The organism is Paenibacillus tianjinensis (assembly GCF_017086365.1).
Classification (GTDB): domain Bacteria; phylum Bacillota; class Bacilli; order Paenibacillales; family Paenibacillaceae; genus Paenibacillus_AQ; species Paenibacillus_AQ tianjinensis.
The window spans coordinates 922,744-980,414 of the sequence record NZ_CP070969.1 but is presented as its reverse complement, the minus strand read 5'-3'; the positions used below and the strand labels follow the sequence as shown (position 1 = coordinate 980,414).

The following is a 57,671-nucleotide window of genomic DNA, read 5'->3' as shown; positions in this document are numbered from 1 at the left end:
CGGCTTCCTTCTGGCTATAGTCTACCAATGCGCCTAAATCGGTCTGCATGGCATTGAAGGCGGCTATTCCTTTTTGGGAAACCTCAAGGGCAAGCTCCTCATCCCCTGAGCTGCTGAGCTTAATCGCCTGATTATTGATGGTCATATATTCTTCCCATTTATCGCCCAGCGCTGTCAGCTGCTGCAGCCGTGTTTTGTCGCTAACCGACTGCCTGTAGCTCTTCATCGCATCCGCTACTTTTCGGATAAACTGCCCCCTCTGTTCTTCCAGCTTTGATTTTTCTGCGCTGTCTGCGTTCAAAATATGCTGCATGCTCAGAGCCATAATATGCTCCATGTAATAGTTAATCCTATGTACCTGGTCCAGTGCAGGAATCACATTCTCCACTATGTTGCCCGTGTTCTTCTGCATGTTGTTCATTTGATAGAGGGAAGCGCCCCCAATAATTAAAACCAATATCGCTAAGGCCACGTAGCCTGAAGCTATCTTTACACCAATGCTCCTGTTGCTGTTAGCAATAACATTCTTTATTCCACTCCCATGCTTTAATACGAATTCCTTCAGTTTCTTTAGTTTCCGATTTTGTCCCATATATGTGCCCCCTTTATTTTCCGAAAACCTTACATGTAATTCATATCGATTGCTTTCATTTTTCATAAAAGGGCAAAACGATGGATTACACTCTCTATTTCGGCAGATTCCGGGGAGATATTTAGGCGATGTCAGGTATTTAATCGGGATTCATTCATTTGCAGCAAAAAAAACAGGACTCTCAACCTAGAGAGCCCCGAATCTTAAATTAACCAGAATACCTTTACTGTAAAACTTTCACATCATCAATATAAACCGTTGCATTTCCGCCTTCAGAGGGGGTAATCAGCTGAATGCCTAAAGCATTTACCTGCTGCAGATCATCCAGTGTAAACTCCGCTCCGCTGCCTACGTACACATTGTAGATATCATTGAAGTCAATGGTGAACTCCGTAAACCCTGTTCCGGCTGCCACCTTCGCCCCGGAGTCCAGCCAAACGGCATATCCGCGCAGCTTCAAATACAATTTGGCCTGTACATCAGGATTATCAGATACCACTCTCACTTTGGCGGTAATTCCACTGAAGGAGCTTAGATCCAGATTGGCGGTCTTTGACACTTCAAGTGACGAACCCGCACCAGTCCAAGTGAAATCCAGTCCCAACGACTGGCTGCCCTCCGCATAAACAGCCTTGGATACCACGGCATTGCCAGTAGTCGCGGCCCAGCCGTCTGTTCCGCCTTCGAACCCGTAATAGATGTCAGGAACTGCAGCAGCCAGCGCAATCTCCTGCAGGAACAGGTTCGCAGTTCCCCCGCTGTTAGCAATATCTTCAATCTTGATACCGATGGTCTTTACGGCAGTCAGATCTACACCCGCTGCTTCGGCTGCGGCAGGCAGTGAAATCGTCAGTGTCTTATACCCGCTGGAGTCTACCGCTACTGGTGTCCCGCTGTCTGACCATGTCCAGCCGGCTCCCGTCTTAATGAACAGCCGGGCTTTGGCCGTGCCGGCTGATAGCTTAACCTTGGCGTTTATCGTATCCAGCCCGCTCAGATTCAGCTTAACCGGATCAACCGCAAGCTCAAAGGACTGCTTATAGCTGCCGTCTGCATTCTGACCTGTATTGACCAGATCGAACTCCACACCTGCAGCCTGCTCTTCTTCCGAAAACACAGGAGCCTTCGCTTTGGCGCTGTCCCCGTTTGCTGTTACCCAGCCGGCAATATCTTCAGCGCTGCTGAATTTGTACAGCACACCTGGCGTGTGTCCTCCCGACTCTCCTCCGTCCTCACCGGACAGATCAGGCATTGAAGGATCATACACCGCCTGGATATCGTCAAAATAGAGTGTGCCTTCATGCGCCTGGCCGTCCATGGAATTCACATAAAGATTAAAGCTCTGCACTTGCTTCAGTCTTTCCTCGGTCAGTGCACCGCCCTTGCCCCAGCTCATCTCTGTAAGATTCTTAAGGCTCAGGACGACCTTACCATTCTGATCCGGGGTGATGACCGGATAAGCTTCGAAGTACCCGCCGTCAATCACAAGCTGGATAACCAGCTTCAGCGGTTTCCCCGTTTCCGCATAGGAGCCGCTGCCATCAGATGCCACCCACAGGCTGATTGCGTTATAAGCAGACCAGTCGAGCGAGCCCAGGCTTTTTCCGACCCCGGCATATTTCTGGCTGTTCAGGCTGTACTGCAGCTTCATGCCGTAGCTTCCGGAATTTTTGCGTTCGGTGCTTAGCGTAGCGCTGATATCATCACCACCCGCTTTTGGATACTTAGCCGCAAGCGCCTCGCTGCTGGAGCCATAGGATTCAAAATCATCCACCAGCGCATTGTCAGCCACCGGCGCAGTGTAGCTGTTGTATAGGCCGATATCGTCTACGTAAACCGGAAGTACGCTTTCCGAGACAAGCCCGCTTCCAACGATGGAGATTGCTAGACCCGTAGCGGCTGCCGATTTCTCAGCATTATCCAACTCTACAACCGCGTCATATTTGTAATACCGGGCACCGTCAACTGTCACTTTCTCCAGAATGGACAACGCTTTGAAGCTGGAATCCATGCCATACTTGGTATTCCAGTCCTCCGGCAGCTGAACAACGGTCCGGACCGCAGCGTTTCCGGATTCGTTTTGTGCCGCTTCGGGAATTAACACTCCCAGCTTCACCCGGCTGACTTTGGCTAAATTAACTCCTTCGAGAGCCGCCGGCGTAAGCTGCAGCTTCAGCTCCTGCCAGGAGTCTTCGGGAGACAGTCCGCCAGAGATGTTGACTGCAAGCTTGCCGTCCCCTGCCAGTACCGCATGCTGAAGCTCCGTCTTAATGGTCTCCCCGTTGCCTGCCAGGCCGGACCAGGTTCCATTGTTCTGAACCAGACTGGCATCGGCTGCTGTATTAAAGGCGATTTCTTTTATCGCAACCTCGTTAATCTTCACAAATACAGAAATGCTCTGTGTAAGCAGCACATTTCCTGTTCCGTATGCCTTTACCGTGATATCTGCCGTTGTACCGTTCAGGCTTGCTTCCGGCTGCCAGACAGCGGAATAATAACCATCCGTACCGAGCGTCATTTCGGTCTCGGCAACAGCCCCCCCTGCTGTGTAGGTAACTTTGGCAGGAACAAAATTCGCCGCTTTGGCGCGGATGACCGTCTTGGCCTCGGTAACCGTACCGACATTATTCGGAGAAACAATATGCAGGAAGGGCTGCTTCGCTGCAGCATTTACCACACGGCTGTATTTATTGTCATTTTTGATATCGCCGGCAAACGCCGAATAAGAATCCTTATAGAAATTGACGAAATCGCCCACCAGCTCGTGATCTGCCTTGTTAGGCACATTTTTGTACGGAACATATAAATTATTGCCTTCACCGAAGTTGGCCCAGGTCAGCATATACGAGATTTTTGCCGCATCCGGGTCCGCCTTGATCGCATTCAGCACCTTGGTGAACCATGCCTGCTCATTGTTACCGGTGGTGTTCATCCCGGCGGCGCTGTAGCCGTATTCAGAGAGGGTAACGATCTTCCCTTTCGACTGGGCGAGCCCGGAGATCATCTTCAAATCTTTGACAAGCCCGTTCAGAAAAGCCTCAGAACCGGCATTGTCCTTGTTGTCATACTGATCCATCCCCAGAATATCCACATACTGATCTCCCGGATAAGTAGTTAAATATTCATTTTCATTCCCGTTGAATGAGCCGTTTGGCGAGAATACATACAGGAAATTGTGTACGCCTTTGACATCCCGCAGGTATTCCACCGTGTATCTGTACAGCTCAGCATATTCACTTTTGGTTGTCGTTGCCGCTCCCCACCAGAACCATCCGCCGTTCTGCTCATGGAACGGACGGAACAGCACCGGAATCAGGCTGCCGTTATCATCCTTCAGATTGTTGGCAAAATTCGCGATCCGGTTGAGATACGTATTGAAATCAGCATTCTTGTCACCGCCTGGCAGAATCCGCGCTACTACGGATGCTGTGGCCCCCTTAGTGTTCCCTGTGTCGTTGAAGCTTCCTCCGGTGGCAAAATTATAAGGATGCGTACTCAGCGTCAAGATCCCGCCAAGCTCATGGGCGTGCTTCATTGCAGCAGTAAGCCCTAAGCGGCTGGCTTCATAATTCCCGCTCACTCCGGGAGGTGCTTCATAGCCGTCCAGGGAAAGGGTATCCCAGCCGAATACCGCCGGATAATCGCCGGTTGAGCTGTATACATCGGAGATTACGCTGCCATTCATATCTTTGCCGGCTATAGAGACGGTGGTGTCATGCTGATGCCCGAACATCGTCTGCTTGCCGCTCATCTCTTCCAGATAAGCAAATAAGGATTTCGTAGCCGGAGTTGCTGCGGTATCCACGATTTGGACTTCCGGCGTTGCGGTTCCGCCTCCACCGCTGCCGCCGGTTCCGCCGGTTCCTTCGCTGCTGCCCGGATTGCTCCCTGCAGTGCTGCCGGCCGTGGTGCCTTCTGCCGCAGCAGTTCCATCTTTCACAGTGTAGCGGCCTTGTGGCAGCGTCTTGCCGTTTAAGCTGACGGAGGAAGCAAGCACCTCAAGTCTGCCGATCGCTCCTTTGCCGCTGACCGCCGTACCTTGGGCATTATTGCCGATTACCGCTGTTGTAATTGTTGCGCCGGATTCGAGCTCTATAATAGAAGCGCTTTCAATCAGCAAACGTCCGATACTTGTATTTCCTTCTGCAACGATACGTACTTTTCCGTCCGGCCGGTTTACTTGGGCAACCGCCAGCTTCGAATTTTTGAAATGAATTGAATTTTCACCGCCGCCGGAGACATATACCGACCCCTGTACGGTTACATTATCCAGCGCAGCTTCACCGCTGCCGATTCCGGGAGCCAAATACAGGTTGCCGGTAATCCTCGTATCCTTCAATACCACTCCGCTGCGGTTCACCAGTACATTGCCGGTAATATCGCCGCCGGTGAACGTTCCAGCCATGGTATAGTAGCCGCTGACCAGCCTGTCAATGATACTGACAGCTTCTGCCCGGGTGATTGAACGATCCGGACGGAAAGAGCCGTCGGGATAGCCGTTTATCATGCCCTTCAGCGCCTGCACAGCTTCTGCAGCGTAGGCACTGATAGCAGCACCATCTGTATATGCCGCTGTAATTCCTCCGCTAGCGGGGGTAAGCGAGAATACAGATGCCAGGAGCACTGCTGCATCCTGACGGGTTACCTGTGTATCCGCTTTCGCTTGATTATCCGGAAAGCCTTTATAATAACCCGCCTGCTTCGCTATGGCTAAATCCCTGGCATACCAGGCTCCGGCAGGCACATCCGAGAACGGGGTTCCCGAAGGTGTGCTGAACCCGAACAGCTTATTGATGATGCTTGCCAGCTCGGCACGGGTAACCTGATTATCCGGCTTAAAGGATCCGTCAGGATAGCCCTGAATGACGCCGTTCCCGCGCCACTTTCCAATGCTCTCTTTCGCCCAATGCGTGTCCGGCTTCTCCTGTGCGTTACTGCCGGCAAGTGCCGGTGCAGCCATTGAAAACAGCATGATGGCCGTCAGGAGTAGCAGGAAACTCTTTTTAAATTTCTTCACTACTTCATCCTCCTTTTGTGTAAGTGCTTTCAAATCATAAAATCACACCAATAACTTCTTGGTTATAGTAGCATTTAAATAATAATTAAACAATAACTTTTTATAATAAAATAATTCATACAGCTGAAAATATACAAATATAGATCAAGATGCGTTTCGAGAAAAACCGCTATATATAAAGGTTTGTTAGGATTTATAAAGCCCATTTTGAACATATCGTGTAATTCTCAATGTCTCATTTTACCGATAACAAAATAATAACAAAAACACAATACAAGACCAGAAAACTAAAACCAGCACCAGAAAAGAAAAGCCAAGACCAGAAAAACAGAAAAAAAACCGGAACCCTTAACAGGTCCGGTCCGGTTTTCTAATCCAAATCGTAAATCGATCCTACCTTCAAACCATACAGTTCATTGTATATTTTCTCGGCGAATGCATCCGTCATCCCGGCGATATAATCTATCACCATATGCTCCCAGGTCCAGATCGGCTTGACCTGCCGCTGATCCTTCTCGAAGCGCTGCAGCCAGTCGCTCGGAATGATCGCCTTCGAGGTTTCCGGATCATTGAACGCCGCCCACAGCCGCCGCAAAATCCACTCGCTGCGTTTTTGCAGGCGCTGGACGCGCAGATCACGGATCATCGTGACCCAGGCGAAGCTTTTGAGCACACTGACCGTCCTCAGCATGTCCTCATCCTCTTGGCCATCCTTGATAAAGGTGACCTTCTTCCAGTCTCCGTCATGAATAACGCCCAGACTGGCGACAAAGGTGCTGACCCAGTAAGCTTTAACCTCACGGCGGGTGCGGGAATAATCATTTTCGCAGGTCGGCATCTTTTCCATCCAGACCCGAAGGAAATCGCTTAATACTTCTTCGACTTTCGTATGGATGGCTTCGGGCCTCCAGCCCTTCCAGAAGGAATCCTCCAGCGTCGTGATTTTCTCAACGATCAGCCGCTGAATGTAGGCATCATGCATGAAATGTTCATGCACCTCGATTTTCCCCGCCTTAATCCCGTCCTCCAAATCATGCGCAGAGTAGGCGATATCATCGCACAGATCCATGAGCTGGGCTTCCAGCGTCTTCTTTCCTGCAGGGACCCCCCACGCCTCGCGGATCTCCGAGATATAATTCCATTCGGACAGATACATTCCTTTCTTAAGCACCGTACCTGGAAAAGGATATTTGTTGATCCCCAGCAGCACGGCATCAGAAAGATTCAGGCCGTCAATATTCTCGCGCTTCTCAAGAAACATAATCAGACGGAAGTTATGCGCATTGCCTTCAAAATGCTCATACTGCCTTTTCATATTCCCGTGGATGATCTGCTCCTGTACCGGACCGGCGCCTGACTTCAGCGCTTCTTCAGCCGCCTTCTTGGCAATAAGCTGCTCCAAAATATTATCGAGCACCTCTTCCCCCTTGTGCCCGAACGGCGGGTGCCCAAAATCATGGGCGATGGCAGCACATTCCACCACCTCCGGATCAATGACCAGGCCCGGATTATCCGCTTGTCCTGTCTCCACTTCCGGGTAGGATCGCAGAAGGCTTTTGGCCGCTTCCCGGGCGATTTGCGCTACCTCCAGCGAATGGGTAAGCCGCGTCCGGTAATAATCGCCGGTTCCGGCGCCGAACACCTGAGATTTACCTTGCAGCCGGCGAAAGGTCGGCGAATGGATCAGGCGTGAATAATCACGCTCATAGGCGGCTCGTGACGTTTCCAGACGGGTAATTTCCGGATATTGCCGATGCTCTCTTTTCTCAATAAGTGTCATATCCGCTGCCCCTATCCTGTTTCTGTATTTAGTACTACATTATAAGTCATTTCCCGTAAAACTTTCACTCAAAAATAGAAATATACATTCCTTCCGGTACAAAGTGAATATTTCTCGGCAGACATGGTGCATTCTAAAGTAAAAACAGCCCGTTTCTCCTTAGGCGGGTCCGGTATGGAGTGAACTGAGATACCCATGAAAACAAGCTGCCGTATTTCCGTCGTAATACTCACTGCTCTGATACTTCTTCTCAGCTGCTCAAGCCCGCTGCTGGCCCGTTCAGATGTCAAAAACCGTTATTATTACGAGCAGAAGGGGGATATGATCTGGGAAGTGCCAACCAGTCAAAAGGTGATCGCCTTAACCTTCGACGACGGTCCAGATCCGACGGAAACCACTCAAATTCTCAATGTGCTGCATGATTACAACGCCAAATGCACCTTCTTTGCCATCGGCAGAAAAATCGCGGCTTATCCTGAAATAGCCAGACGCGTAATCTACGAAGGTCACGAGCTGGCTAATCATACGTACAATCACGTTTATTTCAAAAAACCAATCTCCGCAGAGCAGGTTATGAAGGAATTGGAGCTGACAGAGAATGAGGTTATAAAAATTTCGGGCCGGCACAGCAGTCTGTTCAGACCACCGGGCGGGATGTATGACGAAACTCTGGTGAATGTCTCCAACCGCATGGGACTGAAGCCGGTACTATGGTCCTGGCATCAGGATACGCTCGACTGGAACCGCCCAGGCGTATGGAGTATCTCTAACAAAGTCATCAAGAACGCCCATAGCGGCGATATTGTACTCTTCCACGACTATGTTCACGGGCAATCACAGACAGGGGAGGCCCTCAAGATTATTTTGCCTGCACTGGAGAAACAGGGTTTCCGTTTCGTTACCGTCTCCGAGCTGATCGGACTGTCGAATACCGAGAAAGCGGAAAACAAAAGACATCTGGCTTATTAGCCAAATTCACCGGACTCCTCAAGGTTCTTTAATTGCGCGGGTCATCAAAATAAGGTAGTCTTGAGCTATCATCAAGACATATTGAGCGCTGCAGCAGTGCATCCTTTAGGAGGCTTTCCCCTATGTCCGAGAACACTTCCTATACTACCGAGGAAATTGCCCGGTTGTTGAAGATATCCAAGTTAAAGGTCTATGATCTGATCAAAAAAGGAGAGCTGCCCTCTTACCGCGTAGGTAAGCAAATGCGGGTGGACCATACCGATCTTGAGGCCTACAAGCAGAACTCGCGAAGCAGCTCTGCCGCCGGCCTGCAGGGAAGTCCAGCAGCATCCTCCACTCTGCCGCTGGCCACCCCATTCGTGCTGCCTCCAGCCACATTCTCGGTGCCGCTCCATCTCGCCCAGCCTGCGGGGTATTCCAGTAAAGCTGCGGGAACGAATGTTGTCATAACCGGACAGGACATGTCACTGGATATTCTGGCCAGCCATCTGGAACGCACCCTCCCGTCCACCCGCCCGCTCCGTTCTTATGCAGGCAGTCTGGACAGTCTGATCGCCATGTATCAAGGCGAGTCCGACATCGTCAGCACTCATTTGCTGGATGGAGATACAGGCGAATATAACCTTCCTTATATCCGCAGGCTTCTGGTCGGTTCCTCTTATATCGTCGTCCATTTGCTGGCACGCAGTGCAGGGTTCTATGTACAGAAGGGCAACCCGAAGAACATCCGGAGCTGGTCGGATTTGCAGCAGAAGGAGCTGAAGCTGATTAACCGGGAGCGCGGCTCCGGCGCACGGGTCCTGCTGGACGAGCAGCTGCGCCTGCACAGCATCCGCGCTGCAGAGCTAACCGGATATGACACCGAGGAGAACAGCCATTTAGCTGTTGCCGGAAGGGTGTCCCGCGGCGAAGCCGATGTCGGCATCGGCACCGAGAAGGCGGCCAAAATTGTTGATGGACTTGAATTCATTCCACTGATTAAGGAACGTTACGATCTGGTCATGCTCAAGAAGCCTGGGAATGAACAGTGGATCAGTGCAGTGCTAGATATTCTGCGTTCTTCTGCCTTTAAGAGCGAGCTCAGCTCCATCCACAGCTATGATCTTTCTGATACAGGCAGGATCATTTATGAGAGTTAAAGGAGAGTTAAGCTGCTCACAAAAACTCCGGCTTACCTGGTTACACAGGCATAGCCGGAGTTTTTGGCATTCTAAGCTTCAGGAACGGCGGTTGACGAACATGAGCATAAGAGCAGAAATGGCAATAATCGAGCAGACCCACATCCAGGCAAGCGTCATATTTCCGCCGTCAACAGCTACATAAATCGCGGTAGGTACGGTCTGGGTGCGGCCGGGAATGTTCCCCGCCACCATGATCGTGGCGCCAAATTCTCCAAGCCCCCGGGCGAAGCCCAGCACATAACCCGCAGCCAGCGAGCGGCTGGCCAGCGGCAGCGTCACGTAGCGCAGAACCTGAAACTCACTGGCCCCCTGGGCGCGGGCGGCATCTTCAAGATCCTTCTCTACGCCTTCGAAACCGGCTTTAACGGTTCTGTATACGAGCGGAAAAGCTACAACTACAGAAGCGATTACAGCTGCCCCCCAGGTGAACAGGACGGTATGCTCCGTAAACTGCTCATACAGCCTGCCAATCCAGCTCCGCCGCCCCAGAATCACCAAAAGCACGAAGCCCACCACAGTAGGCGGCAGGACAAGCGGCAGCAGCAGCACAGTCTCAATCAGACTGTGTCCCGGAAACTTCCGGCCCGCCATGAGCTTGCCCGCATAAGTCGCCAGAATGAATACGATAATACTGGTAATTACAGAAATTTTGACCGAAAGCCAGACGGGGGCGAAAAAATCAGTCCAGTTCATCTCCATCCGCTCACACCCCGCTTATCCTCATTCTGAATTATTTAGCTAATATAAATCCGTAGCCGGTGAAGATGCTGCCGGCTTCTTGGGTCTGCACGTAATTGTAAAATGCTTTAGCCTCTGTCTGATGATCGGAGTCTTTCACGATTCCTACCGGATAATTTATCGCCTTATGAACATTGGCTCCTACGGTTAGAGCAATTTTTACTTTCCCGGAAGTCAGGGCATCCGTCTTATAGACAAAACCGGCATCCGCATTTCTTGTCTCTACATAGGAGAGCACTTGGCGTACATCCTTGGCAAAAACCAGTTTGCTTTGCACTGTATCCCATACCTTCTTGGCAGTCAATGACTGCTGCGCATATTGGCCGGCAGGCACTGATTCCGGCTGGCCGACAGCCACCTTCTTAAAGGATTTATCTGTAAGCTGTGTAATTGTGGTGATGCTGGTTTTGGAATCGGAAGGCACGACCAGTACCAGCTCATTCTTCAGCAATTCCTTATTCACAGAGATTAGTCCGCCGTCCACTAGCGCCTTCATTTGCTTATCCCCGGCAGAGAAGAACAGATCAGCTGGGGCGCCTTGTTCAATTTGCTTCTGCAAGTTGCCCGAAGCGCCGTAGTTGAAAACAAGATCAACATCGGGATGCTGCCTCTCATAGAGCACAGCGATCTTATCCAGACTGTCCTGCAGACTCGCTGCAGCCGATACAATAATTTCCGTCTTCTTCGTAGCGGCCTCCAGCTGGCCTCCGAACACTGCCACTAGGCCTGAAACCAGCAAGACAGACACAACCCCTACTGCTAATTTCTTGAACATCCCTATCCCTCCCGTACACTCATCTTATATATTTAGGTGATATTCTAGCATATCCCATTTTGTTTTACTATACGTTTGATTATGTTTACTTATATTTAGTTATATGTAGTATAGATTGATTATTTATAAACATTATACTTAGAAAAATAAATAAAGCCCTTTAAGCGTCATGCCGCTTAAAGGGCTGTTCTCAGCTGCTAATTTTTCATCCGCGGGTCGAGCACATCACGCAGGCCGTCCCCCATCAGGTTGAAGCCCAGCACAGTCAGCATAATGGACAGTCCGGGAAAAATTACCGTCCACGGCGCTTTCTGAATGAACTGGCGGGAATCTGAAAGCATCTTCCCCCATTCAGGGTCCGGCGGCTGGGCGCCAAGCCCCAGGAAGCCGAGTGCAGCCGCCTCAATAATTGCAGTAGCGATTCCGAGCGTGCCCTGCACTATAATAGGCGTCAGACTGTTAGGCAGAATATGGGTCAGCAGAATCCGCGAGTTCTTCATGCCAATCGCCCGGGCTGCCGTAATGTATTCCTCCGATTTCAGGGAAAGGACCTTCGCCCGCACCAGCCGTCCATACGTAGGAATATTAACGATTGCAATTGCATAAAGCGCATTTTGCAGTGAAGGCCCGAGAATGGCCACAATCGCAATCGCCAGCAGAATGCTCGGAAACGCCAGCAGTATATCAAACATCCGGGATATGAGCATATCAATCCATTTGCCGTAAAAACCGGCCAGCACCCCCAGAAAAGTCCCTACGGCGATAGATCCGATGACCGAGAAGAATCCCACCCACAGCGAAATGCGGGCGCCGTATAGAATCCGGGTGAACAAGTCTCTCCCCAGATCATCAGTACCGAACCAATGATCAGCAGAAGGCGCCTTCAGCCGGTTGACCAGCTCCTGCTCCTTATAGCCATAAGGTGCAATAAATGGCGCTAGCAGCGCTATCAACACAAAAAACACAATAATACAAAGCCCGAGCATCGCCGTCTTATTCTTGCGGAAAGCCTTCCACGCATCGCGCCAAGGTCCGGAAACCTTTTCGGCCTGTACATTCGGGGGTGTTGCATTGATTGTTACCTGTCCCATCGGTTCACCCCTCACTTGTAGTTAATGCGCGGATCAACAGCCGCATAAAGCAGATCCACTAGCAGGTTAATAACGACAAAAATAAAAGCAATAATCAGGATTCCGGTCTGAATGACCGGGTAATCACGGGCACTTATCGCTTCAAATATATACCTTCCCACGCCAGGCCAAGCAAAAATCGTCTCGGTCAAAACGGCACCGCCGAGCAGAGCGCCTGTCTGCAGTCCCACCACCGTTAACACTGGGATCAGGGCATTTTTCAGCGCATGCTTGTACACGACCAGGAATTGCGACATTCCTTTAGCTTTAGCCGTACGGATATAGTCGGAGTTCATAACCTCCAGCATACTGGAACGGGTCATCCGGGCGATGATCGCCATCGGAATGGTGCCGAGCGCTATGCTTGGCAGGATTAAATGCTTAATAACCGTCCATAGCTGACCCCACTGTCCAGCAATAATCGTATCAATAATATAGAGATTAGTGATGCTCTCCACCGGATTGCGCTGGTCCATCCTTCCTATAGAAGGCAGCCAATGCAGTTTCAGTGCGAATAACAGCTGCTCCATCAGCCCCAGCCAAAAGATCGGCATAGATACACCAATGAGTGCAATGATCATCGCGGTATAGTCAAACCATGAATTCTGCCGCCAAGCGCTTAGAATCCCCGCATTAACACCTACAATTGTGGCGAACAGCATACTTGCCGCCGTAAGCTCCAGTGTAGCTGCCAGATAAGGCATAATTTCTTCGGCAATCGGCGTTTTAGTACGGATGGAAGTCCCGAGATCACCTTGCAGCAAGTCTCCCATATAATTAAAATACTGCTGCAGCCACGGCTTATCGAGGCCGAGCTGTTCACGGAGCGCCTGTTTGGACTGCTCAGTTGCCTTTTGCCCGAGAATCGTCTCTGCCGGATCACCCGGAATGGCATGGATAATTGAGAATACAATAATCGTCATCCCGATCAGAACCGGGATTAATACCATAACACGTTTTAATAGGTAGGAGTTCAAGTCGGCTCACCTTCCAGCGATCCACAACATAACTTGCCGCCGCAACAAGCGCGGCGGCAAGAAAATGCTGATGGATCCTACTATTCGAAGTAAATTTCGCTGTAATATTCCGTACCTGTCGGACCTGGAACATAGCCTTTCAAATTGGCTTTGGCAGCCAGCAGCGGAGTTGTATGCACGAGAGGAATCCAAGGCGCATCCGCTTTGATAATTTCCTGAGCCTGTTTGTACAGATCGGAGCGTTTAGCCTGATCTGTTTCCTTCTGGGCATTGATCAGAATAGTGTGCAGTTCTTCATTTACATAAAAGCTGCGGTTGTTACCAGGAATAGCATCCTTGTCGAGAAGCGTGTACAGGAAGTTATCCGGGTCGCCATTATCACCCGTCCAGCCGAGCATGTAGATATCATCTTTTTCACCAGCTTTGGTGTCATCGAGGTATGTCGCCCATTCCGGAGATTCAATGACGGTTTTCACACCGATCTTCTCCCAGTCAGCTTGAATGGCTTCCGCAACCTTTTTGCCGTCAGGCATATAAGGGCGGGATACCGGCATAGCGTACAGGGTTACAGTATCCGGAAGACCATCAGGATAACCGGCTTCAGCCAGCAGTGCCTTTGCTTTGTCCAGATCGTATTCATAATCTTTCACAGCATCGTTATAGCCCCACAGTGACGGAGGCATAGGGTTCACAGCGGCAGTAGCCTGGCCGGAGAAGAAAGCATCGATAATAGCCTGTTTATTTACAGCATAGTTCAGCGCTTGTCTTACTTTTACATTATCAAAAGGTTTCTTGTTAAAGTTGAAGCCCAGGTAAGCGACATTGAACGGCGGACGCTCAATCTTCTGCAGCTCCGTGTTGCCCTCAAGGGTCGACAGGTCATCCGGACTAAGATCTTCCATCAGGTCGATTTCACCATTCTGCAGCGCATTGAAGCGTGCAGAGTTGTCAGGAATCGAACGGACGATCACCTTGTTCAGCTTAGGAAGCCCTTCTTTCCAGTAGTTCGGGTTCTTGTCGAGCGTAATGGAATCATTATGCTTCCATTCTGTGAAGACAAACGGCCCGGTACCTACAGGCTCATTCTTGAAGTTCTCTTTCTTCTCTTTAATAGCGGTAGGGCTGGCAATCCCGAACGAGGTCATTGCGATATTCTGCAGGAACGGAGCCTGCGGCTGGTTGAGTGTAAATTGTACGGTTGTGGCATCCACAGCCTTCACTTCTTTGATTACACGGCTGCCGTCCGGACCGAACATGGAATCGTAGTAATCAAAGGAATCGCCTTCGAATTTGAACTCACTTGCAGGATCACTCCAGCGGGTAAAGTTGAACACAACCGCCTCAGCATCAAAATCTGTTCCGTCATGGAACTTTACACCCGGATGCAGCTTGAAGGTATAGGTCAGACCGTCTGCTGAAACTTCCCAGCTGTCAGCAAGCGAGGGCTGCACTTCGGAAGTTCCCGGCTTGTATTCCAGCAGGGAATCAAATACCTGATGGGCAATCTTAAGCGATTCGCCGTCAGTTACGATGGCCGGGTCCAGCGAGGCAGAGTCGCCGCCGCGTCCCAGAATCAATGTGTCTTGTGTGGATGCTGCTGCATCCGGAGAGCTTTCCGGTGCGGTGGTTGCCGCTGCATTGGTACCTGCAGTTGCTTCTGTGCCGGCATTTTTGTTATTACCTCCGCAGCCGCTTAGTGTCAAAACAGCCCCAAGAGTTACTGCCAGTGCAAGACTACTCCATTTCTTCATCTCTAGAAAAGCTCCCTTCTATCATTGAATGTATTAAAGCGTTTATATGGAGCTGCAGCAAAGTGCAGCCATATACCAAATCCACTTCCTTTACTCACGGTCATTACCGTTCACGATGAATACAAAGGATCATTCTTGGTGGAGTTTTCTGTATAAACTGAACTCTAGCCTCACCCTTCCGGCATCATACGCAGGCTGCGGGGAATGTTTGGACTTCCGGCCGCTGTTAGGTTTGGATTTCCCGATTTTAACCGCATTTCGCGGTAGAAATCCAAACCTAAAGGCGGACGCATTCGCTCCTACAGTTCCAAACTTCCCCTCCGCTGCTTTTGCCTCCAATCATACCTACCGTTCATCTTATATTGATGTGGTTGTTAGTCCTCTAAGCCAGCCGGACATTGGATTCTCCGTCATAGAGATGGCAGGCTGTCAAATGACCTGCTCCGGTCTCAAGCAGCGGCGGTCTTACATTCCGGCATACATCCATCACCCGCGGACACCGGGTATTAAAAGCACAACCGACCGGTGCATTGGCCGGGCTCGGCACTTCACCCTGGAGAATTACCCGCTCCTTGCGGATATCCGGATCCGGTTCAGGAACCGCCGAGAGCAGTGCCTGTGTATAAGGATGCTGTGGTTCGTCATACAGCTTATGCTTATCCGTAACCTCCACGATCCGTCCCAGGTACATTACAGCAACCCGGTCGCAGATGTGCTTCACTACGCTAAGATCATGGGCAATAAATATGTAGGTCAATCCGAATTCCTGCTGTAAATCCTGCATCAGATTGATCACCTGTGACTGGATGGAAACATCCAGTGCAGACACCGGTTCGTCGGCGATAATCAGTTTTGGCTGCAGAGCCAGTGCCCTGGCAATGCCGATCCGCTGGCGTTGTCCGCCTGAGAATTGATGCGGATACCGCTGCAGATGCGCTTTGGCAAGACCAACAACGTCAGCCAGCCGCTCCACGGCAGCCCTCCGCTGCTTAGCATCGCCTACACCGTGAACGATCATCGGCTCTTCCAGAATCCGCTGCACCGTATTTCGCGGATCAAGTGAGGAGAACGGATCCTGAAACACAATCTGCATTTCCCGGCGGCGCCTGCGCATTTCTTCCATCGACAACTTCGTGATGTCTTGCCCTTCAAACCAGATTTCGCCTGCTGTCGGCTCTATCAGCCGCAGCAGCGAACGCCCGGTTGTCGATTTACCGCAGCCGCTCTCTCCTACCAGACCAAAGGTTTCGCCTTTGTTTACCGAGAACGAGATATCATCTACAGCTTTGATGAAGCCCTGCGTTTTATTGAAGAATCCTTTATTGATCGGATAATACTTTTTGAGGTTCTTAACCTCAAGCAGGCTTTCGCTCATACCACTGCCTCCTCCTGACTGACTTCATGCAGCCAGCATCTGCAGCTATGCTGCTCCTCCTGCAGGGTAAGCTGCGGAAGCGATTCACGGCAAACATCCATAACATTCGCACAACGGGGAGCGAACCGGCAGCCCTGCATCTCTGTGCTGAGGATCGGTACATTGCCGGGGATGGAATACAGCCGTTCCCGGGTCTCATTCATCCGCGGCACGGACTCTATCAGGCCGCGGGTATACGGATGCAGCGGATTCTTGAAGATATCACGAACGCTGCCCTCTTCGACCACCTTGCCTGCATACATTACAGCAACCCGGTGGCACATTTCTGCAACAACGCCAAGATCGTGGGTAATCAGCATCACAGCTGTTCCCTGTTCTTCGTTCAGGCGACGGATCAGATCCAGAATCTGCGCTTGAATGGTTACATCCAGCGCCGTTGTCGGCTCATCGGCAATCAACAGCTCCGGACTACAGGATATCGACATCGCAATCATAACTCTCTGGCGCATGCCCCCTGACAATTGATGCGGATACTCATCAATAATAGCCTCAGGACGCGGAATACCGACTTTGCTCAGCATCTCGACTGCGTGCTCCCGCGCTTCTTTTTTGGACAAGCCGCGGTGCTGCCTTACCGTTTCGATGATCTGCTGCCCTACTGTAAACAGAGGGTTAAGCGAGGTCATCGGCTCCTGAAAAATCATCGATACGGAATCCCCGCGGATTTTACGCATCTCTTTTTCCTTAAGCGGAACGATATCCCGACCTTTTAATAGGATACGGCCGTCCACAATCTTCCCTGGCGGGTTCGGAACCAGCTTCAGGATAGACAATGAGGTCACACTTTTACCGCAACCGGATTCACCAACCACACCAAGGACCTCTCCTGGATTGATGTACAGGTCAACACCGTCAACGGCTGGCACTTCACCGCGGTCGGTAAAAAAATGGGTATGCAAATCCTCAATTTTCAGAATTGGCTGGATCATGATGAACCCTCTTTCTACTAAAAATTGAACAAAGGTCAAATGGGAGGATGAAAAACCCTTAAAAAGTAAGATATTATAACCCAAACCTGACATCTAATGATATTAATTTCGGGCATAATCAACATAGTTGTTATTTAATGTATAACATTACTATAGAAATCTACCGTAGACAAGAAAAATTTGTACGCATAACTAACCCGATGAATTTAGGAGGTTTAATCATGGTGAAACAGGAATAATTCCTGTAACATCCTGTATTATTTATATAACATCAGCCAACTTTCCATATGATATTTCAATGCGTCCCGGTAATAAAACGGCTCCAAAATCTCCGCTTCCTCCTCGAACCTCATGATCCAGCGGACAAAACAGATATCTTGTTCGATGGCTACTTTGAAGTGCATGCAGCAGTTCTGGCGGTCAACTTTACTGGGTTTTACCATCAGCTCCTCGTGTTTGATTCTGTCCATCATCCGTTCGGAAAATCTAATTCTGAACTCTATCTGCAGGCTGTCCGGATCAAGGCTCCATTTCTGCGACATAAAGGACTGTATATCAAACCGCTCTTTTGAAAACCAGTTATTCAGCAGGGTGACATTGGAAAAACCGTTAACATGAAAAGCCCGGATCCTCCCAAACCTGTGGCATAAGCCGATCACATAGATCCGGTTCTCCAGCGGAACAAGGCAGTACGGATCAATCTGTAACCCTCTTTCCTCATTTGCATTTTCGCAGTAGTCCGCCTGGAAGCTTTTTTGTTTCATCACAGCGGACAATATTTCCGTTAAAAAAGCCGATTGCTCGATCGCCAATGGACTCCGTTCCGTCCAAAGATTCCCGGCTTCTTTTGTGACGCTTTCCATTTTTTCTTCCCTTTCTGCTTTCTGCTTATATTGTACAGCCATTATTTTCTCATAGGCATTTTCAAATTCAGTCGGCAGCAAAGGCTTGATGTCTTTCATCACATGGCGCAGCTGGGAAAATGCAGCCGCCTCACTATCCGTCAGATCTAAAGGGTACAATGCAAAGTTACCGATAAACGCATATCCCTTCCCATGTCCCATATGGGTAATCGGGATATGCATTGCGCTTAGCGCGTCCATATCCCGATATATCGTTCTTTCACTGTTGCCGCAGCGTTCCGCCAGCTCACGTGCCAGGATCCCAGGTTTAGCTTGCACTAGTGTGATAATGCGCATCAGCCGGATTAATCGGTCTGTCATTGTTCAGTTCCCCTTGATATATGGTAAAATAGACCCATTATTTTAAATGAATTAGTTATATATATCTACAACTAATAATGTAATAACCGAATTAAGATAATATAATAGAACTATTTTACTACATTACCACACATATATTACATGAGCTGTTAAATGATCGAGAAAGAGAGTTCGGGTTGTGCTATTATGTATGTTTCAATTCATTCCAACTAATATTCTGCTTCGTTCCACCCCTTCATCATGTGCAGCTGAGTTAAGCCTCGAGCTGTCTATACACCATCTCCGCCTCCTTCACCAGCTGCGTATCACCAGAGCGCGCCGCCAGCAGCAGCAGTTTATCTGCCTGTCTCCGCAATTTCTCGGAGAGTGACGGGTCCGCGTTACGCGTACGCAGCATTGCTGCTTCCTCCAGTACCTTCACCGTTCTCAGCAGCTCCATATGCTTCTCAACATGAAAGCTGCTGCCATTACCCAGCACATCGGTATGATGCGTATATTCCAGTCCCAGCTTTTGCAGCGGCAGCTCTCTTATCCGCTCCACAGGAGGTTGTCTGTATTGCCATTGCAGCCAGAGTGCTTCATGAATTCCGGCAGGCATGGCTTCGGTTTTAAATTCAAGACAGATGAATTTGCGGGACCCGGAATGGATCTTACCCAGCTTCAGCAGCAGCGATCTTCCTTCTCCTGCTTCAGTGATGCAGCCATAAGCTCCTGTAAAAGTCATGTGGGCTTCAAGCCATATGCGCAGCTCAATTTCCCGGGCAAGCAGTTTCCGGCTTTTCTTGCGCAGCTCCTCACGCGGAGTAAGGCCTTTCCATTCCACAAGCAACACTAAACTCTGGGAAACTCCTGCAAAAACACGGTTGCGGCTCCATGTAAATATGGGCTGGATACTTGCTTGCATATTTCCACCTCTTTCTTTTTTTGGTTCTTCTATTAATGTACCAATAATGGCGGACAACTCCTTGTCATGGAATGTATGTTCGCATCTATATTATCGACAAAAAAAGGGGCTGTCCCAAAAGCCATGAAATGGCTGCTTGGGATAGCCCCTGTTTTTTTAAGTAGGATCAACGTGAGCACTTGGGTGGACGCTCCGCGAACGGACCGTTGTTCCAATCGCTGTGCTCTCCAGATTTTTTTCATTCCCCTTAGCGGTGAAAATCCGGAGACCAAGGCGACCGCTGCCGCTTTTCCACAATCGTTCCGTCCTCTCCGCTGTTTAAGCGGGAAATGGATCTACAATCTTTAAAAATCGCACAAAAAAGAAACCATCCTTTGGTAAAATGGAGTTACCACACAACCATTTCAAAGGAGAGGTTTCTTTTGTACATTCAATATACCATGGACCAACTTTGCTTGCCAATGGATCTGGAAGAAGATATTCCCGAAAACCACCTCGTTCGTGTCGTTAACGCAGCCGTCAATCGGCTAGACGACACCATCTTTGACGCTGCCTATCCCGGTGGCGGCCGTGACAGCTACCACCCTAAAATGCTCACCAAAGTCATTATCTATGCGTATACGCAGCGCATTTATTCCTCCCGGCAAATCGCCAAAGCGGTCCGAGAAAACATTCCCTTCATGTGGCTAGCGGGACGACAACGCCCGGATTTCCGCACGCTCAACCGCTTTCGTTCTCAGCGGATGAAGGACGTCCTAGAAATGGTATTTACCGCCGTGCTTCAGTTTCTGGCGGACGAGAAATACATCTCCTTCGAGCATTATTTTGTAGATGGCACAAAAATAGAGGCAAATGCGAATCGCTATACCTTCGTGTGGGGTAAAGCCGTTAGTAAGCATAAAGCCAAGCTGCAAGAAAAGGTACATGCATTGTTTGCCGACATTGAGGCTGCAGAGAAACAAGAAGAACAGGAACACCGCGGCCAGGACCTGAGCGAACTTGGCGAGTCCGCCGAGATCGACAGTGAGAAACTTGAACAAATGACCCAGTCGTTAGAGTCGCAACTGCTGAAGAAGCCCAAGAACAAGCCATTGAAAAAAGCGGTTCGGAGGCTCCGTAAGGATCTGTTTCCGAGACTGCTGAAATATGAGCAATACCAAAACCTGCTCGGGGACCGAAACAGCTTTAGTAAGACGGACCCGGATGCCACCTTCATGCGGATGAAGGAAGATCACATGCGAAACGGTCAACTCAAACCCGGCTACAATGTACAGATCGGCACCGAAAACCAGTTTATTTTGGCGTACAGTCTACACCAAAGACCGACGGATACGCGTTGTTTACAGCCGCACTTAGAAAAGGTGCGGCAGATCCTAGGGAGACTTCCGAGGGCGGTGATCGCGGATGCCGGCTACGGCAGTGAAGAAAATTATGCCTATTTGGAAAACGAACACGTGAAGGCCGTGGTCAAATACGGCAGCTACCACAAAGAAAAGAGCAAAGCGTGGAAAGAGAATATCGGAAAGATTGAGAACTGGACGTACGACGAAGCCGTGGATACATGGACATGCCCCGCCGGACAAACGCTGCATTTTCGCAAAGAAAGCAAGGAAACGTTAGAGAGTGGATATGAAATCCGAAAACGTCATTACCGTAGCCAGAGCTGCGTGGGCTGTCCACTGAAGGAAAGATGTACGAAAGCCGAAGGAAATCGGGAAGTGGTTGTCAGTCTGGAACGACTGCGGTACCAGAAACAAGCTCGGGCAATTTTGCAAAGCGAGGAAGGCTTCACTTTGGCCGTACGTCGAATGACAGAACCAGAAAGTGTATTTGGACAACTAAAGAACAACCGGGGTTTCCGGCGGTTTCTGCTTCGCGGCATGGAAAAAGTGACGCTTGAAGTCGGATGGCTTTCCCTTGCCCACAATCTACTGAAGCAAGCTGCAAACGACCAAAAACGCAGAGCAGCGATCCTCCAATAACAGGAGAATCGCTACATTGTTGACGTTTTTCGGTTTTGAATAATGAAAAGGGTCTGTCTCTACTCGAAAAAATCTACTTATGGGACAGCCTCTTTGCTAAAGATGAGTTTTTGTCTAAACGTGACGAAATGAATGATTCTACCTGCCGACTTTTTGTTTCTGCAAACGTTCCTGCCTGAAAAAATATCCCAGAGACCACTTCGCGCAAAGGAATGAAAAAAGAAAAAAGACCAACGCCCATAATATAGCAGGCAAAGGTGTTAATCCGGCTAAATTGGCAGCATCACCTGCACGGGACGGGGTCATCAGTGAAGCTGACAGGAGATACAGCGTGCCCATAACAGATTCCTCCAGGGTCAGAAAGGCCAGAAACAAATAGTAATATTTGCTTGCCTTGGGCCACAGGAAAACCATTGCCAGATTGAGTGCGATCAAACCGCTGAGCCACAGTATACCGAAGGCGCCCCTGACATACAGCACCAGCATAATCAGCGCCACAGCAGCAGACAGCAGCAGCCCCAACCGCTGACGTCCCCTGCTGTACAAATAAAACAGCAGCAGGGCGAATAAAGAGGCCACTGGATATCCTGACAACGACACCAGCACCGGTCTTAGTCCGGCTTCAACCGCAGAATACGTCACACCGCTGTGATCCGCATACAGCTCTATTCTCAGCACATCACCTGAGAGAAGCAGGGTCATCAGCGCATGCCCGAATTCATGGAACATCGTATCCAGATTGCGGAATAGCGATGAAAATGGAATTAAGCGTGTCAATAGCGCCGACCCTGCCAGAAACAGCAGCGTTTTCAGCCATTTATTCATATCCTCAGCCCCTTCCCGTTCAAAGTATACGTTATATTCCTGCTGCAAGGTAGCCAAAATGAAACCAGCCAGTCCGCAGTACTGTATTACTCTATGGTTACTGCTGTCAGCCTCAGGGTAAAAATGCTTAAGTCCCGGCGGCCGCAAGTAATGAGCTGATCTTCCACTAGGCGCCAAATGATGTCAAACCTTGTTGATTAATGCCTATAAATACTGCTCTATGTTAAAATAAGAGCAGGTTGAACCTATACAGGCGGTGAATAAGATGAACAGAAAAATGCACTTATCAAACTTATGGATGAAGCTGCTTGGTTCGGCTCTGCTATTGCTTGGAGTATCCGCTTACGTCCCGGCACCGACAGCAGAAGCCAATTATTTCAGCGATTTATATAAAGGCTTGCAGAACTTCTCAGAACTGCCCGGTGAAGTGAATCAATTGCAGGAAAACTACCAGGAGACGGTTGAAGAGCTTCAGCAGACCAAAGATGAGCTCAGTGAGACAGTAGACGCACTAGGACAGACCCAGGAGCAAATGGAAGCGTACCGTTCCCAGAACGAGGCCCTGCAGGAGCAGAACCGCCAGTTAAGCCTGGTGGTTGACGAGCTGAAAAATGACCGCACTGCGCGTGAGAACTACTATAACCGGATAAAGGTTACGGTGATTACCGGCTTTGCCCTTATTCTTGGTTATTTCCTGATTATCCGGCTGCTGCGCTTTACCATGCGCCACCGCTCAAGAAGAGGGGACCGGTTGCGCTAGCAGCCTGGAATCTCTCTAATATGAAGGAGTGTGTACGATGAACGTCGATGTCCAGGATGAAGGCGACAGCGGCAGCGGACAGGCCGTTGCTTTTACTGTCGGGGAGAATGAAGAGGTTCATGTGCTGCATCCCCAGCAAATTATTGCCTATCAGGGCCCCTCATCAGGACGGGCAGACCGGCTGATGGACGTCAAAGGCATGTACCGCAAGCGCAAGCTGATCCGTTCGGATATGTCCGGCCCCTGCCGTTTTGTAGCGGCACTGCCTCCCGGCTACCGGATCAAAACCTTACAGCTGAACGGTAAAAGCGATTTGCTCTATGATTTCAGGCATCTCTTCTTCTACAGTAAAGGAATCACAATGCAGACACGGGTGCTAAGCATGAAGAATATGCTGGTTACCCGCGACATTGTCAAAGTCAAATTTGCCGGCAACGGGAGCATCGGTATACTGACGGAGGGAACGGTGTGCGAAGCCGAGCTTCATCCCTCCGATCCGCTCTATGTTGATGCAGGCAGTATTATAGCGTATCCGGAGAATGCCAAGCTTGAGCTGACCGTGTACGGTAATCATCTGGCCAGCCAACATATGAGCTATCACTGGAAGATGACAGGCCATGGACCTGTGCTGTTTCAGGCGGGACGCCAAAGCCACCGCTTCGAGCGGGATAATAACGAGGACGGTATTATTAAACGGTTTCTTCGCGAGGCACTTCCGTTTGGCGGTGTATTTATCAAATAGATGACTTGTCATTTGAACAAAGAGTGCCCGTGCGGTCATCGCACGGGCACTCTTTGCTTCCTGCAATCCGTACACCGGGCTGCAGTCCTAGCCTTCAGTTATAGTATGGCCTTACGCCAGATAGGCGTTCAGCATCCAGGCATGCTTCTCAACACTGCTTCTGATGCCAATCAGCAGATCAGCAGTCGGTTGATCACTAAGTTCTTCCGCAGCCGTGATGGCGCTCTTCAGCTCCTCGGAGACAAGCGCGAAGTCTTTAACGAGCTGGGCAACCATTTCTTTAGGGCTTTCGCCTCCAGCAGCTTCCTTCAGCTCTGACAGGGACAAATATTGCGTCATCGTAGAGGCAGGCTTGCCGCCAATAGCGAGCAACCGCTCAGCCAGGTCGTCCACATAAGTGGCTGCTTCAGTGTAGAGTTCTTCGAATTTGGCATGCAGAGTGAAAAATTGCGCTCCGCTCACATACCAGTGATAGTGATGCAGTTTCACTCCGAGCAGGCTCCAGTTCGCGGTTTGGCGGTTCAATGCTGCGTGCAGTTCTGTTTGGTTTTTTACGTGAGTACTCATTCTAAATAACCTCCTATAGTTTAATTATATATTGTTTATTGTATTTAGACTTGTTCTAAATCTATATACAATATAACATAAATATTGCTTTCTCGCAAGGCATTTTACCTTTTTATTGCTGCAAATTCTAGCATACCTCCTTTTAGAAACCTGTTATCTGTGTCACATTCATCCAAACGCACCTATATTGACACAAATTACCTGACTGTGGAATAAAACATTACATTATTAGCATCTTTGTTACACTGGCGGAATATATGTTTCCGCTGCCTTGCCTTTTCCGCTGCGGAAAACCGCCCGCATTTCCTCGCGTTTAGCCTTAGGACTCAGCACATAAACGGTATCTCCGGGGAGGATCACAGTACTGCCGTGCGGCGTAACGATTCCCTTATTGCGGATAATCGCCGTAAAGAGAATGTCATCCGGCAAATTCAGCTGCGCAATCTGCATTCCGGCAATCGGCATACTTGACTCAATCCCGATATGATTGAATTCGGAATCCGTTTTGCCAAGCGCAACCAATTCCATAAGCGACGGCTGTGCTGCTTCGTCACTACCCACCAGCTTTAACCTGGAAGCCAGCGGAGAGATGGTTGTCCCCTGAATAACAGCCGAAGTCAGGACAACGAAGAAAACTACATTAAAAAACATCCGCCCCTCAGGAAGCCCGGCCAGAAGCGGGTAGGTAGCCAGTACGATCGGCACCGCGCCGCGCAGACCTGCCCAGGATAACAATGTCTTCTCACGGACTGAAAATTTGGCAAACAGCAGGCTTATAAATACCCCGACTGGCCGGGCCACGAGCATCAGAATTACAGACAACAGCAGCCCCTGCCAGGCTATCTCAGAGAGCTCTTGAGGGAAAACCAGCAGACCGAGCAGGATAAACATAGCAATCTGCATCATCCAGGCGAACCCGTGATTGAAATTCATAATGGTCCGGTGGTACATCAGTTCTGAGTTGCCGAGGGTCAATCCCATCACAAAAACGGCGAGCAGTCCGCTGCTGTGCACGAGCGTCGAAACGCCGTAGGTCAGGACAGCAAATCCTATCGCCAGCACCGGGTACAGTCCGGTGGAATCCAGATTGATGCGATTGATTAAATATATAGCCAGCTTGCCAATCAGAATTCCCATGAGGAGTCCGATCCCCATCTCCCAGAAAAAGGACAGCAGCATGCTCCATATGGCCGTTTCCGGATGTTCAATCCATTCGATCAGCGAAACGGTCAGAAAAACAGCCATCGGATCATTGCTTCCGGACTCTGCTTCCAGTGTGGAGGTCAGGCGCTTGTCAATATTTTTGCCGCCTAGAACGGAAAAAACTGCAGCTGCATCTGTGGAACCAACGATTGCCCCGAACAGAAGGCTTTCTGCCCACGGCACTCCGAGCACAAACCTGGCGAACACCCCTACAATGGCAGTCGTCAGCAGTACCCCGATCGTAGCCAGGGACAATGCGGATGCCATAACAGGCCGGATATCCTTTATGCTCGTCTGCATTCCTCCCTCGAATAAAATGACTACAAGCGCAAATATTCCGGCAATTTGAGTTAAAGATACATTATTAAAATATACAAAATGACTAAGCACCATCCCTACCAAGATAAAAAGCACCAGCGCCGGCATCCCGAATCGTGTCGAGAATTTGGTTGATAGCACTCCAATCAGCAGCAGAACGGCGAGTAATAAGATAACACTGTCCGCTAAATGAGTCATTTTCCGCCTCTCCCCCCTGTTCTATTCGTAAAATGCTTACCGATGTTCCAGCGTTATTTACGTTATTAACCCTAAAATGCTTTTTTTGAGACAACCGGTCCACACTGCATATAGAATGCACAAACTCTGGAGCATCATACATCCTTCCGTGTATTGAACTTCCCTATGACGGAAGATTCCCTCAACGCAAAAAAACCCGGCCATAAATATAGCTGGGTCTCCTTATTAAGCAGTATTTCTCTGCCATCAAGCTTATTATTCTCTTGAGTACACCTGCATCTCCTGAATGGACCAGTAGTTGCCGCCGGAACCCGTCTGCAAAATTCTGATATAGCGGGCTTTTACTTGGGAAAAGCTAATCTTGGTGCTGTTCAGCTGCCCTTTTCCCCTAACCATGAGCTTCCAATTTACCGCATCATTAGATACATAAAGCTCATAACCACGCGGATAGTCATAGGAGGACAATGAATAATCCAGCTCTACAGCCTCCACCGCATGCTCTTTGCCAAGGTCAATCTGAAAGTATTCTCCCGAGGCCTGATGTTTGCCGGTATCCCAGCGTGTACGCCGGTCCCCGTCTATCGCACTTGACGGATTCGAGGCTTCGGTATTGACATTGGACGACACATTCCATTCGGTCCGGTCAAGCGGAACCAGACCAGTAGCCGTAATCTGCACTTTCTCAGACATCACACCTGAACCAGCAACTCTTACAGCATAGGTGTAAAGCGTACCTTCCTGAAGCTTGCTGTCGATGTATCCGGTTTCTTGAATTCCCGTTGCAATAACCTTCAGATCCCCGCCGGAGCCGTCGGCCCGGAGCACTTCATAACTTGCTCCGGGGGCCTCCAGCCAGTTCAGTTTCATGGATAATCCTTTGATTGCGGCGGCTTTGAAGCCTTGGGGCGCCGTATCCGCTACCTCTGAGGAGGGCTGCAGAATATACTGCACTGCCTCCCCCGGGGCGAGGGTCTCGTTAAATTCCAGTACAGGTGTTGCACTTCTGCCAGGAATATAACTGCGGGCTTCCTCATAAGTATCTCCGTTGCCAAACCGTTCTCCTTCGTAAACTGTTTTTTTCGGCATTGTTACCTTCACGGAGACCTTTTGCGTGGTCTCTTCAAAGTTCACAAAGTTAATCAGCAGTTTATTGGAGGTTGCACCGCTGCCTGGTAACGGCGTAAGGGTAGAGGTGTCTACAGCACGGACGTATACAAGTTTGTCTGCCAGCTGATCCTTATTACTGATCTGATAGGTTAACGGTGTACCGTGCGTTGCATATGCGAGACTAAGTCTTCTCATGATACTGACACGGGAATCCTCGTTTGTTTTTGTATAGTAAATCTCAGTCTTGGCCGGATCATGCTCCTCCAGATTGAATCCGTATTTAAACAAACTGAAGTTTTTGAAAAAGGCGGCATGCTGCACAAACATATCCGCATAACCGATATGGGCGCGCATAATCCGGTCAAACACTGCTGCTGTAGCCTCGGAAGCCCCATACTGGTAAGCATCCACGTGGCTATCCGAAGTACCGAATTCAGTCGTCAGCATTTTTTTGCCCAGGCCGTCTGCAGCTCCGCCGAAGGTCTTGAGATTCTCAGTAAAGCTGCCTCCGTTGCTGAAAATATAGGATTCCCCGTAGGAATGTCCGTTGGTCAAATCGGTTACCTCTTCGAGCTCATTGCGCTGCTTCGGATCACGTTCCCAGCCGTCAGGGTCACCGCACTGTTTGACCGCCCCCTTTTGATTGCCGCAGGAATCCGCGCTGTAGCTCGGCCAGTAAGCCCACCCCGGTGCCACTGTCTGCAAATGGGGGGCAATTGACTTGCCTTTCTTATTCAGCCAATCGGCGATCGCCAGATTGACAGCTTTTGAACGATTGAACAGGCCTGGCTCATTATCGACTTCATAATACTGAAAGTATGAGCCGTATTGCCTAAAATAATCAGTCAGCTTCTTCTCTGCCTCTTCCGGCAGCGAACCGTCAGCCTTCAGCTTAATATCTCCCGTGTACAGATACAGGGCAACTGACTGCATATTGTAATCCCTAAGCACTTTGTAATAATCCTCCATGTTAGAGCAGGAGCGGCCGACATCGCTGGCACAGCTGGTGCGCATAATGTTGCCGCTGTATGCCACGCCAAGCCACTTCATGATGTAAGGCAAATGAGTAACCGCACCTTCATCAAAATAAAACTGCTTGTTGTTGACCATTGTGCCGGTCAGTGTATAGCTGCCGTGAATCGGCTCCTTAATTGGGGCATTCAGCGATTCGAGACTTAAGGAATCCCAGGTCCACCAGTCGTACTTATCTTCCATACTTGAGGAATAAATACCGCGTGTAGTCCGCAGCTTCAGCTCGTTAATGCCCTGCACCAGCTGTTCCTTCGGGATATAGAGTTCATACGTTTTGCGGAAAGTATATTTGCTGTCCGTCCCGGCAACGCCGGCAATCTGGATCATGCCTGACAGCTGATGATTGGAGAAGACACTCATTTGCGGAACGGATTTGTATGCATCGAGAATACTTACGCGAAATAAGACCCCGTTCGCCGGGATCTTATTCAAATTATACGTAATAATCAATTCAGGGTTGGTGTCTCCCCGCAGGCCCGAAGGAACGCTTTTCAGCTCAGCGGCCTTGGCTACGGTAGAGACAGCATTATAAGTCTTTTTAGCGTCTGAGGAACCGAAAGCTGCAAATTCTCCGGCAGATCCATCACGCTGCCCCAGCTGCCACAGTACATTGCCGTCCGGCAAAGCCGGACCTGCATCAGCCGCTGAGGACAACTTAGTCATGTCTACCTCCACTTCGCCCCGCTTCGTCCCATCATCTCCGAAGACAGAAACGGACATAAGAAACAAGATGGTTAATGCCGCAAATTTTAGTAGTAACTTTAGAGGTCTGGTTGTTTTTTTCTTAGTCCTCATTCCTTTGTCCTCGCTTTCTTCTGGGGTGTCTGCTAATAAGTCGTAAAGCTAGATTAGGTTACTTAGGGAGGGTTAATGCACTTTTGGGGATAACCCCCTGCTTCTGGCTGGCACTCTTCCACAATAAACGGATATTGGCGTCCCCGCGATTCTCATAGTACTCCACTTTAATAGCATATGAGGTTCCGGCGGTAAGCTCGATGCTTCCCTCACGTCCGACGCCGCTCTGCTTCTTCCAGCTGTCAATCACCAGTTTATCGTCAATCCAGAGCCGCACTCCGTCATCCGAAGAGGCCGTAAACGTATATCTCTCACTATATATCGGCATGATCGATCCGGTCCAGCGAACCGAGAAGAGATCCTTCCCAAGGCCGACTGCCGGAGCGTCCCCATGCCAGTTGAAGTCAATCTTGTTGTCATTACGAATCAGCTGTGCTCCGCCGGACAGGTCAATATTGTTGAAATATTGCGCCCTTAATCCCTTGGTCGAAGCGGAAGGCTTCGTGTTCGGATTGCTGGCGAGCATAATAATATAATCATCGCGGGAAACGATGTAATTATCATTCATAAAATTTTTGATTTTCTGCAGATCATTTTTTTCAGTCAGCATTTTCCCCCATGTCATGGTATATACCCATTTACTTTGGGTTTGAGACAATATAACAGGGTCTGGGAGCTCTCCGCTTTCCCCGATGCCGATAGGCTTTCCGTCTGCCAGCTTCAGCAGATTCTCATAATAGGACTGCTTGAAGTCATTGTTATAAATATCTGCCGCCAGAATGTCCACTTTTCCCGATCCGGGAAAATAGGGTTCAAAGTCATCCGACCATTCATTAGGTGCATTAGGGTTCCATACCCATAACAGATTGTTCAGCTTGTGCGTGTTTGTTAAACGGTTATACATGATGTCCCAGAGCTTAGTGAAGTTGTCTTTATTCCCCCACCAGAACCAGTCTCCGTTCATTTCATGATAGGGACGCCACAGAACCGGTACTCCGGCATCCTGAAGATCTTCCAGATACCCGGCAATCTCGTCAATATCGGCAATCAGATTCTTATATTGTGCTGTTCCCGGAGTCACATAGGCATCAAACATCTCCTGGCTGAGACTCATATGCACATTGGCCCATTCCGGAGAAGTGCCGGGCAGGTTCTGATGAAAGGTCATCGCTACAATGCCTCCGCCCTTATGCCATTTAATTGCACTGTTCACCACAGCCTTACGCTGCCGCTTAATGGCCGATTCCGATTGATTATTGATTGCTCCAAGCTCATAACCGTGCAAAACAGCAGATTGCCCGGTGGCCTTTTTCAGCTTATTGTTGAATTCATCAGGACTTTCCAGATAGTCATGCTGTCCTGAAATCATGCCGTTACCGCTGAGATTCGATAGATAGGTCAGCAAATCGGCCGCCTCCTGGGAAGCGTTAGGATTGATCGGAGTATTCACTGCTGCCGGGATAGACACAGTCCGGGTAACAGGAAGGCTGCGTACCTCCGACCAGGGCAGTAAAGAGAGAATGAAGATAATAGGCAAAATCGTCGTAAATAGCCGGAACTTGCGGTTAGTGTTCAATGTTAACTCCTTTCTCCAGCCGTTAAACCTCTATGAAGCAAGTGACGGTTCCCTTAGCAGGACAGTCACTTTGCAGCCAACTGAGGCCTATAGCTTAGTAGCCCTGCTGGTAAGCAGGGCCCTAATAGGTGGACTTTTGAGGATTTAGTATTGTAACGGCTTAACCAGCATCAGTGACGGCGGTGATATAACAGACTGCCGATCGCTTATTTTAGGAAGCAGAAGGTAGGAACAAGGCGCTTGTTGGGACAGTCCCCTTTAACTGGCTCGGGCTTTCCCACATCAGCTTCGCTCTTGCATCCCCTTGGTTCTCATAATATTCCACTTTAATATCATATAACTGTCCTGCCTGCAGGTTTATGCTTCCCATGCGTTCGGTTCCACTCTGCTTCACCCAGCTGTCGATGATGAGACTGCCATTGACCCAGACACGGACACCGTCGTCTGAAGAGGTATAGATTTGGTACGTCTCACTATACAGCGGCTTAATTTTACCGCTCCAGCGTACGGAGAAGAAATCCACTCCGATTGCCGCATCCGGCGAGCCCAAACGCCAGTTGAGGTCAAGAACCGCATCGGTGCGTACAACTGCGGGAGTTCCCGCCAGCTGCATATTGTTGAAATACTCCCCTTGCAGCCCGTTGACCGCAGGTGCTGCTGTCGGCGCTGGCGTTGGCGTTGCTGTTGGCGTTGGTGCCGCTGTTGGCGTTGGTGCCGCTGTCGGCGTTGGAGCTGCTGTCGGCGCTTGCGTTGCTGTCGGCGTTGGTGCTGCTGTCGGCGCTGGCGTTGCTGTCGGCGCTGGCGACACTGTTACTGTCTGTACCATGGCCAGCGAATTCGTCATTAATGACGATTCAACAGTATTTATAGATGATATGGAGCTTTTTAAGAACAATGCGCTTGAAGGAACGGTTACTTTGGCCTGGCTTGGACTCTGCCACATCATCCGGATATTGGCGTCACCGGCATTTTCATAATATTCTACTTTAATGTCATAATACTGTCCTGCTTTCAGGGCAATGCTTCCGGTACGCTCGGTACCGCTCTGTTTCATCCAGCTGTCGATAACGGCCGTTCCATTCACATAGACACGAATACCATCATCCGATGTTGTATAGAATTGATAGGTTTCACTATAAGAAGGCTTAATCAGACCGGTCCAGCGTACGGAAAAAATATCTACAGGCAATGAAGCATCCGGTGATGCCTGACGCCAGTTGAAATTAAGTAAACTATCATTGCGTACCAGCACAGGCGTGCCGGACAGCGTCATATTCTTGAAATATTCACCTGTAAGCCCGTTTACCAGCGGTACCGGTGCCTGCAATGTATTTTCAGGTAAGGAGGTCGGCGTTGGTGTAGCTGTAGGTGCTACCGTTGGAGTTGGTGTCGCTGTAGGCGTTGCCGTTGGTGTCGCTGTTGGCGCTACTGTTGGTGTCGCTGTTGGCGCTACCGTTGGTGTCGCTGTTGGCGTTGCTGTCGGCGTTGCCGTTGCACCAGGGACTGTCCATGCCTTATATTCATCCCGGGTCAGGGTGTAGCTGTCATTCATAAAGCTTGTGATTGTAGTCGTGCTGTTGTTATCATAGAGCATTTTTCCCCAGTTCATCATATAAACGTAATTCTTCTGGGATAGCTGCAGCTTAGCTATACTCGGCATCTCGCCATTCTCACCGATGCCAACCGGTTTACCGGCAGCCAGACTGACCAGGCTGTCATAATATTTATTCATATAATCATTATTGTATATGTCAGCTGCAAGTACATCGACCTTATTCGCACCAGGATAGGTCAGCTCATAGGGATCAGACCAGGCATTCGGAGCATTCGGATTCCATACCCACAGCAGATTGTTAAGTTTATGATAGTTAACAAACCGGTCATACATAATATTCCACAGTCCGGCGAAGTTGGTCTTCTTTCCCCACCAGAACCAGTCTCCGTTCATCTCATGGTAAGGTCTCCAAAGTACGGGGACTCCTGCATCCCGCAGGCTTTTGAGTGAAACTGCAACTTTATCGAGATCGGCAATCAGTGCGTTGTACTGTGCCGTACCTGGTGTTATATATTTGTTAAACTCTGCTTGTGTCAATGATTTCTGCACATTAGCCCAATCATACGTAGTGCCCGGCAGATTCTCATGAAAAGTCATGGCTACGATACCGCCGGATTTAGACCAGTTGATCGCACTATTGACTACATTCTTCCGTTGCATTGCGGCGGTGCTTTCGGATTGTCCGCTGATAACTCCCAGCTCATATCCGTGAAGTGCGGCATATTGTCCGCTTGTTCCTTTCAGCTTGTTGCTAAATTCATCCGGGCTCTCCAGATAATCATGCTGGCCTGAAATAATTCCTTTTCCGGAAATAGAATACAGACTATCGAGGAGCTTGACGGCTTCAGCTGAAGCGTCCGGATTAACTGGCACAGCTGTACTTGAAGCTGCTTTAACCGAGGAAGGTGCAAATCCTAGTCCAAGCGGTACGGCGGACAAAAACACAGCCAGAGACAACACGGCGGACAACAAACGAAACTTACGGTAAGTTTTCAAAATGATCTTCCTTTCGGTAGCCAGGCTGCCACTTTTAAGAGGCCCTATAGCTTTGCGTCCCTATCTTTCGAGTAGGTTTGCCTTTGTCGTTTTGGAAGGATTTCTCCTTCTTACCGTAAGTATCGACTCTATTAAGTTGTAGGTTTATAGCAAAAATGAAGATTTCTTAATAAATGGTTCTAAATACCTGTTTTGGATTTGTAACAATTGGTTAAATAGATTATTTAGGCCTACGAAATGAACTGGTGCAATGCTATATCCTTCCAGTCCAAGGTGATTCGGATATTATCCTCTTCCACCAGCTCGGATCCGGTCTGCACTTCGATAAACTCCACATCCGTCAGCGCAAGGATCGCATGTTTGGTGCCTTCTGGGATGCGAACCACATCGCCAGCCTTCACATTATGCATTTTCTCGTTAATCACAATACTGGCTTCCCCGCTTACAAAGGTCCAGATTTCACTGCGTTTGCGGTGCAGCTGGTAGCTGATGTTCTTGCCCTCTTCAATAAAAATCCGCTTAGTCAGGACTTCATTGCCCTCATCGTACTTCACATAATCAATGACCTTGTAATGGCCCCAGCGGCGTTCCTCGAACATCGGTCTTTGCTCGTAAGACTTCAATACTTCTTTGATCCGCGGGCTTTCCGCTTTATGCGTAACCAAGATGCCATCCGGGCTGGCGGCGATAATTAAGTCCTTCGCCCCGATGACTGTGATCGGAATATCCAGCTCATTGATCAGGCAGGTCCCCTCAGAATCGGCCGTGACAACACCTTTTCCTACCAGATTGCTGCTCATTTCTTCGGTCAGCGTGTTCCAGGTACCCAGGTCCTTCCAGAAGCCTGCATAAGGCTGAACCACGATATTCTCCTCTTTTTCCACCACTTCATAGTCAAAGCTGATGGAGGCAAGCAGTTTATACTGCTTCTGAAGTTCCTCGTAGTTAAGCGGCAGCCCTTTGCGTTGCAGAATATCAAGCAGATAACCCAAGCGGAAAGCGAATACCCCGCAATTCCAAAGGGCTCCTTTGCTGATCAGACCTTCGGCTTGTACACGGTCAGGTTTTTCCTGGAAATGGCTCACTTGCAGATATCCGCTTGTTCCCGCCTCAGCACTGGTAGGGATGATATATCCGTATTTCTCTGACGCATGTTCAGGAACTACGCCCATCAGCGCCAGATTTGCGCCGCTTTCCTCCATGGTCTGCTCAAGCTGGACTACGGTATCGAAAAATGAAGCTTCTACATAGGGATCAACAGGCAGGATAGCGACGGTTTCGTCCGGAGAAACACCGGCCATCGAATACAGGTAAGCTGCTGTCAGTGCTATGGCCGGGAAGGTATCACGGCGCTCAGGCTCAACGATGATCGGAACCTCGCTGCCAAGCTGGCTCTGAATCGATTCCACCTGGCTGCGGCCCGTTGCCAGATAAGACGAACCTGTCATGCCCGCTTCCTCAAGCTGTCTCCAGACACGCTGTACCATAGATTCCGGTTCACCCGTCGGGCTTTCCAGTACCTTCAGAAATTGCTTCGAACGTGAATCATTGGACAAAGGCCATAGCCGTTTACCAGAACCGCCTGATAGAAGTACCAGTTTCATAAGTGAACCCTCCTATTTATGTGTTGTCGCGAAAATATCGGATTGTTATTGTAAGCTGCCGCTCGGTGCAGATGCAAAAGATGGACTGCTTTGAGCAGCACTGCTGGCTTCGCAAAAATTCTTAAAGACCACACTGTTATGAGAGTCACTGCAAGGAATGTTTGGACTTTCGGCCGCTGTTGTCTCCAGATTTCCTGATTGAACGCTCTTCGCGGTTGAAATCCGGAGACAAAGGCGGACGCATACGCTCCTACAGTTCCAAAATCCCTCTCCGTTCCATTCCATAACAGCTTACGGTTAAGAACTCCTGCTTGCTCGGGCGAGCAGTCTGGAAGCATCGCCTTTTTTGCTCGCTTCAACCACCGGCCAAGCTACCGGATAAAGATCCGGTATTGCCGCTTATTGGGCGGCAGCTATAGGGCAAGGAGCGGAGCGGCAGCTAAAGCTGCGCTCATAAGGGCAAGAGATTCTGGATTACACAGCCCCGGCGACGCTTGGGGAATAACCGCTCAATCCGCCCATCTGCGGGCGGCCGACCGAGTGGTACTCCAACCCGGTGCCTTCGATCTGCTCCTTGGAGTAGACGTTGCGGCCGTCGATCAGAATCTGGCGGCGCATGCTGCCGGCCAGCTGATGCAGATCGATATCCTTGAACTGGGCCCAGTCGGTCAGCAGGCAGATGGCGTCGCTGCCTTCTGCCGCCTCTTCCGGAAGACCGCACCAGCGCAGCTGCGGATGATCATACCCTGCTCTGAAGTTATCAGCAGCAATCGGGTCATACAGCTTCACTGTTGCACCTTCCGCCACCAGGGCTTCGACGATTTCACGTGCTGGAGCTTCGCGGACATCATCGGTATTCGGCTTAAAGGCAAGCCCCCAGATCCCGATGACTGCGCCGCGCAGGCTGCCCAGCGATTCATGAAGCTTCGAGATGATCATGAACCGCTGGTCCTTGTTCACCTCAACCACCGACTTCAGCAGCTTGAACTCGTAATCGACGTTACCGGCGATCTGAATCAACGCATTGGTATCTTTCGGGAAACAGGAGCCTCCATAACCAATGCCGGCCTGCAGGAACGAGGAGCCGATTCTGCGGTCCATTCCCATGCCTTCGGCCACCATGGTTACATCAGCTCCCACTTTTTCGCAAATGTTAGCAATCTCATTAATAAAAGATATTTTGGTTGCCAGGAATGCGTTTGAAGCATATTTGATCATTTCCGCACTGCGGATATCTGTTACGAAGATATTTTCCGTGAAGCCCTGATGAAGCTGGCGCATGGTCGGCTCAAGCTGAGGATTATCGAGGCCGATAACGATCCGGTCCGGATGAAGGGTGTCGCGGATTGCAGAGCCTTCACGCAGGAACTCGGGAGCGGAGACAATATCGAAGGGATGATTCGTGTGGGAAGCGATGAGGTTGCGGATTTTCTCATTCGTGCCAACCGGAACAGTCGACTTGGTCATGATGATTTTGTAACCTTCCATCGCCTGGGCAATTTCCGTAGCGGCTCCCTCGATATACCTTAAATCCGCTTCGCCACCCGGCAAAGAAGGTGTACCCACAGCCAGAATGACGATATCTGAGCGGCGCACCGATTCCTGAAGATCCGAAGAGAAGGATAATCTGCCCTCCCGGAGATTCATCTCAATCAATGCCTCGATCCCCGGTTCATAGATAGGGGATTCCATCCGGTTAAGCTTGCTGATTTTTTCCTCATCCTTATCGACGCAGATGACATGATTCCCGTTAAGTGTAAAACATACGCCAGATACTAGACCGACATAGCCGGTACCGATAACTGCCAGCTTCATACAATCATCCTCCTTTTAGGAAATTAATGTAGGCTTGCTCTACATATTGCTTGAACTGCACCATAAACGCTTGTTCGTCGAATTTGCGGGCATGGCCCATGATTTGGCCGATATCCCATGGGTAGGACTCCACTTCGTGGATGGCCTTCAGTAAATCGTCAACTTCCTGGTTCTGAAAAAACACACCGTTGACATATGGCACGATGGTGTCCAGCGCGCCTCCGGCCTGATAAGCGATGACCGGTCTGCCTGCGGCATTCGCCTCCAGCGGCGTAATACCGAAATCCTCTTCTCCCGGAAAGATAAATGCCCGGCACTGTGACATCAGGCCTGTTACCTCTCCATCATCCAGCCGTCCGAGGAAGGATACATTATCTTTGGCCATGCCCTCCAGCCGTTTGCGGTCGGGTCCGTCACCGACAATATAGAGCTTAAGACCATTGCGGTTGAAGGCCTCCACGGCGAGATCGATCCGCTTGTAGGAAACAAGCCGGGAGACGATCAGGTAATAATCGCCGATGGAACTCGAGCTTGTAAACCGGGCGGTGTTGATCGGCGGGAAAATCACATCGGCATCCCGGTGATAATAGTTCTGGATCCGTTTCTTCACTACGGAAGAGTTGGCTACGAACTGGTTCACATTTTTGGATGTCCGCTGGTCCCAGGACTTGAGCCGCTGCATGTAGACCTTCAGTAGTCTTTTGAACAGTCCGGAGTTTGATTGCCGCTCCATGTATGTGTCATAATCCCAGGCGAAGCGCATTGGCGTATGGCAGTAGCATAGATGAAACGTCGATTCGGGCACCTGAATGCTTTTCATAAAAGCACTGCTGGAACTCAGGACAATATCATATCCGCGAAAGTCCAGATCTCGGATGGCCATGGGATAAAGCGGCAGCACCCCTTTGAAATTGGTCTTCACTCCCGGAATTTTTTGCAGCCAGGAGGCCCGGATATCCGCATCTTTGAGGTTGTCGGTTAGGCGGCTTCCGTTAAAAACCGTCGTGAAGATCGGAGCATCCGGATACATGTGGTGGAAAACTTCCACTACTCTTTCCGCCCCGCCCATTTGGATTAAGTAATCGTGCGCTATCGCAATTTTCATGTGAATCATCCTCAAAGTTTTATGGAGCAGCATCATCAAGTAGTGATTGTATGGATGCAGGCGGTTGTTGTTTACGCTTTGGCTTGAGTTCGGGAATCTATTAGGTCGCTGCCAGCAAACCTTTGTAGTAGTCAACGATGTCCTTGACTGTATTCTCGATGACGAAGTGCTCTTTCACCCGCTTCATTCCACTATCCGCCATCCGTCTGCGCTCTTCGGGATGGTCCAGCATCCAGGTGATTGATTCTGCGAGTACCTTAGCGTCTCCAGGCTGGATCAGCAGTCCCGTTACACCGGGTACTACGATCTCTACCGGTCCGCCTTCATTGGAGGCGATCACCGGCAGTCCAGCCGCCATGCCTTCGACGATAACCTGGCCGAACGGCTCGGGGGTGATCGACGTGTGTATCAGTAGATCTGCTTTATTCATCAAGCCTTGTATGTCATCCACATGTCCCAGCAGACTAACATTGCTCAGATCATCCTGCTGCATCTTGCGGATTAACTCCTGTTTGTATTCTTCTTCTCCGAAAAGCGCGTCACCGGCCAGCCAGAACTTAACCCGGCTATCGTGTTTGAATGCCTTCGCTGCTTCCAGCACGACATGCTGGCCTTTCCAGTGTGCCAGCCGCCCTACCAGGAGCACGTTGAAATCCTTCTGATCCCGTTTGCCGATCCCTTCGCCGATCGCCTTGGCAAAAGCGGAATACACGACGAGGGTTTTTTTGGTGCGGGGCAGCTCCAGCGCATTCAGCGTAGAGTGGGAGTTGGCGATGACGCCGTTCGGGAGCAGGCGTGACAGGAGCCGGATAGCTTTGGCCACAACCGGCTTCAGGTACGGGGCTCCGATATGATCCCGGATGTGCCAGATCAGCGGCACTCCTGCTTTTTTGGCAGCAACTGCGCCGTAAAAGGCCGACTTCAGAGAATTGGTATGCACACAATCCACTTTCTCCTGTTTGAGCAATGGAGCCAGCTTACTTCCGTAAGCCAGCAGTTTAATGGCTGCTGCCGGAGCGCCGAGGTTGACGGCGTTTCTGCCGCGGCTGCGAATGCTCTCATCCAGCGGGATAATGCGGACATCGATCCCTTTCTCGCGGAGCCGTTCAGCAAGCGTTCCTTCTTCCGCCAGGATTACCAGCGGCTCAATCTGCTCACCGATATTGGTAAGAATGTTGAAAAGAGCAACCTCTCCGCCGCTCCACTTCGCGGTGTGATCAATATAAGCGACTTTTAACATCCTGCGGCCACACCCTTTCCCAAAGTTTCAAGGAATACGGATTCCACTCGGTCACCAACATGCTCCCAGGTGTATTTCTCCAGCACATGATCCCGGCATTCGTCGCGGCTTGGCAGCAGCTTACGGTTGCTTAGCATATGAATCATGCCTTCCGCCATATCATCACTGGCCGCACTCTTAAACAGCAGCTCCGGGCGGAAGCCCTGCAGAATTTCTTTGTTGCCGCCTACCGGCGTAGCCATTACGGGAAGACCCGAAGCAAGTGCTTCAACGGTGATCAGGCCGAAACCCTCCAGCGCCTGCGAGGGAACCACGAACATATCGGCTGCCTGATAATAGGAGGCGAGCTGATGGTCGGGAATGTATCCGAGCAGCCGGACCTTGTTGGCAAGGCCGTAATCGGCGATTTTTTCTTCCAGTTCAGCACGCAGCGGCCCTTTGCCGCCGATCAGCAGAATCGCATTCGGGAACCGTTCCGTGACCTGCTTCCAGGCATCCAGCAGCTGGAGCAGCCCCATACGGTTCATCAGCCGCCGTACGGTCAGGACTGTCGTAGCCCCCTCCGGCAGATTCAGCGTCCGCCGTACCGCCAGCCTGTTACTTGCCGGAACAAAACGTTCCACGTTCGCTGCGCCCGGGATAACAATGATCTTGTGCAGCGGCACACCGTGCAGCGTGTGTAGCATGTCACGGAAGTACTCGCTGAGTACGATGAATTTATCCGCCAGCTTATAGGCTTTGCGTTCAATCGATTTGGCAATAGTCGTTTTGACCCGGTGCTTGATGCCCTGTCCTTCGATCTTCATCTCTTCATTCCACGGACCGTGAAAGGTCATGATCACCGGAATGCCCCGCTTCTTTGCTTCCATTGCCGGCCCAATGCCGTATGGGGCAAAATGCGAATATAGGATATCAATACGCCCGCTGCCGTTTCCCATCAGATCCGCAGCCTTGCGCTGGAATGCATCCTTGCGCTTCCAGATGGTCTCTTTAGGGTCGCCGGCGTTATGGATAATCAGTTCTTTGGGGGTGGAGGGCGTCTCCTGGCTGCAGATCAGCGCATGTACCTGATTGCGTGAGGAGAGCTGCTCACATACGGATTTGAAATACGTGTTGAGCCCGCCGGGCTGGAGCGATGGCCAACTGAGGCCGGTCGTCATTATATTGAGTCCGTCACTGTACGGCATAGCTTCGCTCCCCTTTCTTTTCTTTCTCCGCCTGACCCTGTGCATTGTGCCGGGCCAGCTTGCTGGAGCTTGTTAATTCGTAATGCTTGAAGCCGACCATGAATTCATACATCACCCAGAATACGGAAACCGCGAATCCCGAAATGCCTTTTTTGAACAAACCGTGCAGGAAATATTTCTGCAGGAACCGTGCCGGCGGCCGCAGCAGCAGATTTCTCAGCTTAAACGGCTTACCGCTGGCAAAAGCGCTTTGCGCCTCCAGATCGGTGTATTTGTTAAAGCGGGCCACATGGTCATTGATGCTCCGGAAGCCCTGGTGCCAGAGAATTCCGTTCAGGCGGACTGTCCGCTCTTCCTCAACCTCCGGCATTTCATGTACCAGGGAGTTGCGGATGCCGTACTCCTTGCGGTTGTACAGGCGCACCAGGTATTCTCCTTTGTCCAGCCATCTGCCCAGGAAATCACCGATCCGGTAAAGCGAGTACGCCACAGCCCTGTCGGTCAGAGCCGGCTTACGCTGCAGGATATCCTGGGCCAGCTCATCGCTGACCACTTCGTCGGTATCAATCAGGAAGACCCAATCATGGACGGCGCGTTCCACCCCGAATTCCCTTTGTTTGGCATATCCGGGCCATGGGTTAACGTACACCCGGCAGTCCAGGCTTTCGGCCAGCTGCACCGTCCCGTCTTTACTCCCTCCGTCGATTACGACCACCTCATCGGCGAATAGTCGGCAGGATTGAATTGCTTTGGATATGCGAACTTCGTCATCCTGAGCAATGATGACAGCCGAAATCGGGTAACTGCCCGGGCCGCCAAGCACGCTTGTCACTGAACCCATGAAGGTCTCCTCCTTTGCTTGGTTGGTCCGGCGTGTCGTCACTACGAGAAAGATTTGGGCTTCCGACCGCTGTTGTTCTCTGTTTTCCTTGATTAAAACGCTGATAGCGGTTGAAATCAGAGAACAAAGGCGGACACTTCGTTTTTACAGCTCCAAAATTTCTCTCCGTTCCTTTCACACCGTCCCTTGTTTTGTTTAGCAGCTAAGTAGCTCGCATCGTGTCCTCTGCTCGCTAGACTACTTACTTAACTGCTGGTATCCATAGGTTTTTTGCGAATATAAGAATTCATCGTCGTCTTCATCCACTGAATGTCTTCTCCGTTAATGAACAGCCGTGGAAGCTTGACTTTCAGGTTATATCTGATATTAAGAATGATGAACAAGAAGCGAAGTATGCCTGATGAGAGCATGGCCACCCCTGCTCCGAACAATCCGAACTTCGGCACCAGCAGGAAGAGCAGCGGGATCACGAGGATCAGGCCTACCCCCTGAAGGATAGAAACAAACTTCGGTTTGCCGAGCGCCATAAACACCTGAGCCAGAATCAGTGTGCCACCGCTAATCGTTACTTCCAGCAGCAGCAGGCGGAACACAGTCAGTGCAGTGTTGAAATCCCTGCCGTACAGCAGCGGAATTACGAAAGGAGCTACCAGCATTAGGAACAGCGCACCGAGCAGGGTGCAGGTGGTGCTGATCCGGAAAGCTTTGAAGGTCAGCGCAACCGCCTCATCCTTCGACAGTTCGGAAGCTTTCGGGAACAGCACCACTGTGATTGAATTTGAGAAGAAGTTAACCATCCGCGACAGGCTCACCGCGACCGCATACAGCCCCAGATCGGCTGGCCGCAGCAGGCCGGCAATAATGATCTGGTCAATATAGTAAGAGAACTGGCCGAGCAGGTCATTGCCGTAAGAGCCGAGCCCGTAGGTGAACAATCTCTTGAAATTCAGGTAAGTATCTTTCATCTTCACCTTGTAGGTGCGGAGCAGCGAGATCGTCATCCAGATGAACAGCGGAACCGATGGAACCAGATAGGCCAGTGCGGTCGTAAATGGATTCATGCTGCCGGTAAGGATCAGAATCCCGATTGCTGAAAGGGTCAAAAGCGGAATCAGGTAACGCAGCAGGTTGAAGGTTCTGTAATCCCCCCGGAATTGAAAGGCTGCGTTATTGACCTGTGAAACTACAATCAGCGGACACAGGATCATTGACATCTGGGCAAAGAGGACAACCTCCGGGCTGAATGATTTCAGCCAGTACGGAAGGACGATAATCCCGATCGCCATTGCCGCGATCCCGAAGCCAAGCCCGATCAAAAGCGCCACCCGGTATAGCACTCCGGCTTCATCCGGGTTCTTCTTGGCGTTGTAGATCAGTGCTGAGGGAATACCAAAACTCATACTGAACGCCAGAAACTGCGACCAGTTCACCATAGCCGTCTGTTCCCCGCGGCCTGTCGGGCCTAAGTAGCGGGCGGTAAGCACACCGGTCAGCATATTGACCAGCAGGATCAGTATGCTGACCATCATCGTTTTTACGGCGGCAGAGCTGTTGTTCTTGCTCTTCGTAAAGCTCTTGAGCGAGGACCAGACTGTGCTAGTGGGAAGTGATTTCGCGTTCAACTGCTGCATGTGGTGTCCCCTTCTTTCTGCTCTCAATAATCTCTTTAGCGCCAAGGCCCAGGCCAATCAGCATCCAGATCAGATATCCTTTAAGCCCGGGGAAGCCGTTGTCCGATACCAGGCTGACTACCGCTCCCGTCCATGCGGCCAGCGACAGCCTGGCATAAGGCTGGAGACTGTCCTTGCTGGTTACCCGGCTGACAATTTGTTTAATAACTGCACCGAGTGCACCGAAGAAGAACAAAGCACCCAATACCCCGAAGGTAAGCAGCAATGCGATAAACCCGTTATCCATATTGCCGTATTCTCCGAGTTCTCCTCCGTTGCCTATCTTCGTTCCTTGCCCTACACTGCCGATTCCCTGACCCACCGGGTTGGAAGCGACCATCGGCAGCATGTTCTGCCAGAGGCTGAGCCGTTCGTTATAAGAGTGGTCTTCCTGCACAGAGGTAAGTGTCTCCATCCGGGCGACCAGCCCCTCTGCACCCGGAAGCTTCGGCACGATCCAGAATAGTGCTGCTGCTACAAATGCCAGCTGGAGCAGTGCCTTCCATTTGCCCTTCGAAGGCGATGAGCCGATGTAGACCAGCAGCATCACCAGCATCACCAGCCAGGCGGAGCGGACCAGCGTAGTCAGCAGGCAGATCACTACGAGCAGTACACCGATCCAGCGCAGTGTGCCTTGCCATCTCTTTTCGAGAATCATCGGCACCAGTGCGAACACCAGGAAGGTTGCGGCCGGCCCGGGTGAGTTCAGTGTGGAGAAGACCCGGATTTCCAAAGGATACGGGGTTCCGATGGACATCATATCGGCGTTCCGCATCCAGAAGGCATCCCATGGCGGAACGGTCAGATATTGAACGATACCGTAAACGGCTACCAGCACTGCAATGTTGGCAAAAGTGTACAGCAGCCGGTCAATATCCTTCGGATTGAACCGCGTGACTGCAAAGAATGGAATCAGCAGCAGCGGTACGATGTAATTCGCCAGATCGTACACTGAACCAATACCGTTCTTGGCCAGGCCGATCAATGCACCGTAGGCCAGGGCTACCGAGAACAGCAGGATAATCCGGGTGGAGGACTTGCGGATCCGGTGAATCTCCCTGAGCACCGGAATCGCGAGCAGTGCACCTGTCAGCAGCGGCGCCAGACTGAGCAGGGATACGGAATGGTACACACCCTCCGACCAGTCAGCGATACGCCTCAGCTCCGGAGCCACCGCCCATACGAGCAGTGTATAGGTGAGCAGCTGCTTCGGCTTCACCAGCGCCAGCAGGAAGGCGGGAAAGAGAATTCCCGCCAGAACCACGCCCTGCAGGCTGTTCGAAGCACTAAGTTTCGCACTGGCGAACCCGATCATCAGCGGAAGGCCAAGGCATATGGCACATATCAGCGCCATAACCGCACCCGATCTTACCGCGGTCAGGGATAGCAGCGTCAAGCTGCTTTCATTCTGGTCCGTCATCTTCTTTTCCCACCTCCGCTCCGGTCATTCATTCAAGACTGCTGCCCTTCACTTTATCCTTCTTGCGCAGCTCTTTGAGCAGCAGGATCAGGAATTGGGCATCGTCCACAAGATATCTTTTCCAGAGCCGTCCCGGCTCCTGGCTGAGCCGCCAGAACCATTCGAGCCCTGTCTTTTGCATAAAGTTCGGCGCCCGCTTTACCGAACCGGAGAGAAAGTCGAAGGTAGCGCCCACGCCGATCGAGATCGGCGCCTGATAAGAGGTGTAATGGCGGTAAATCCATTTCTCCTGCTTTGGCGCACCCACACCGACAAATACGATATCCGGTCGGCTGTCTGTCAGCATCTGGATGATACGCCGGTTCTCCTCTTCGTTATGCTCGAAGCCGTAGGAAGGGGAATAGCAGCCGACGATGTTCATATCCGGATAAGCCGCTTTTAGATTCTGGGTAGCCCGCTCAGGTACACCTTCAGCTGAGCCAAGGAAGAACAGGCGGTATTTCCTCTGCTCGAAGGCATTGCCCAGACGGCTGAAGAGATCCGCGCCGGATACTTTCTGCTTCAGCGGTTTGCCGAGCATTTTGGAAGCCCAGATCAGCGGCATTCCATCCGCTACTACAGCGCCTGCTTCGGAATAAACGGTTTGGAACTCTTTGTCTTTACGGAGCTTGATCACATGATCGACGTTGCAGGTCAGGATGTAGGACTGGTTCCTTTCCTGAATCGTTTTGTCGATATACTCAAGCAAATCCATGAAATCATAATTATCGAAATTGACATCGAACATGTTAACTTGGTTCATCGTATCACTTCTTTTTGTGGGGAGTCGGCCTACTGTGAAGATCGATACAGGCAGTTCAGGTACCAACAGAACGGAATAATGGATTGGACCGTCGACAGCGTGTTGTCGGAGAAAGAATAAATAAGAAACGCTGCTATAAAGAGCAGATAGTAAGGTTTGACCGGCGGTGCCAAAGCTCTGTAAACCAGAAGAAACACAGCCAATAAGGAAAGCAGCAGCAGTATAGCGCCGATATACCCTCCATCGAAGTAAAACCGGATGTACTCATTATGGGGAACCACAAAGCCTTTATAGAGCGTCCCGTCATTCGCGACCGTAACTGCTCCCAGTCCTCTTCCCGACCAAGGGGAATCTGCCGCTTTATTCAGGAAGTACTCCCAGGCCTCCGCCCGCCCCGACAGGTCAACCCCCGTTTCAGTTGTCCGTTCAAAGGAACGTTTCTTGATGTTATCCAGCTGCAGATAAACTGCCGATAAGATCAACATCACTGAACATAGCAGTGGAATCAGATACTGCGTTTTGCCTTTTAAGTACTGGCGTGAGATGTCGTAGAAATAATAAAGAATCATCAGCACCAGGGCTAATATAGGTCCGCGCGTTCCTGTTCCGATCAGAATCAGAAAGTTCAGCGCCAGCATGATGTAGAAATAACGGATATGCTGCGGACTGCGTTTAATCTCAATAAATGAGATGCCTATACCCATGAAGGCCAGCATCGCCAAATGCGCCGGAATGTTCGCCCCCTGTATCCGTACAGCGCCCGTGAACTCGATGTCGAGAAAAGCATGCAGATGAGCCACCTGCAGCAGCACTCCCGCCAGCACACTGACCAGCGGCAGCATGGCGATGATGCGGATTTGCTTCTCTGCCACCTCTTTCTTCCAGTTGATCAGGAGAAATACGAAGGGAAGCGATAATCCGATGAAGGCTTTTACGGCAATTGAGGAGCTCATCTCCGGCAGCCAGATGGAGAAGCCGAAGGTGATAAGCACCAGTCCCAGCATGGCCCATAGAGGAGGACTAAGCTTGAACTTCAGTCCGTTTACCAGAATGCAGGGCACCAGAAGCACCAGGATCACCAGCTTGTAAAGCGAGAGGATTTCAATTCCGAACATGCTGCCGTCGTACAGGAAATTGATGGAGATGGCCGTCGTCAGCAGAACGAAATAACTGATCAGCTCGGGTCGTGAAATGGAGACAACCAGCAAAATAATCAGGAGTACGGCCGCTACCGCAATTGCCGGCTGGTAAATGACTGCTGTCCCCAGGAACAGTGCGGACACGAGGTAGAGCATTCCGTATGGCAAAGCGTTCATTTTGGAGCCCCACTCAAAATTAGTCATTGTCTTCCCTCACCCCGCTGCAGATTCCCTCTTCCGGTTCCAGAACATATGAAGAGTTCCACGAATGCTCTCCAGCCGGCATTTGTTCAAAAGTTTTCTGCCCTGGCTTCTGGATAGCACCGAGTCCGCCAGGATATACACTACTTTGGCAGCTGTCTTTCCGAGCAGGAGCAGATTTCCTTTTACCCCTTCGCTTTTCATGGCGTTGGAGATGCCTTGACTGTAATACCTTTTCATAATCCAATCTTCCGTCAGGCGCCCTGCCGCTACGAAATGCTCGACGGCCATCTGCGGATGATAAAGGATGGTGTGCCCTTCTTTCTGCAGTTGGCCGAACAGCCACGTCTCTTCACCGGAGATAAGGGAATCCCCTTTTCTTCCGAGATCCAGCGGGAACAGGCTGATATTGAACGCGGGTTTGCGCATCGCCATATTGGCTCCGCAAGGATGCAGCCGCTTCGGATATTCCCTGACCTTGCCGCCCAGATCAACGATAGTGTACGGCAGCTCGAACGGCTTAATCAGCCAGTCCGGGCGCTTGCTTTCGAAGATGGGGGCGACTTTTCCGCCCATGGCCATGACTTCCGGCCTTTCATCAAATGTATTGATGATTGTGGTAATCCAATTCCGGCAAGGTATCGCGTCATCATCGAGAAAGGCAATGATTTGCGATTTGGAAGCCAGAATCCCTGTATTCCGGGCCGCCGACAATCCCTGTACCGGCTCCAGAAGATAACGGATATCCATTTCTGCACCATGAGCCTCAATAAAGCCTTTAATGGCGGCTGCCGAGTCATCTGTGGAGCTGTTATCCACGACAATGATCTCAGCCTCCTGCAGGTTCTCCAGTGTGATTAGAGACTGGAGCGTCTTAACCAGTAAAGCCGACCTGTTATAAGTGCAGATAATAATGGAAATCTTAGGGACGTGTCCGTACTCAGTCATCGGCTATCACCCAATTCCCATAATTTTAATAAGCGTCTTTGGAACCGAGCAGCATCAGGCCGGTTTTAAAAATGATCTTGAGGTCCAGCATCGTGCTCCGGATAGAAATATAGGTCAGATCGAGCTGCACCATTTCATCGAAACCGACACTGTTTCTGGCGTTAACCTGCCAGTATCCTGTGCATCCCGGTGTAACCAGCAGCCGCTGTTTGTCGTAATCCGTGTACTGCGCCACCTCTTCAACGAGCGGAGGACGGGGACCAACAAGACTCATATGGCCCATCAGCACGTTCCAGAGCTGAGGCAGTTCATCGATGCTAGTCTTGCGCAGGAATCTTCCGATCCGTGTGATGCGGGGATCATTTTTGATCTTGAACATTGCACCGCTCACTTCGTTATAGGCCATCAGATTCGCTTTCAGCTCCTCGGCATTGGAGACCATGGATCTGAATTTATACATGGGAAACAGCTTTTCGTCTTTGCCTACCCGGGTTTGCCGGAAGAACACTTTGCCTTTGGGGTCTTCCAGCTTGATCAGGATGGCCACAAGAGCGAAGAGCGGCAGTAGTACGAGAAGGCCAAGAGCGGAGAAAAAGACGTCGATAATCCGCTTCATTACCAGATAGGAATCCATATCTTTACTTCCTTCTTTGGCATGCAGCATGTAAAGTTTCGGCAGGACGGCCTCATAGTCTTCCGGCAGTTTTTGCATGCTCATTTCTCCTCATTCCTCCTAAATGTTTAGGTACAAATTTGCTTTGTTAAAGCATACGCAGGTTGGATTAGCTGCTAAGAGTGATTTGTCCGGCTTTGCTGAGCCATTCCGCCATCGCATCCATCACCGGATAGCGCAGGTCGTCGCTCTGAAGTGCAAATTCCAGCGTAGTCAAAATGTAACCGAGCCGTTCGCCGACATCGTATCTCGTACCATCAAAGTTGTAGGCATATACCCGTTCGCTCTGATTCAGCTTCTGGATGGCATCCGTAAGCTGAATTTCGCCTCCGGCACCCTTTTCCTGCAGGTCCAGATATTTAAAGATTTTTGGAGTAAATACGTAACGTCCCATGATTGCCAGATTGGATGGTGCTGTACCCAGCGCCGGCTTCTCAACAAAATTGTTAACCCGGTAGAGCCGTCCGTCCTGAAGATCCGGTTCGATAATCCCGTAGCGGTTGGTGAATTCATCCGGAATCTCCTGAACCCCGATCACCGAATTTTGTGTTTCTTCGTATTGATCGATCAGCTGCTTGAGGCATGGCGTTTTTCCGGTTACGATATCATCCCCCAGCATTACGCCGAAAGGCTCGTCTCCGATAAACCGTCTTGCACACCAAACCGCATGTCCGAGACCCTTTGGTTCTTTTTGCCGGATATAGTGTATTTCCACTTTAGAGGAACGTTGAACTTCTTTAAGCAGCTCCAGCTTGCCGTCTTCCAGGAGCCGGGACTCCAATTCGAAGGCGTTGTCGAAGTGATCTTCGATCGCCCGCTTTCCCTTACCGGTAACGATGATGATATCCTCGATACCGGAAGCAATAGCTTCTTCCACGATATACTGAATGGTCGGTTTGTTGATGATGGGAAGCATTTCCTTAGGCATGGCCTTTGTCGCAGGCAGGAAGCGCGTTCCTAGTCCTGCTGCAGGGATAATTACCTTCTTTACCTTTTTCATCGCACTTACCTCCTATAAAGTTTGGTGGGATAACTTTGAAAACTCTATTTAGCCTGATTCATGGCGATGCCAAGAATTTTCGAACCGGTCTGTTCCATAAGCACCTTCAGCTTGCGGACTGCTTCACGTTTGGTCTTCCCGTGTCTTGCCACGAGGATTACACCATCGGATAGCGGTGCCAGAATCCGTGCATCACTGAATTCCACCGCCGGCGGAGAGTCAAGCAGGATCAGATCGAAGCTCGCCTTCAGCTCATCCAGCAGAGCGGCCATTTTGTCGCTGCCGAGCAGATCCGGAGGACTGACACGGGTAATACCGGCTGGAATAACCGCCAGATTGGCAAGGTTCCCGTAGACGGCAATATCCTTGGCTTCCTCCTGTCCGCTTAAGTAAGCAGCAAGTCCTTGGCTGCCTTCCACCTCGAATACATTATGAAGTCCGGGATGGCGCAGGTTGCAGTCAACAACAGCGACTCTTTTGCCGTCCTGGACAAAAGAAACAGCGAGGTTGGACAGAATCGTCGTCTTGCCTTCTCCTCCTTCGGCTGAAGTAAAGAGAAGTACCTGTCCGCCGCTCCCTCCAGCCAGCCCAAGCTGGCGGATATAGGTACGAAGCGAGCGGAAGGATTCAGAGATATGCGAAGACGGGTTCAGGTCCGCAATTAAACTTTTATTCGGCCGTAACATAAGCGCCCTCCCCTACTCTTGCCTTAGCGTTTGCCGCTTTGCCGAGATCACGTTTGCGGATCGTCGGGATGCTGGCAATGACCGGCAGTCCCAGATCGAATTCGGCTTCCTTCTCGGTGCGGAGTGTTCCATTGAGTGTTTCCAGCAGCAGGATAATCCCGATTGCGGCCATCAATGAGACAACAAAGCTGATAATCAGGTTCATTACGAAACTGCCGTTGGTTGCCGCCGGTACATCAGCCGGATCAGCCGGAGTCAGGAATGTTACATTGTCCAGCTTCATTAGCGTTGGAAGGCTGCGGATGAAGCTTTGCGAAACCGCGTTTACAATATTTGCCGCCTTGCTGTAACTTTCATCTTCTACACTGAGATTGATGACCTGGCTTTTCTCGGAGGTCTTTACCTGCAGCTTCGCAGCCAGCTGATCTTCTGTAAGGCCAAACTCCGGATGGTCGGCTACAACACTCTTCATAATCGTGGGGGACTTCATAATTTCCTTGTAGCTCTCGATGAGGTTAAGGCTGAAGTTCAAGTTGTTGAGATTATTGCTCTCGGGTACATTTGCAGTATTGTTGACCAGCAGTTGTCCGGAGGCGGAGTAGACGGGTACAACGAAGTTCTTGCTGATGTAGAAGGTGGTAGCACAGGAGATTAATACAAACACCGTTATCAACCACAACCTCTTCTTAATCAGGTTAATGTAATCTAAAATCGTCTTTTCCACAGTAACCCTCCTTCCGCATTAGTTGCATTCTGAAAGCAATCATGAAAGTTTCAGATATCTTGCTTTAATTCTATCAAGCAGTACGAGTTGCCACATGGCTCCTACCATTACTTTAATCTTCACTTTCGTGTGAGTCGGTTCGGTCCGTAAGGGGGGCATCATGGTATACTTTAGTACCATACGACTGGTAAATTTTCTCAATAGATGGAAGCTTAGCCGACGCAGCCCGTTATTTCATTACTAAAATCTTTAAATCCCCATACATCACCGTGTTAGATTCAGGGAGATTTGGACACAAAAAAACACGGACATCCGTGTCCGTGTTCCAACATTTCTTGAATGATTATTAATCATACGACATTTCGTACTTGGTCAGCCCTACCGCGTTGGCGTATAGCGCCGCCTGAGTCCGGTCAGCCACCTGCAGCTTGGCGAGAATCTGACTCACATGCTTCTTGACCGTAAATTCACTGATGAACAGGCGTGAAGCAATATCCTTATTGCAGGCACCTTGGCCAAGTTCAATCAGCACTTCCTTTTCCTTCGGAGTCAATTCGTCCGTCGGGCTGCTGCCGCTCATCCGCATCTTATCTTCCATCAGTCCGGGATCATAATACTTCCGGCCCTTATGAACCAGCTGGATCGCGAACAGCAATTCTTCCGGCAGTGCTTCCTTCAGCACATAGCCGTCAACCAGAACTTCTTCCGCTTTGAGGAAGTCTTCTCTGCTTGCCGAAGAGGTCAGTAGAATAAACTTGCTGCTCAGCCCGCGGGCCCGTGCAGCCTTGATCACATCCAGACCCGACTCATCAGCTAGCCTTAGATCAATCAGCACAAGATCAGGCTGTGTCTCCTCAATAACAAGAAGAGCTTCCTGGCCATTCGTTGCTTCGCCTGCAAAATGCAGATTAGGCTGCATAGAAATGACTGCTGCCAATCCTCTTCTCACCAAAGGGTGATCATCAACAATGACGATATTCACTTGAACGACCTCCTGCCTAAAGTTTATGCATTTTTTAATTCAGCGACACCGACAGGTATTGAAATTAAAATCTTGGTTCCTGCATTCTCGCTGCTCGATAACTGGAAATCTCCGCCTAGAGACTGTGCCAGATACTGCATATTCTTCATGCCAAGTCCGCTGGTAGTATCCTCAGACGTTGTCCAGAGCAGATCAGTATCAAAACCGACGCCATCGTCCACAATTGAAAGTCTGATCCATTTGGGCTTGAGGGACAGTTCGACATCCACCCTGCTGGCCGCACCATGACGTATGGCGTTGCCTGTCGCTTCAGAAATAATCCGGAAGAGAGCCTTGTGGTAAGGATAAGGGAGACTGAAATCATCACCCGTTATTTTTAATTCAATTTCCACATCGTTTAACCTGGATAAGCTCTTAAGATGTGATCTCACCATGCCCAGCCAGGTAGGTCCGCCGCTTTTCTTGGAGCTGAGACTGTAGATCGTAATCCGCAGCTCTTTGGCAACCTTGGTCGCGGAATCATGTATGAGGTCAATCTGCTCTTCCAGCTCGGACTCGGACATTTTACGCCAGGTCTGTTTCAGGGAGTGGGTTGCGTACACAATGCCGAAAAGGCTCTGCGACACGCTGTCATGCATTTCATCCGCTATCCGGTTCTGTTCATTCGTGATGATCAGCCGATTTTCGATGACACCCAGTTCATGGCGCTCAAGAATAATTGCGCTAAGCTCCGACAGAAACATAAGCTGCTGAATATACCATCTGCGGCCCTCAAGACCCTCCGACGATTCCAGCTTCACGCCGATCATGCCGACAAATCGGGTGCTCATTCTTACCGGCATCAGCAAAAAGTCGCCAAGGCCAGGCAAACTCTTGAACACCGGCTCACGCTGCAGTCTCCACTCGTGTTCATGCTTTTCCAGCTCTGTGAACAAAAAACGTTCTTCTTCATGCTGCCAGCCTGTCTGCCGGCTCTGGGGTGCGGGTTCACCACTTTTTTTGGCGAACCAGAACAAGGCCTTATCCAATTTGGTAAGCTTCACCACATAGTCCGTGATGACCTGCCCGATGTTCATGAAGTCGTGCTGGCTGGAGGTTTCCACGATATGATAGAGCGATTTAATATGCTCCATGGTTTCGTTGGTCCGCGCGTTTGCTTCTTCCCGCTGCCGCTTGATCCTGTTAACCATTTGCATAACTATAACCGTAAGTACCAGGGCTAGAAACAGGTTTCCGTTCTGAAGCACCGCATCTGCGAAAGATTTGCCCTCAGAGTTCAAAAAAACGTAACAAAATGTAGTCACTATGCCAATATAACTCAGAAGCAGGCTCCACCTGAAATAAAATGACAATGAGCCCGCCGCAATTAAAACGGGATTCAGTACGTAGAGCTTGAAGGAGCTCTCAAAGCCGCCAGTCAGTAAGGTCAATGCAATAACGCCCGCCATCTCTATACTAACTACCAGCATAAGAACCCGTGGTCTGGCCCGGAGCCTCCGGTAGTAGATCGTGAACACTTGAGCAATCATGAAGAGTGCAATAATTAAAAGGGATTTATAAAGTACGGAAGGCCCCGTGTGGTCCAGGAGGTACATAAGCGATGTGAGGGACAAAGAGAAATATCTGTAAAAAGCAATCATTCTGTCTTCCGCGGTTGTTTTAATTTTCATCCCACCACCCTATTCTCCACCTTTTTTGGAAAATGCGAGCTTATCAAAGCTTTGTTTAAAAGCATCATACATGAGAAAAATCACAATAACAAGTTTCAACATTTGCTGATAGCGTTTTCTTTTCAAAAAAAATAACAGAATGTCCACCTTTTTTTCCTAAGTTTAACTTAATTTTATCCATATAAGCCAAAGATAGCGCTACCATGCTCAAATAAAACTTTGAGGAACAGCAAATTAGCCTCTCCACCAGCTGGACAGGCTAATTCGCTGAATACTATCGGTTATAGGGCATCATCCGGGCAGCTTATTCGGCTACTACAGGCAAAGATAGATGCAACTTGTTAGGATCACAGATACAAATCTGGTAACGCTGCTCGCCGACGATATGATACCCGGTGGACAGAATACGTATAGTATGATTATTACGCACATCCACCTTATGGAGACTACGGCAACTAATGCAGTAAAACTCTCTCATGGTTTCATCTCCGGCATAACATAGTCAATAAGAACTAATAAAAACTGCTAATATTCTCTAAATAATAACATTCTCTTTTTATCAGTGTCAACATCAATCATCATATTCCGACAACAATCCACAGATGAAAGCAGAATTATGTCGGCTAATGAACATTACTGCGGCAAAGCTGGGGTGAAATCCCCATATATTTCTTAAATAGCCTCGAAAAATAAAACGGATCGCTGTACTGCAGCATGCCTGAAATCTCCTTGACCTGCAGGGAGGTATTCAGCAGTAAATGCTTTGCTTCGGCCATTTTGAGCCGATGGATATATTCATGCAGCGGATATCCGCTGCTGCTGCGGACCAGACGGCGCAGCGTAGACATGGAAATATGGTGCTTTGCGGCAATCTGCGGTAAGTCAGGCTGCTCATAGACACAGGAATTCAAGTCCAGGCGAATCTGCGGCATAGCTTCATGCTGCCAGAACCGCGTGTTGTCCCGGGTCACAAACGAACATTCCAGCAGGATCGCTTCCAGACGAAGTGCTGCCCGGTCGGCATCAGCGGGTGCGCCCCCGTCCATGAGACCCAGGACCTCCTCGAACGATGCCGCAAGTCCTGCCAGTGCATTTCCCTGAAATATCATTCCTGCTGCTATTAGTCCCGACTCCAGCCACTCATCCACACGTTTCCCGTTAAAATTAATATAATATTCATCCCAGCTCCCTCCAGGCGGCGGACCAAAGCTATAGCTGCAGCCCGGGCGAAAGAAGAACAGGCTGCCTTCCCGGACCGCTTGAACCTCCCCCCCGTTCTCCGCAAAGGTACCGGAGCCGGATACAATATAGACCAGTGCCCAATGCTCAAATACTACATCCCTGCGGAATAATGTTCTGCCCGGCAGATGACCTGCCTGCCCGATCCGGATACCGCCTAGTCTAAGCATAGAGCTATCTACCTTCGGGTCAATAATCCTAATGGGATACGGACTGATCATATAATCCATGACCTTGGGCATACATTGCATTCCTCCCTCTGTTTAGGAGTGATATGGTTAATCTGAAGATGATCATATTCTACATGAATAAGAGGTGTCCACGCTATGTCAGAAATTCCCGTCCTGCAGCTGTTGCCCCGCCCGCGGTCACTTACAGTGACTGGAGGACTATTCCGGGTCCCAGCCAAAGGAAGTATTATTCTTAACGATGCAGAGAACCGTGACATTCTGCCCGCAGTCCGCAAGCTTCAACAGATGACTTCACAAGTCCTCCGGCTGGAGCTGCCCCTGTCTATAGGTCTCCGTCCCTCCCGCCAGTCTGCCTATAACTTTAGTTATAACCGGCTGCTTCCGGCACAGGCCTATGAGATTACAGTAGGACCAGACGGAATCGCGATAAGCTACAGTTCTCCGGAAGGCGCTTACTACGCAGTCGCTACGCTAAAACAAATCCTGGAGCAATGCGGAAGAGATGTGCCTTATCTGTTCATCAGCGATCAACCGGACTTTGCAGCCAGAGGCCTGATGATCGACATCAGCCGCAATAAAATCCCTAAGCTTGAAACGCTTTACCGGATCATTGATCTGATGTCGGATTTGAAGTTCAACCAGCTGCAGTTATATATAGAAGGTTCTCCTTTTGCCTATGAGTCTTTTCCCCAAGTTTGGGAGCTGGAAACACCGGTAACCGGCGAAGAAATTCTGCTGATTGATGCCTATTGCCGTGAGCGTTTTATCGAGCTGGTACCGAACCAGAACAGCTTCGGCCACATGGAGCATTGGCTGAGCCGGCCGGAGTTCAATCACCTGGCTGAAATTCCAGAAGGCTTCATGCTTCCGGATACAATGTATGATAGGGATCTGTATCCTGACGGTCTGTTTATGCAGCCAGGGACCTTCCATACGGAAGACCCTGAAGTACTTCGTCTGCTGGGCAGAATGTACGATGATCTTCTTCCCTATTTCACTTCATCGCAGTTTAATGTAGGTTGTGACGAGACCTATGAGCTTGGGCTTGGTAAAAGTAAAGCGCTGGCCGACTCTGCAGGCAAAGGGCAGCTCTACTTGTCTTTTCTGCAAAAGATTCATGAGCTTGTTACCGCCAGAGACAAAACGATGCAATTCTGGGGGGATATTATTATCCAGCATCCGGAACTGATTCCGCACCTGCCTAAAGATATCATTGCCATGGAATGGGGCTACAGCGCCGGGCATCCGTTCGAGGCAGATACACTGAAATTCCGTGAAGCGGGAATCCCGTTCTATGTCTGCCCCGGCACCAGCTCCTGGAACTCCCTGACCGGACGGACCGACAATATGCTGGCCAATCTTCGCAATGCAGCTGTTCACGGCAAAACGAACGGGGCAATCGGCTACCTCATTACGGATTGGGGAGACTTTGGCCATTGGCAGCATCTGCCTGTCAGCTATGCCGGCTTCATATACGGTGCCGCATTATCCTGGAATGTGGAGAACAATCTCGATGCTGATGTTGCAGGATATTTGAACCGCTCCGTCTTCCAGGACCGTTCAGCAACAATCGGACAATTACTGCTTGACCTTGGCAATTATTACAAGCTGGAATCCGGGACGTTGCGTCCCAACGATTCAGAGCTGTCCATGCTGCTGCGCAGCCGGCTGGACAATATGGGAATCGTTAAGAAGCTTACACCGGTTCATTTTGATCAGCTAGAAGCTTACATCAGCACGATAGAGGAGCAGCTGACGAAGCTGGATCTGGCATGCGATGATGCGGAGCTTGTCCGGGAGGAGCTTGCGAACGGTATCCATTTTGTGAAACATGCGTTATACCTCGGACGACTCAAGTTGCAGATTACAGCTGCCCCAGGTAAAGTTGATCCGGATCTGCTTCAAGGTCTGATTAAGGATCTCGACCTGCTGCTGCACAGCTACCGCCAATTGTGGACCCGGCGCAACCGGGCTGGCGGTCTTGAGCAGAGTGTCAGCAAGCTTCTCCGCCTCCGAAGTGAATACGAAGCCCTGATCTAAGACCTATGTACCAAATCAAAGGCCCGGCAGACCGGATTGCCTTGGTCTGCCGGGCCTTTATCTCATTCACGCTCTCCCGGTCTCTTTGCCTGAAGAAATTCCCAGCGGATTTCCTCATATTGATTCGCCAGCATTTCACGCTCCCGCTGCTCCCGCTCTTCCCGGCCCGTACTTTCCAGCAAGCTTTCATCATCTTCGAAGATGTTCCAGATGTCCGAGAAGAGATAATCTTTTATCTCGACCGCTGCCCCGGACGATCTCCCGTTCTGCCAGAACAATCCCTTGGAGGTGCGCAGCACGGTGCGCCCATCGGGAGTGGCGGCCTTTTGCCCAATCCGGATCTGCATCAGCATTTGGCCGAAAGTATACCATTCCATCTGCAAAACCACCCCCATAAGTTCTAATTGAAATAGACCCACCCGGCAGCATATAATCATGGTGAAAACCCACTTTTTTCCTTTTTAAAATATATTCTTTGACAGGAGACAAGCCTACTATGAATTGGCTGGATGATTATAAGGAGGAGCTTCACACCGTATTTCAAGATTCCAGGACGATCATCTCCGGATTTCCGGAACCGTTCCGTTCACAGGGACTGGCCTATCTGGATCAATTTGATGTATTCCAGGTTCACAGCAAGAAGAACTACATCTGCTATCTGCTGCCGTACTGGTTAAACCGCGAGTGCGGATTAAGCTTAGAGGAGACGCGCCGGATGTCTACAGGCAACGTTGTACTGATGCTCTTTTTCTTCCTGCAGGACGATCTGATGGACAACAGGCAATCGGCACCTGCTGAAGTACTGCCGCTTGCCAATCTGCTATATGTGGAGTTTCTGGATCTTTATCGTCCGCTCTTCCCTCCGGAATCCCTCTTCTGGTCCTACTTCAGGCGTTATATCACCGAGTGGGCAGACAGCGTGGCCGGAGAAGCCGCCGGCGATTATTATTGGAACGACCGCAGCCGGGTTGCCCGCAAAGCCAGTCCCCTTAAACTCTCCAGCACTGCCGCCCTGCTGCTCTCAGACAAGTCATCCTTCATTGCCGAGTCGGAAGAAATGCTTGAAGCCGTACTGCTCACCCTGCAAATGCTCGATGATTATGAGGATTGGGAGGAGGATCTCGCTGAAGGCAGCTATAACTGCCTGCTGTCACTGGTCCGTCATCATCTGCAGCAGGATACTGCCATTCTTACTCCGGCTGCCGTCAAAGATTTTATTTTCACTACAGGCGGGCTCACACAGTATGCGGCAACGGCAGCTGTGAACCACGAAAAACTACTGTCAGGCCGTTTATCTATCCCCGGGCTAACTGCCTTTCATCAAATGCTGGTGGACAATCTCCTGCACATTGCTGCAGCGATTGAAGCGGAGAAAGCACTATTACAAGGAGGCGGACTGGGGTACTGGTTATCCAAAAATATGAATCTCTAAAAAAC

At 50.2% G+C, this 57,671-nt stretch carries 44 protein-coding genes and 1 riboswitch (1 of these 45 running past the window's edge); of the genes, 7 read left to right on the top strand and 37 right to left on the bottom strand.

Annotated elements, in window-relative coordinates; genetic code table 11:
- The 3 genes from JRJ22_RS04185 to JRJ22_RS04175 form a co-directional block, all read right to left on the bottom strand.
- On the bottom strand, nucleotides 1–592 hold the start of the coding sequence (locus JRJ22_RS04185) for a methyl-accepting chemotaxis protein (RefSeq protein WP_206103369.1). It extends 1,190 nt beyond the left edge of the window; the window shows 592 of its 1,782 coding nt (coding positions 1–592); it begins with the start codon at nucleotides 590–592; its stop codon lies beyond the left edge, outside the window.
- Between the two features lie 223 nt (nucleotides 593–815).
- A complete protein-coding gene (locus JRJ22_RS04180; RefSeq protein WP_206103368.1) occupies nucleotides 816–5,609 on the bottom strand; it encodes a glycosyl hydrolase in 4,794 nt (1,597 codons plus the stop codon).
- Between the two features lie 370 nt (nucleotides 5,610–5,979).
- On the bottom strand, nucleotides 5,980–7,389 hold the full coding sequence (locus JRJ22_RS04175; RefSeq protein WP_206103367.1) for a deoxyguanosinetriphosphate triphosphohydrolase family protein: 1,410 nt from the start codon (nucleotides 7,387–7,389) through the stop codon (nucleotides 5,980–5,982).
- Nucleotides 7,390–7,584: 195 nt separating this feature from the next.
- Here JRJ22_RS04175 and JRJ22_RS04170 point away from each other — a divergent pair, with 195 nt between their 5' ends.
- Entirely contained in the window at nucleotides 7,585–8,358 is a 774-nt protein-coding gene (locus JRJ22_RS04170; RefSeq protein ID WP_206103366.1) for a polysaccharide deacetylase family protein, read from the top strand.
- Nucleotides 8,359–8,480: 122 nt separating this feature from the next.
- Complete coding sequence (locus JRJ22_RS04165; protein ID WP_206103365.1) at nucleotides 8,481–9,497, top strand: helix-turn-helix transcriptional regulator; 1,017 nt, start codon at nucleotides 8,481–8,483, stop codon at nucleotides 9,495–9,497.
- 78 nt (nucleotides 9,498–9,575) lie between these two features.
- On the opposite strand, the gene modB is transcribed toward JRJ22_RS04165, so the two are convergent.
- The 9 genes from modB to JRJ22_RS04120 form a co-directional block, all read right to left on the bottom strand.
- Nucleotides 9,576–10,232: a molybdate ABC transporter permease subunit gene (modB, locus tag JRJ22_RS04160; RefSeq protein ID WP_206104971.1), complete on the bottom strand. Its 657-nt coding sequence runs from the start codon at nucleotides 10,230–10,232 to the stop codon at nucleotides 9,576–9,578.
- A 37-nt stretch (nucleotides 10,233–10,269) separates the two neighbouring features.
- Entirely contained in the window at nucleotides 10,270–11,058 is a 789-nt protein-coding gene (gene modA / locus JRJ22_RS04155; RefSeq protein WP_408637885.1) for a molybdate ABC transporter substrate-binding protein, read from the bottom strand.
- Between the two features lie 191 nt (nucleotides 11,059–11,249).
- Nucleotides 11,250–12,143 (bottom strand): nickel transporter permease, encoded by an 894-nt coding sequence (gene nikC, locus JRJ22_RS04150; RefSeq protein ID WP_206103363.1) that lies wholly within the window; start codon nucleotides 12,141–12,143, stop codon nucleotides 11,250–11,252.
- A gap of 11 nt (nucleotides 12,144–12,154) precedes the next feature.
- Nucleotides 12,155–13,159 carry an ABC transporter permease gene (locus tag JRJ22_RS04145; protein WP_206103362.1) on the bottom strand — a complete coding sequence of 335 codons (1,005 nt, stop codon included), beginning with the start codon at nucleotides 13,157–13,159 and terminating at the stop codon, nucleotides 12,155–12,157.
- Nucleotides 13,160–13,239: 80 nt separating this feature from the next.
- Nucleotides 13,240–14,910: an ABC transporter substrate-binding protein gene (locus JRJ22_RS04140; RefSeq protein ID WP_206103361.1), complete on the bottom strand. Its 1,671-nt coding sequence runs from the start codon at nucleotides 14,908–14,910 to the stop codon at nucleotides 13,240–13,242.
- Between the two features lie 382 nt (nucleotides 14,911–15,292).
- On the bottom strand, nucleotides 15,293–16,285 hold the full coding sequence (locus tag JRJ22_RS04135; protein WP_206103360.1) for an ABC transporter ATP-binding protein: 993 nt from the start codon (nucleotides 16,283–16,285) through the stop codon (nucleotides 15,293–15,295).
- Entirely contained in the window at nucleotides 16,282–17,274 is a 993-nt protein-coding gene (locus JRJ22_RS04130; RefSeq protein WP_206103359.1) for an ABC transporter ATP-binding protein, read from the bottom strand. The genes JRJ22_RS04135 and JRJ22_RS04130 overlap by 4 nt, the downstream gene beginning before the upstream one ends.
- Before the next feature lie 257 nt (nucleotides 17,275–17,531).
- Nucleotides 17,532–18,497 (bottom strand): helix-turn-helix transcriptional regulator, encoded by a 966-nt coding sequence (locus JRJ22_RS04125; protein ID WP_206103358.1) that lies wholly within the window; start codon nucleotides 18,495–18,497, stop codon nucleotides 17,532–17,534.
- Between the two features lie 253 nt (nucleotides 18,498–18,750).
- Nucleotides 18,751–19,401, bottom strand: a complete 651-nt coding sequence (locus JRJ22_RS04120; protein ID WP_206103357.1) for a hypothetical protein — start codon at nucleotides 19,399–19,401, stop codon at nucleotides 18,751–18,753.
- A gap of 422 nt (nucleotides 19,402–19,823) precedes the next feature.
- Between JRJ22_RS04120 and JRJ22_RS04115 the strand changes: the two genes are divergently transcribed.
- A complete protein-coding gene (locus JRJ22_RS04115) occupies nucleotides 19,824–21,383 on the top strand; it encodes an IS1182 family transposase (protein ID WP_206102999.1) in 1,560 nt (519 codons plus the stop codon).
- Nucleotides 21,384–21,521: 138 nt separating this feature from the next.
- On the opposite strand, the gene JRJ22_RS04110 is transcribed toward JRJ22_RS04115, so the two are convergent.
- Entirely contained in the window at nucleotides 21,522–22,208 is a 687-nt protein-coding gene (locus JRJ22_RS04110) for a M50 family metallopeptidase (RefSeq protein ID WP_206103356.1), read from the bottom strand.
- A gap of 265 nt (nucleotides 22,209–22,473) precedes the next feature.
- Between JRJ22_RS04110 and JRJ22_RS04105 the strand changes: the two genes are divergently transcribed.
- Both JRJ22_RS04105 and JRJ22_RS04100 read left to right on the top strand, forming a co-directional pair.
- Nucleotides 22,474–22,968, top strand: coding sequence for a hypothetical protein (locus tag JRJ22_RS04105; protein WP_206103355.1), 495 nt, complete (start codon nucleotides 22,474–22,476; stop codon nucleotides 22,966–22,968).
- 37 nt (nucleotides 22,969–23,005) lie between these two features.
- Nucleotides 23,006–23,710, top strand: coding sequence for an AIM24 family protein (locus JRJ22_RS04100; protein ID WP_206103354.1), 705 nt, complete (start codon nucleotides 23,006–23,008; stop codon nucleotides 23,708–23,710).
- 111 nt (nucleotides 23,711–23,821) lie between these two features.
- Here JRJ22_RS04100 and JRJ22_RS04095 read toward each other — a convergent pair whose 3' ends face one another.
- The 23 genes from JRJ22_RS04095 to JRJ22_RS03985 all read right to left on the bottom strand — a co-directional run bounded on the left by JRJ22_RS04095 (nucleotide 23,822) and on the right by JRJ22_RS03985 (nucleotide 54,245).
- Complete coding sequence (locus JRJ22_RS04095) at nucleotides 23,822–24,277, bottom strand: Dps family protein (protein ID WP_206103353.1); 456 nt, start codon at nucleotides 24,275–24,277, stop codon at nucleotides 23,822–23,824.
- Between the two features lie 240 nt (nucleotides 24,278–24,517).
- Nucleotides 24,518–25,996 (bottom strand): potassium/proton antiporter, encoded by a 1,479-nt coding sequence (locus JRJ22_RS04090; RefSeq protein WP_206103352.1) that lies wholly within the window; start codon nucleotides 25,994–25,996, stop codon nucleotides 24,518–24,520.
- A gap of 255 nt (nucleotides 25,997–26,251) precedes the next feature.
- Nucleotides 26,252–28,798: a discoidin domain-containing protein gene (locus tag JRJ22_RS04085; protein WP_232381026.1), complete on the bottom strand. Its 2,547-nt coding sequence runs from the start codon at nucleotides 28,796–28,798 to the stop codon at nucleotides 26,252–26,254.
- Between the two features lie 190 nt (nucleotides 28,799–28,988).
- Nucleotides 28,989–30,506, bottom strand: coding sequence for a glycosyl hydrolase (locus JRJ22_RS04080; RefSeq protein WP_206103350.1), 1,518 nt, complete (start codon nucleotides 30,504–30,506; stop codon nucleotides 28,989–28,991).
- Nucleotides 30,507–30,717: 211 nt separating this feature from the next.
- Nucleotides 30,718–33,057, bottom strand: a complete 2,340-nt coding sequence (locus JRJ22_RS04075) for a PA14 domain-containing protein (RefSeq protein ID WP_232381025.1) — start codon at nucleotides 33,055–33,057, stop codon at nucleotides 30,718–30,720.
- A 12-nt stretch (nucleotides 33,058–33,069) separates the two neighbouring features.
- Nucleotides 33,070–33,149: riboswitch (cyclic di-GMP riboswitch) on the bottom strand.
- Nucleotides 33,150–33,287: 138 nt separating this feature from the next.
- Nucleotides 33,288–34,661 carry a sugar phosphate nucleotidyltransferase gene (locus JRJ22_RS04070; protein WP_206103349.1) on the bottom strand — a complete coding sequence of 458 codons (1,374 nt, stop codon included), beginning with the start codon at nucleotides 34,659–34,661 and terminating at the stop codon, nucleotides 33,288–33,290.
- A 474-nt stretch (nucleotides 34,662–35,135) separates the two neighbouring features.
- A complete protein-coding gene (locus tag JRJ22_RS04065; protein ID WP_206103348.1) occupies nucleotides 35,136–36,476 on the bottom strand; it encodes a UDP-glucose dehydrogenase family protein in 1,341 nt (446 codons plus the stop codon).
- Nucleotides 36,477–36,480: 4 nt separating this feature from the next.
- Entirely contained in the window at nucleotides 36,481–37,581 is a 1,101-nt protein-coding gene (locus JRJ22_RS04060) for a glycosyltransferase (protein WP_206103347.1), read from the bottom strand.
- Between the two features lie 100 nt (nucleotides 37,582–37,681).
- Nucleotides 37,682–38,821, bottom strand: a complete 1,140-nt coding sequence (locus tag JRJ22_RS04055) for a glycosyltransferase family 4 protein (RefSeq protein WP_206103346.1) — start codon at nucleotides 38,819–38,821, stop codon at nucleotides 37,682–37,684.
- Nucleotides 38,815–40,008 (bottom strand): glycosyltransferase family 4 protein, encoded by a 1,194-nt coding sequence (locus JRJ22_RS04050; protein ID WP_206103345.1) that lies wholly within the window; start codon nucleotides 40,006–40,008, stop codon nucleotides 38,815–38,817. Before JRJ22_RS04050 ends, JRJ22_RS04055 begins: the two co-directional genes overlap by 7 nt.
- Nucleotides 39,995–40,849 (bottom strand): glycosyltransferase family 2 protein, encoded by an 855-nt coding sequence (locus JRJ22_RS04045; protein ID WP_206103344.1) that lies wholly within the window; start codon nucleotides 40,847–40,849, stop codon nucleotides 39,995–39,997. The genes JRJ22_RS04050 and JRJ22_RS04045 overlap by 14 nt, the downstream gene beginning before the upstream one ends.
- Nucleotides 40,850–41,094: 245 nt before the next feature.
- Complete coding sequence (locus tag JRJ22_RS04040; protein WP_206103343.1) at nucleotides 41,095–42,480, bottom strand: lipopolysaccharide biosynthesis protein; 1,386 nt, start codon at nucleotides 42,478–42,480, stop codon at nucleotides 41,095–41,097.
- Complete coding sequence (locus JRJ22_RS04035; protein WP_206103342.1) at nucleotides 42,446–43,939, bottom strand: O-antigen ligase family protein; 1,494 nt, start codon at nucleotides 43,937–43,939, stop codon at nucleotides 42,446–42,448. Before JRJ22_RS04035 ends, JRJ22_RS04040 begins: the two co-directional genes overlap by 35 nt.
- Nucleotides 43,940–43,967: 28 nt before the next feature.
- Nucleotides 43,968–44,741 carry a WecB/TagA/CpsF family glycosyltransferase gene (locus JRJ22_RS04030; RefSeq protein WP_206103341.1) on the bottom strand — a complete coding sequence of 258 codons (774 nt, stop codon included), beginning with the start codon at nucleotides 44,739–44,741 and terminating at the stop codon, nucleotides 43,968–43,970.
- A gap of 29 nt (nucleotides 44,742–44,770) precedes the next feature.
- Entirely contained in the window at nucleotides 44,771–46,084 is a 1,314-nt protein-coding gene (locus JRJ22_RS04025; RefSeq protein ID WP_206103340.1) for an O-antigen ligase family protein, read from the bottom strand.
- Nucleotides 46,085–46,093: 9 nt separating this feature from the next.
- A complete protein-coding gene (locus JRJ22_RS04020) occupies nucleotides 46,094–47,029 on the bottom strand; it encodes a glycosyltransferase (RefSeq protein WP_206103339.1) in 936 nt (311 codons plus the stop codon).
- Between the two features lie 25 nt (nucleotides 47,030–47,054).
- Nucleotides 47,055–47,747, bottom strand: coding sequence for a sugar transferase (locus tag JRJ22_RS04015; RefSeq protein ID WP_206103338.1), 693 nt, complete (start codon nucleotides 47,745–47,747; stop codon nucleotides 47,055–47,057).
- A 64-nt stretch (nucleotides 47,748–47,811) separates the two neighbouring features.
- On the bottom strand, nucleotides 47,812–48,702 hold the full coding sequence (galU, locus tag JRJ22_RS04010) for a UTP--glucose-1-phosphate uridylyltransferase GalU (RefSeq protein WP_054938972.1): 891 nt from the start codon (nucleotides 48,700–48,702) through the stop codon (nucleotides 47,812–47,814).
- A 44-nt stretch (nucleotides 48,703–48,746) separates the two neighbouring features.
- Nucleotides 48,747–49,388 carry a CpsD/CapB family tyrosine-protein kinase gene (locus tag JRJ22_RS04005; RefSeq protein ID WP_206103337.1) on the bottom strand — a complete coding sequence of 214 codons (642 nt, stop codon included), beginning with the start codon at nucleotides 49,386–49,388 and terminating at the stop codon, nucleotides 48,747–48,749.
- Complete coding sequence (locus JRJ22_RS04000; RefSeq protein WP_206103336.1) at nucleotides 49,372–50,112, bottom strand: YveK family protein; 741 nt, start codon at nucleotides 50,110–50,112, stop codon at nucleotides 49,372–49,374. The genes JRJ22_RS04005 and JRJ22_RS04000 overlap by 17 nt, the downstream gene beginning before the upstream one ends.
- A 346-nt stretch (nucleotides 50,113–50,458) precedes the next feature.
- Complete coding sequence (locus tag JRJ22_RS03995) at nucleotides 50,459–51,094, bottom strand: response regulator (protein ID WP_054938969.1); 636 nt, start codon at nucleotides 51,092–51,094, stop codon at nucleotides 50,459–50,461.
- A gap of 23 nt (nucleotides 51,095–51,117) precedes the next feature.
- Nucleotides 51,118–52,623 carry a sensor histidine kinase gene (locus tag JRJ22_RS03990; protein ID WP_232381024.1) on the bottom strand — a complete coding sequence of 502 codons (1,506 nt, stop codon included), beginning with the start codon at nucleotides 52,621–52,623 and terminating at the stop codon, nucleotides 51,118–51,120.
- 764 nt (nucleotides 52,624–53,387) lie between these two features.
- On the bottom strand, nucleotides 53,388–54,245 hold the full coding sequence (locus JRJ22_RS03985) for a helix-turn-helix transcriptional regulator (protein WP_206103334.1): 858 nt from the start codon (nucleotides 54,243–54,245) through the stop codon (nucleotides 53,388–53,390).
- 84 nt (nucleotides 54,246–54,329) lie between these two features.
- Here JRJ22_RS03985 and JRJ22_RS03980 point away from each other — a divergent pair, with 84 nt between their 5' ends.
- Complete coding sequence (locus JRJ22_RS03980) at nucleotides 54,330–56,234, top strand: beta-N-acetylhexosaminidase (protein ID WP_206103333.1); 1,905 nt, start codon at nucleotides 54,330–54,332, stop codon at nucleotides 56,232–56,234.
- Between the two features lie 62 nt (nucleotides 56,235–56,296).
- Here JRJ22_RS03980 and JRJ22_RS03975 read toward each other — a convergent pair whose 3' ends face one another.
- On the bottom strand, nucleotides 56,297–56,611 hold the full coding sequence (locus JRJ22_RS03975; RefSeq protein ID WP_206103332.1) for a hypothetical protein: 315 nt from the start codon (nucleotides 56,609–56,611) through the stop codon (nucleotides 56,297–56,299).
- 119 nt (nucleotides 56,612–56,730) lie between these two features.
- Between JRJ22_RS03975 and JRJ22_RS03970 the strand changes: the two genes are divergently transcribed.
- Nucleotides 56,731–57,666 (top strand): hypothetical protein, encoded by a 936-nt coding sequence (locus JRJ22_RS03970; protein ID WP_206103331.1) that lies wholly within the window; start codon nucleotides 56,731–56,733, stop codon nucleotides 57,664–57,666.
- Nucleotides 57,667–57,671 lie beyond the last annotated feature (5 nt).

What these genes read in the sequence shown, in the direction of transcription:
- JRJ22_RS04005 (WP_206103337.1), bottom strand. Translation starts at nt 49,388, where the DNA reads ATGTTACGGCCGAATAAAAGTTTAATTGCGGACCTGAACCCGTCTTCG.
- JRJ22_RS04085 (WP_232381026.1), bottom strand. Translation starts at nt 28,798, where the DNA reads ATGACTAAGTTGTCCTCAGCGGCTGATGCAGGTCCGGCTTTGCCGGAC.
- JRJ22_RS04060 (WP_206103347.1), bottom strand. Translation starts at nt 37,581, where the DNA reads ATGAAAATTGCGATAGCGCACGATTACTTAATCCAAATGGGCGGGGCG.
- JRJ22_RS04065 (WP_206103348.1), bottom strand. Translation starts at nt 36,476, where the DNA reads ATGAAGCTGGCAGTTATCGGTACCGGCTATGTCGGTCTAGTATCTGGC.
- JRJ22_RS04015 (WP_206103338.1), bottom strand. Translation starts at nt 47,747, where the DNA reads ATGAGCATGCAAAAACTGCCGGAAGACTATGAGGCCGTCCTGCCGAAA.
- JRJ22_RS03980 (WP_206103333.1), top strand. Translation starts at nt 54,330, where the DNA reads ATGTCAGAAATTCCCGTCCTGCAGCTGTTGCCCCGCCCGCGGTCACTT.
- JRJ22_RS04090 (WP_206103352.1), bottom strand. Translation starts at nt 25,996, where the DNA reads ATGACTCATTTAGCGGACAGTGTTATCTTATTACTCGCCGTTCTGCTG.
- JRJ22_RS04055 (WP_206103346.1), bottom strand. Translation starts at nt 38,821, where the DNA reads ATGTTAAAAGTCGCTTATATTGATCACACCGCGAAGTGGAGCGGCGGA.
- JRJ22_RS04035 (WP_206103342.1), bottom strand. Translation starts at nt 43,939, where the DNA reads ATGACGGACCAGAATGAAAGCAGCTTGACGCTGCTATCCCTGACCGCG.
- JRJ22_RS04095 (WP_206103353.1), bottom strand. Translation starts at nt 24,277, where the DNA reads ATGAGTACTCACGTAAAAAACCAAACAGAACTGCACGCAGCATTGAAC.
- JRJ22_RS04170 (WP_206103366.1), top strand. Translation starts at nt 7,585, where the DNA reads ATGAAAACAAGCTGCCGTATTTCCGTCGTAATACTCACTGCTCTGATA.
- JRJ22_RS04125 (WP_206103358.1), bottom strand. Translation starts at nt 18,497, where the DNA reads ATGACAGACCGATTAATCCGGCTGATGCGCATTATCACACTAGTGCAA.
- JRJ22_RS04045 (WP_206103344.1), bottom strand. Translation starts at nt 40,849, where the DNA reads ATGGGTTCAGTGACAAGCGTGCTTGGCGGCCCGGGCAGTTACCCGATT.
- galU (WP_054938972.1), bottom strand. Translation starts at nt 48,702, where the DNA reads ATGAAAAAGGTAAAGAAGGTAATTATCCCTGCAGCAGGACTAGGAACG.
- JRJ22_RS04165 (WP_206103365.1), top strand. Translation starts at nt 8,481, where the DNA reads ATGTCCGAGAACACTTCCTATACTACCGAGGAAATTGCCCGGTTGTTG.
- JRJ22_RS03990 (WP_232381024.1), bottom strand. Translation starts at nt 52,623, where the DNA reads ATGATTGCTCAAGTGTTCACGATCTACTACCGGAGGCTCCGGGCCAGA.
- JRJ22_RS04100 (WP_206103354.1), top strand. Translation starts at nt 23,006, where the DNA reads ATGAACGTCGATGTCCAGGATGAAGGCGACAGCGGCAGCGGACAGGCC.
- JRJ22_RS04120 (WP_206103357.1), bottom strand. Translation starts at nt 19,401, where the DNA reads ATGCAAGCAAGTATCCAGCCCATATTTACATGGAGCCGCAACCGTGTT.
- JRJ22_RS03985 (WP_206103334.1), bottom strand. Translation starts at nt 54,245, where the DNA reads ATGCCCAAGGTCATGGATTATATGATCAGTCCGTATCCCATTAGGATT.
- JRJ22_RS04140 (WP_206103361.1), bottom strand. Translation starts at nt 14,910, where the DNA reads ATGAAGAAATGGAGTAGTCTTGCACTGGCAGTAACTCTTGGGGCTGTT.
- JRJ22_RS04175 (WP_206103367.1), bottom strand. Translation starts at nt 7,389, where the DNA reads ATGACACTTATTGAGAAAAGAGAGCATCGGCAATATCCGGAAATTACC.
- JRJ22_RS04030 (WP_206103341.1), bottom strand. Translation starts at nt 44,741, where the DNA reads ATGAACCAAGTTAACATGTTCGATGTCAATTTCGATAATTATGATTTC.
- JRJ22_RS04110 (WP_206103356.1), bottom strand. Translation starts at nt 22,208, where the DNA reads ATGAATAAATGGCTGAAAACGCTGCTGTTTCTGGCAGGGTCGGCGCTA.
- JRJ22_RS04040 (WP_206103343.1), bottom strand. Translation starts at nt 42,480, where the DNA reads ATGCAGCAGTTGAACGCGAAATCACTTCCCACTAGCACAGTCTGGTCC.
- JRJ22_RS04130 (WP_206103359.1), bottom strand. Translation starts at nt 17,274, where the DNA reads ATGATCCAGCCAATTCTGAAAATTGAGGATTTGCATACCCATTTTTTT.
- JRJ22_RS04135 (WP_206103360.1), bottom strand. Translation starts at nt 16,285, where the DNA reads ATGAGCGAAAGCCTGCTTGAGGTTAAGAACCTCAAAAAGTATTATCCG.
- JRJ22_RS04050 (WP_206103345.1), bottom strand. Translation starts at nt 40,008, where the DNA reads ATGCCGTACAGTGACGGACTCAATATAATGACGACCGGCCTCAGTTGG.
- JRJ22_RS04020 (WP_206103339.1), bottom strand. Translation starts at nt 47,029, where the DNA reads ATGACTGAGTACGGACACGTCCCTAAGATTTCCATTATTATCTGCACT.
- modB (WP_206104971.1), bottom strand. Translation starts at nt 10,232, where the DNA reads ATGAACTGGACTGATTTTTTCGCCCCCGTCTGGCTTTCGGTCAAAATT.
- JRJ22_RS04025 (WP_206103340.1), bottom strand. Translation starts at nt 46,084, where the DNA reads ATGACTAATTTTGAGTGGGGCTCCAAAATGAACGCTTTGCCATACGGA.
- JRJ22_RS04070 (WP_206103349.1), bottom strand. Translation starts at nt 34,661, where the DNA reads ATGAAACTGGTACTTCTATCAGGCGGTTCTGGTAAACGGCTATGGCCT.
- JRJ22_RS03970 (WP_206103331.1), top strand. Translation starts at nt 56,731, where the DNA reads ATGAATTGGCTGGATGATTATAAGGAGGAGCTTCACACCGTATTTCAA.
- JRJ22_RS04105 (WP_206103355.1), top strand. Translation starts at nt 22,474, where the DNA reads ATGAACAGAAAAATGCACTTATCAAACTTATGGATGAAGCTGCTTGGT.
- nikC (WP_206103363.1), bottom strand. Translation starts at nt 12,143, where the DNA reads ATGGGACAGGTAACAATCAATGCAACACCCCCGAATGTACAGGCCGAA.
- JRJ22_RS03975 (WP_206103332.1), bottom strand. Translation starts at nt 56,611, where the DNA reads ATGGAATGGTATACTTTCGGCCAAATGCTGATGCAGATCCGGATTGGG.